Source organism: Streptomyces sp. NPDC002851, assembly GCF_053591935.1.
Window position 1 is genome coordinate 55982 of sequence record NZ_JBSFUT010000018.1, and the last position, 54278, is coordinate 110259.

Here is a 54278-nt window from a genome sequence, read left to right on the forward strand (position 1 = left end):
GCGGCGTAGGAAGTCCGGGCGGTCCTCGCCGGTCAGGATCGGCATGCCCTTGTGGTTCGGGGCGAAGACGGAGCCGAGGTAGACGCCGAAAAGGCACTGGTGGACGGCCAGGAAGGCGATCGCCATGCCGGGGGGCAGCACCAGGAACAGCGCGGTCAGGTAGACCGCGAAGTGCGCGAACAGCAGCGTGCCGTCCAGCGTGCGGTGCTTGAGCGAACGGTTGGCCAGCGCCTTCACGCCCGACACGTGCAGGTTGAAGCCCTCCAGCGTGAGCAGCGGGAAGAACAGGACGGCCTGCCAGCGGCCGATCAGGCGGGGCAGCCCCTTGGCGGCGCGAGCCTGGTCCTGGGACCAGACCAGCAGGTCGGGGATGAGGTCGGGGTCGAGCTCTTCGTGGTTGGGGTTGGCGTGGTGGCGAGTGTGCTTGTCCTGCCACCAGCCGTAGCCCATCCCGATGCCGGCGTTCCCGGCGATCCGCCCGGCTCGCTCGCTGGCCTTGCGCAGGCGGAACACCTGACGGTGGGCCACATCGTGGGCGACCAGGGCGACCTGGCCGAAGACCAGGGCGAGGCAGGCGGCGACCGCCAGCGTCCACCAGTTGTCGCCGATGAGTACGAAGGCGGTCCAGCCGCCGGCATAGAGCGCGGCCACCGCCGTGATCCGGGCCGCGTAGTAGCCGGGGCGGCGGCCCATCAGCCCGGCATCGGTGATCTTCTTCGACAGCCGGGCGAAGTCACTGCCGGACGCGTGCGGGGGCGGGGGGCGAACCGCGGTTGGCGTAGTCATGGTGATGAATCCTTTCCGTTGCAGGTGGGCGCATGACCCGGGCCGTGTTCCGGTGTCTGGGGGATGTGCCGTGGTCGGGCCGCGCCGGGCGTTACCGCCGCCGGCCGTGGCGTGGAGCGCGGGCCTCCGACTTCGCTACGGGCGCATTCCGCGCGCCATCGGGGATGGAGTTCGTAGGGCAGGGCATCGCTTTGAGGGCATCGCTTTGAGGGTGTCGACGGCGAGGAGCGCGTCGAGCGGCCTGCGCGGTGTCCAGGCGTCCTCGCCCGGGGCACGGCGTTCGTGCGCCTGGTCGAGTTGGGGGGCGGCGTCGTGGTCGATCTCCCCGGCGGCCACGGCCAGGGCGTGCGGGCCCATCAGGGTGGCGTGCGGTTAAGGCGGGATTGAGGGACATGGGTCCTCCTCGCGGCGGAGTGCGGGCGCGTGGCCCGGTCTCACAGCGCGATGTATTCGCGGATTCTGCCCCGCACCATCGGTCGGGGGGTGCCAATGGTCAGGGGAAGGGTGGGGAAGCGGTTGGCCAGGGCGGCGGGGGTGAGCGGCGGACTGAGTGGCAGGGCGACCTTGCCGTCGGTGTCCTCCTGCCACAGGCCGTTCTGGACCTCGCGGACGCGGGCGACCTGGCCGTCGACGACGTAGACGACGGCGCGCAGGAGTGGGCGCTTGTCCTTGGCGACGGTGAACCACATGCGGTCGGCGTCCCGCTGGGCCGGGCTGTCCTCGCCCTGGCCGGTCTCGCCGCTGAGCCGCCCGTCCGGGGCGACCTTTGCGGTGTGGATACCGCGGTAGATGACCATGATCACGTCGATGGCGCGTTCGCGGGCGCGCACGGTCTTGGGGTCCAGGTCCAGCAGGGCGGCGGCCTGGCTGACCCCGCCGGCTCTCGCCACGATCGCGCGGATCATCGCCGCGTGCTCCTTACGGAGCTCGTTCTGCCGGGCTTCTATGGTGCGCAGCCGATCAAGAAGATCGCGCATGCCAGTCCTTCATTGCATGGGCCGGAGGCCCTTGCCGTCCATTTGTCCTCTCTTTCCGCGCTGCTGTCAAAGACAGGGAACCGACCGGAGACCGTCCACGAACGGCCGTCCCGAGCCACGGCATGCGTAAGACGAGCCAACCGCCGGTCCTTTCCGGGCTGCTCGACCTGGACAGCCTCGTCCCGCACTCCGGAACCGGTCGGGACAGAGGGCGGGGAAGGACGGTGCTGCTGTTCTTGGCCGGTCTGGCCATCGCCCTGCTCGTCGACTTCCTGCTGTTGATCTACCTGCTCACCCGGCTGCCGCGGGTCCATCCCGGCCGACGTGCGGTCGTGGTCCCCGGCCTGATCGGTGCCGGCGGCTTCGAACTGCTCAAGCTGCCGCTGACCGGCTACTTGCAGGGCGTCGCGGTGAAGACCATGGATACCGTCACCGCCCGAGGGCGCAACGCAGAGATTCCCCAATACCCTGGAAGGGCAAAGGGCTACCGTCCCGGCGGGCTGCGACTATCCGTGAACGGCTCACACCGGCCCGGGTGAACGGCTCAGGAGGATAAGCCATGATCCATGCAGCCAATGTCCGTGAGTGGCGCAACCACAACGTCGTCGACCCAAAGGGCCACAAGATCGGCGTGCTCGAAGCGATCTACGTGGATACCACCACCGACGAACCGGCCATGGCCACGGTCCGGACCGGACTCCCCACCCGTCACCGCCTGGCCTTCGTCCCCCTCGACGACGCGATCCTCGGGCCGGACTACATCAAGGTCTCCTACGCCAAGGCGCTGGTGAAGAAGGCGCCTTCGGTCGGTATGGATGACATCCTGCCCGCCGAAGCAGAGGAAGCGATCTTCCAGCACTACGACATGACCTACCAGGCGGGCGCAGGCGGCGAGCGGCAACTCGCGCGCCGCTGACCACCCATGCTCAGTCCAAAGGAGGTGTCGGCTCCATGGCCCTCTTCCTGTTTCTCGTTCTTGTGGCCGTCGTGTTGGGAATCGTCGGCGTGGTAGCGGAAGGGCTGTTCTATCTGCTGATCATCGGCATCGTGCTCTTCGTAGCCGCTCTGGCCTTCATCGGTGTGCGTTGGTCTCGGCGGACGGGGCGGCGCCCCAGCCGATGACAGCGACAAGGAGCCCGTCTGCGGGTCAGCCGCTGGACTCGCCAGGCGCGGGATGGGTGCCGGTCTCGATGAGGATCTGCTCGGCCTGGGTGGCGTCGTCGGCGTTTACGGACCTGGCCATCGCGGCGCGTGCAGCGTCAGGCGCCGTGTCCGGTGGGACTACCAGCAGGGAGAAACGGTCCCGATCGCCTCGGGTGATGAGGACGGTGTCGTCACCGACCGGGGAGGAGACGATATGCACGACCCGGTCCTCGACCATCAGCCGTGTCGGCAGTTCCTCCCAGGCAGTGGCGTCCAGACCGACGCGGGTGACCGGCCCAAGATGCTTGGTCAAAGCGCCGATCAGCGAGGGAAGCTCGGCACCGATGTCGTGGGATCGCGGCCACCATGCGCCGTCCAGGATTCCCCCGCGGGCATGTGTCGTCTCCAGCCTCAGCAGAGCCGTCCCGGGCCTCACGGACTGGTGGATCGCATCCGGCAGAAGCCTGGGAGTGTCAGGGGTGTCGGGGTCGGCCATGGTGTCCACCCGTCTGCGAGGGCAGTGCGTCCGCGATACGAAGTGACCTTGCCAACTCACCGTACTGCAGGTACGGGAGGCGCGGGCGACCCGCGCCAGCAGCTCCGGATCTGAGAATGTCTGGTCACGCGTACGTCCCGCGCACCGCCGACGGCGTAGGGTGAACGCACCGGGAGTATCTCGCACACCGGCTTCCACGTCGGCGTCGTTCTCGGCGAGCAACAACACCGGGACGTCGAAGACGAGCCCCGGGGACGGGTCCGCGCCATGACCGCGACCATCGACCGTACGATCACCAATGAGCCCGTGGCCCCACCACCGGCCCGCCTGTCTCTGACCCCGGCGGGGCCGGTTCCAGGTCTGCTGGACGGTGCCTGGTGGCCTCGCTCCCGCGATCTCTCCCGTGAACTCCCCGCTCTGATGGACGTGTTGGACGCGCGCTGGGGCCGAATCACGCGTGTCGCGGTGAACCCGGCTCACTGGCCCGTGATCCCGCGCAAGGTGCCCGTGGCGGGGCACACGGTGCGCGTGGGCTGGTTCGCCGGCGAGCAGGACCCGCACAAGCTGCTCCTGCTTTCCTACACCGCAGGCCGCTGGGACCTGCTGATCATCCCCCCGGAGACGGGCGCGGCCGCCGCCGCCCGGCTGATGTCCGCCGCAGCCACCCCTGGGGGCCTCCTCACCGCCAGCCGTCTGATGGCGAGCGAATTGACCACCCGTGGCGCGAGGGAGACGCTGAGAGGGGCAGAGGAGCGGGAGACCGACGGCGGGCCCGCCTCAGCGGCATCCGGGAACCCGGACCCGACCGGACTCCTCAGTTCCGCCCCGAGGATGTGAGGACGTGGAGACCGTCATCACCGTGTTCGCGATCATCGCCATGATCATCCTAGGAGTGCTGCTGATCCGTCGGCTCAACGGCATGCACGACGAACGGATCTCAGCGTTCCACTACAGCAACGTCCTGCCAGGGATCGGCCGGCGGGGCCGGAAGGGCCGACCGTCGGCACGGCCGGCCGGATCGACAACGTCACGGCTGACCGTGCGCGCCCCGACGCGGGCCGAGGACGCCCCAGACACGCGGACCGGCGAAGCCTGAAGCGATGCCCCGGGGCGGGTGCGGCCGGGCACCGCCGCCCCGGCCCCGTGGACTCCTGATCGGTGCCCGGCACGAGGCAGCAACCATGGCAACACTCCACGAGCGGAAGCACTACCGCGAAGCGATCATGAAGACCCTGTACGAGGCCACGGAAGGCAATCGCCTCCTCGGCGTCACCGGGGCGAAGCTGCGCGACGACCTCCACATGCCTGAGCAGGACCTGGCCGCCGCATGCACATATCTGGTGGGCGAGGGGCTCATCACCGTCGACTGGGCCCAGGGAAATACACCCGCGATGATCATGCTGACGCATCGGGGAATCCGGCTCATGGAGGCGGAGGAGGAGGAACGCGGCTGACGCGGCGCGGGCTGGATCCGGGCACCGGAAGGCCGCCAGGTCAGGGGCCTGATCCGCATCGCGGGTCGGGTCCCTGACTCGTTTCTGGCCCCCTTTTGGGAGCCGTTGGGGGGCCAACTTCTAGATCCGGCACCCAGGGAGCCACGGAGAGAACGCCTCCGGACGTCCCTCAAGCGGAGGTGATCCCGGTAGCAGCCGATGCGAGCGAAGGGGCCAAGGCGTTCGGTCAGCGCGCGGATCAAGCCGGGCAGCTGGGTTTCGAGGTCCCGGGATCGCGGCCACCACGCGCCGTCGAAGGTCCCGTCACGGCGGGGTGTCGTCTCCATCCTCAGTACGGCCACCCCGGGGACCGCCTGATGGGCCTGGGTGTCCGCCAGCAGCATCACGGGAGGCGTGGGGTCGACGGTCATGACACACCGCTCGCTCCGGGGCGCGGCAGCAGTCGCTGCGGGTCCCGCTCGGCCATCGGCCAACCCTCGTTCAACGTATGAGCGTTGGTGGGTTGCTTCTTCAGCAAAGTGTGTTCGCGGTCATGGTGTGACCTCGCCCCGGGCAGGGCCGGTCCGGTGACTCGCCGAGAACGACACGGGTGTCCGGGCCCGTGCACGCAGAGCCCTCGACACTGCCGGCCTACTCGTGGCCGCTGTTCCTCCGGACAAGCGCGGCCTGCTCAGAAGGGAACGGTCAGGCAGTCGTGGTCGGGGCTACCGCAGGAGTACGGTCGGTAGTTGTTGGGGGTATTTCCCGGTCGGCTTCCATGTCGGCATCTCTCTCGGTTCGACAGCACCGGGCCGGGCACGACAGGTCCGGGGACAGGTCGACACTATGACGTGGCCACGCTCCCGGGACCTCACTCGTGAACTTCCCGCTCTGACCGACCTGTTGGACCCGCTGTGGGGCCGCATCACGCGCGTCACGGTCAACCCGACGTACTGGCCAGCCGTACCGCGCAAGGTCCCCGTCAACGGCCATGTGGTCAAAGTGAGTTGGTTCCGCGCCGAGCAGGACCCGCACCAACTCCTCTTGCTCTCCTACCACGTAGGGCGCTGGGACCTGCTGACCATCCCCCCGGAGACCGGTGCGGCAGCCGCTGCACGGCTCATGGCCGCCGCCTGCGATCCTCGGGCATGCGCGAGCCACCGCGCTTTTGCACCGTCCACATCCTGGGATCGGGCAGCTTCGAGCCTCCCATCGAACGACGCGGGGACTACGCTGCTGTGTAGACGTCCCAGACCCCGGCGGCATGCTGTTGCTGAACGCAGATGGCTGCGGGGTGCGGACTCTTCGTCTGTCACCCGGCGCATCCCTGGAGGGAACTGGGTGGGTCTTCTGTCCTGCTGCGCAGGCTGTCCGACCGGCCGTTGCTCTGCCTCCGCCGAAAATACGCCCCTGCCGGGAGCGCGCCCACAGGGCCGGAACTCCGGCCCACCGTGCCCGCTGCCGGATGGTCTTCCGAACCGAGGCATCATGCCCTTGCCACAGCTCACCGTCCACCGCCATGACCGAAGGACACGGGCGCTGATCACCCTGGCCGGTGAAATCGACCTCGCATCCGCGCCGTTGGTGCGCGTGTCCCTGGAACGGTGCCTGCGGGACGGTATCCGCACCATCGACGTCGACCTCACCCCCGTCACCTTCTGCGACTGCAGCGGACTCACCGCATTCCGCCACGCTGCGCAACAGACCACCGTGGTCGGCGGGACCCTGCGACTGCACCATCCGTCGCCGACGCTGGCTCGGATTCTCGACCTCACCGGCTGCGGATTCCTCCTCCTCGGCCCGCCGTTCGGCCTCCTGCCACCTCCTCTCGGTGACACCCCGGCCGCGCCCGCCCCAGCCCCGCCGCACGGGTCTGTCCAGTTGGTGCCTGTCCTCTCGGGTGATGTGCGATGACGGCCGAACCCGGGCGGGGACAGCCACGGAAGCCGGGGGACGGCGAGCCCTCCGCCATGGCTCCGGCGCGGCTGCGTCGGCTGAACCGTTGGCTGGTGGAGGACCTGCGTGAGGATCTGGCGGATCTGTACGTGGAGTCCCGCGCAACGGCGCCGGCTGATCCATACCGCCGTCCCAGCCGCCAGAACTTCCTGACCCGTCTCACCACGGACATGCGCCGACCGGGATTCGGCATGGTGATCGCCGAGATGGACGGACTGATGGGATGCGCCTTCGGATTCCCGGTACGCGGCGACGGCTCCTGGTGGTCCGGCCTCGACGGAGCATTGCCGCGCAGCATCGAGCAACTCACGGTGTCCAGCAAGGTCTTCGCGTTGGGTGACATCCTGATCCGGCCGCACCCGCAGGACCGGGGCCTCGCCCGTCGTGTGCAGGAGCGGCTGCTGACCGACCATCAAGCATCGCTCGGCGCCACCTTGGTGGACCTGGCCGATCGCCCAGCCCTCGCTGCCCTCCGCTCCTGGGGGTGGCTGGACATCGGAGAGCTACGCAGGCCGACGGGCGCCACCACGTTCCGCGCGCTGGTACTTCCCCTCGGGGAACGCACCACGGCGAGGCTGGAGGACCTTGTCACGACGCCTGGAGGCGGTGGCCCGGGTGGGCCCTGACAGCCGGTCGACCCGCATTCGGATGCTGGTGGCCGAGCAGGCGGCCCGACGAGGTGCCCGGGTCGGTGTGGTGGACGTGTGCACCGCGGCCGTGGCCGCGCTGCCGGTCGGCGGGGCCGGGCTGTCGGCAATGTCCCGGACCGGGGCGAGCCACCCGCTGTGCAGCACCGACGACATCAGCAAGCAACTGGAAGAGCTCCAGCTCACGCTGGGCGAGGGGCCCTGCGTGGACGCCTTCCTGCACGGCTCGGCCGTACTGACACCCGATCTGCTCACCCGTGACCTGCAGGACCGTTGGATGGTGTTCGCCGAGGCGGCCCTGGAAGCCGGGGCACGCGCGGTGTTCGCGCTCCCTCTGCAGATGGGGGCGATCAGCCCGGGAGTTCTGGACCTGTACGCCCACGTTCCGGTCCGGTTGAACGGAGAGGAACTGGCGGACGCGTTGGCGTTCGCCGATCTCGCGACTCTGGTGCTGCTCGCCGCACGAATCGACGAGTCGGGCGGGCCGCGCGGTGGCCCCGTCGAGGACCTGGGCGCGTACCGGGCGGAGATCGACCAGGCCAGCGGCATCCTGACCGTCCAGCTCGGCGTCGGCATCGAAGAAGCCTTCGTCCGGCTCCGCGCCTACGCCTATGCGCAGGGGCGCCGGCTCGCCGACGTGGCCGCGGACGTGGTGGCCCGTCGGCTCCGTTTCTCCCCGGACGCGGAGCCGGACCAGGCCGAGGAGGAAACCTGACGCAATCGGTGCCGACCGAGAAACGTGCCGTACTTCCCGCCCCTTCAAGCAGGGACTAGTCTCAATCAAGGGTGCCCACGATGGACCAACAGCTTCTGGCCAAGACCTTCGTCGAGCTGGCCGACAATCTGGTCGCCGACTTCGACCTCATCGACTTCCTGCGCCTGCTGACCGACCGCTGCGTCGGCATGCTCGACGCGAGCGCCGCCGGGGTCCTGCTCGCCGACCGGGACGGCAAACTCCGCGTCATGGCCGCCTCCGACGAACAGGTACGCCTGCTGGAACTCTTCCAGCTCCAGAACGACGACGGCCCCTGCCTCGAGTGCTTCCGCACCGGCGCACCGGTGATCGTCCCCGACCTCGGTACGATGACCGCCCGCTGGCCGCGCTTCGCGGCGGCGGCCCACCGCAGCGGATTCGGGGCCGTCCAGGCCCTGCCCATGCGCCTGCGGGACGAGACCGTGGGCGCTCTGAACCTTTTCCGCGCCGCGCCCGGCCCCTTCAACCCGCCCGCCACACTCATCGCCCAGGCGCTGGCCGACGTCGCCACCATCAGCCTGCTGCAACAACGCACCGCCCACCGCAGCACGGTGCTCAACGAACAGCTGCAGACGGCGCTGAACAGCCGGGTGCTGATCGAACAGGCCAAGGGGAAACTCGCCGAACGCCAGGGCATCGACATGGAACAGGCGTTCAGCGCGCTGCGCGGCCACGCCCGCTCCCACAACCGGCGCCTGGCCGACGTGGCCCGCGCCTTCATCGACGACTCCGAACCCCTCACCGGGCTGGGGTCCTGACCCACGCCCCGGCGGGGGACCGTGACTGCTCTGCGCCGTCCTCGATCAGACGACGGTGGAGCCGCCCCAGTTCCGGTCATGACGTGGATCGCTCGCGTCAGCTCGGTGTTGGTCTTGGTCCAACTCCTGCTCGATGCGATCGTGGGCCTCGGCCATCACCTGGTCGCGCAGGCGCGCACAGGTGCGGATGATTCAGACGGGAGACGTGCATCTGCGAGAGACCGAGCTGCCGGGCGATGCGATCCTGCGTCATCTCGCAGAAGAACCTCATGTAGAGGATCTGCCGTTGGCGTTCGGGCAGCGCCCGCAGCAGCGAGCGGAGCGGCTCACGGTTGACGATCACGTCGAAGCCGGGCTCCGTGCCACCGAGAGTGTCGGTCAGTGGGTAGCTGTGCTCGGAACGGCCGGGTACGGCGTCCAGGGACACCGCGGTGAAGCTCTCCAGCGCCCCCTCGCCCAGCCGTACCTCCTGCTCCCACGGGCCGCCTACGGGCAAGGAACCGCACGACCGGTGTTTGAGATCCACGAGGCGGGCTACACAACAGACGCGTCCGACGGCCGTCCTGGACGAAGGCACCGGAGAGTTGAGCTGACAGCTCCCGGTGCCGTCCGCTGGGCACGTGCGCCGTCATCTCCGGTCCGCCGCATGGAGGCGCCTCAGTGCTCGATGCAGCTCCCGCTGTATCGGTTCCGGGAGCGTCCGGTCCTTCGTCGTGGCGACCAGAGCCGCGGCCACGTCACGGAGCTTGATGTTGCAGTGCTGCGACACGTCCACCAGGAGGTCCCAGGCCCGGTCGTTGGAATACGGCGTCAGGGCCATCACCATGCCGCGTGCCTGGTCGACCAGCACACGGCTCGCCAGCGCCCACCCCAACTGCTCGCTTCTGGCGCGCAGTTCGACGACCTCGGCCAGCAGAGCCGCGAGCCCCGCCGAAGGCACAGCCGTCCATAGGTGGTCAGCGGCGCGCCAGTTGCCGTTCTCCGGCCGCACCGGGCTTGTAGGCCAGTCCGTAGTGCTTGAAGATCGCTTCCTCCTGCTCTGCGGGCAGGACGTCGTCGGTGCCGATCGAAGGGGCCTGCTTCACCAACGTTCTGACATAGCCGACCCTGAGATACTCCGGCCCGGCGACCGCATCATCGAGAGGTACGAAGACCAGACGGTGCCGGGTGGGCAGTCCGGTCCGTACCGTGGCCATGGCCGGCTCATCGGTGGTGGTGTCCACATAGACCGCCTCCAGGACACCGATCTTGTGCGACTCGGTGTCGACGACATCGCGGTTGCGCCATTCTCGGACGTCGGCTGCGTGAATCATGACCTCTCCCTGCCTGGACGACTGGCCTGAGGGCCGTGAGGCGCACCCCTGGTTTTCCGCGTGAAATCGCCGCAGCGTACGACCCAGCGCCCGTTGCATCCGCTCCGGGAGCGGCTTGCCCTCCCAGGCGGCGACCAGGGCCGCGGCCACCTCCGGAAGTCCGGCGTCGCACTGCCGTGAGACATCCACCAGCAGGGTCCTGGCCGACCCGCGGCGGCAGGGGGTCAGGACCATCACCATGCCGCTGGCCTGGTCGATGACCGCACGGCCCGCCTGCGCCCGCCGCAGCTGATCGTTCTCGGCGCGCAGCGCGACGACGTCCTCTCCCGCAGGTGCGTTCCCCCACGTGGCCTCGGTCCGCAGATCCCACCAGTCCTGTTGGATCACGGTTGTGCGTTGCATGGCATGCACCCCTTGACGATCTCGACGTCCTTGCCTGGCTGGAGCCGTCCCGGAGCCGGTGGCTGCCGGCCCACTCCACGGGTCACCTGCGGTGTTCGTGGTCCCGACGGTCCTCGCGCCGCCAACGCGCCCGGTTCTGACGGCTGTAGCGGCGGTCCCAGCGTTCCCGACGATCCCGGCGCTCCCGGTAGTCCCGGTAGTCCCCGAGATCGGAACTGCCGCTACGGCTCCAGCCTCCGCCACGATCAAGGCCGTGGTGGGTGAGGCCGTAGACCAGTGCCGCCGCGGCCACCACCCACCAGATGGGATTGAGGAAGCCGAGGCCGAACAGGGCCGCGATGAGGACGAGAAGCAGGACGAACACGAAGGGCCTCCCCGGGAGCGTGACACAGCGTCGATACCGGGGACTGGGGCCTCACCCCACAGCGTAGTACTCCCCGAAGGTTGCGTATACCGGGCGACGTCAGCACGCCCTGCCCGGCATGGATGGCTACTTGACACCTGTCGGGGAACTGCTGCCAGGGCTAGCGTGGGACGTGCCGCCCCTGCCCCCGGCAGCGTCGCACCGCCAACGCGCTCCCTCAGAGGGCGCACCCTGCGCATCGGTGCCGGAACCCGCCGCGTCACGAGCGAGGCCGTTCCCGCACGCGCCCGTCGTCACGCGATCCCGGCGCACCCGATGCGCCCCCGAGCGGGCACCGATCTGCTGTCCGCCGCGTCGCGCGCATCCCACACCAGGCGGTACACATGTACGCGCTGATCGTTCCCGCTTCGACCCCCTTCGTCCTGCTCGCCACCGTGCTGGGCCTGTCCTGGTGGGAGGACCGCATCCTGCCGACGCCGCCGGCCGAGCCGGTCGAAGCCCTCGCCGAGGCTCCGTTCACCCCAGCGGCCCCTGCCCAGCCCCCAGAACTCCTCGGTGTCGACACTGCGTTGACAAGGGACGTTGCCGGGCGTTGACTGGCAGCACGGCGTAGGGCTATGCCACTCCGGATCATTCGGCCGCAGCATTCCACCTTCCCGCTTCGCCCAGACCCCGCGGAATCAAGGAAACCCCCGCGATCTGGAGGCCCGGCAATGTTCTGGATTCTTCTCCTTCTGCTGATCCTGGTGGTCTTCGGGTTCGGCTTCACGACGCAGATCCTGTGGTGGGTCGCGGCCGTCCTGCTGGTCCTCTGGATCGTCGGCTTCGCCATGCGCGGGCGCAGCGGTGGCCGCCGCCGGTACAGCCGCGGCCGCAGGTAATCCACTCCGCGCCCCATCTCACCCCGCGGGAACGACGGCCTGTACGGCGATCACGTCCGGGAACCCCTCCAACCGACACACAGAGGACAGTCATGAGCATCGGACAGACGATCAAGCACAAGACACAGGAATTCAAGGGCCGGATCACCGAACGCATCGGCCGGACCACCCGCAATCGGGGACTGCAGCGCGAAGGCAGGACCGACCGGGTCTCCGGAAGCCTGAAGCGGGCCGGCGACAAGGCCAAGGGCGCTTTCAGGCGCTGACCACATGTGCCCCGGGTGGTGCCCACGTCGAGTGGGCACCACCCGGCCGACCTCAACACTCAATGGACAGACAGGAATTGAGGGAAATGAAGCAGATCACCGTGCGAACCGAGAGCCAAGGAAAGCAGCCATGTTCACCGTCGCGATCAGCGGTCAGCGATCAGCGAGGCCACGGCCCCCTGCCGCGCGAGGGCACGACGCAGAGATGCGCGCCCGGATTAACCTGGAAGAACAAAGGGCTACCGAGCTCAGTGGGCGGCGACTGTTCGCAGGGGGCGGCTCGCACCGGCCCTGATCAACGGCTCAGGAGGCAGGCCATGATCCATGCAGCCGATATCCGCGAGTGGCGCAAGCGCAGCGTCGTCGACCCGAAGGGCCACAAGATCGGCGTACTCGAAGCGGTCTACGCCGACACCACCACCGACGAACCGGCCATGGCCACGGTCCGCACCGGACTCCCCACCCGCCACCACCTGGCCTTCGTACCCCTCGACGAGGCAATCCTCGGGCCCGGCTACGTCAAGGTGTCCCACACCAAGTCGCTGGTGAAAAAGGCGCCCTCGGTCGGCATGGACGACATCCTGCCCGCCGAAGCAGAGGAAGCGATCTTCCAGCACTACGACATGCCCTATCAGACGGGCGCAGGCGGCGAGCGGCAGCTCGCGCGCCGCTAGACCGCCCGCGCTCAGCCACCCAAGGGAGGCGTACGCGTCATGGCCCTCTTGTTGTTTCTCGTTCTGGTCGCCGTCGTGCTGGGAATCATCGGAGTGGTGGCGGAGGGATTGGGCTACTTGTTGATCATCGGCATCGTGGTCCTTGTGGCTGCGCTGGGTGTCGTCGCCGTCCGCTGGTCCCAGCGCACCGGTCGCCGCCCCCTCCGATAACGAACGACCCCCGGTACTCCGTGGAAGCCCAGAGTGCCGCCAGGCAGCCGAACCTCATTCGGGACGAAGAGGTCGTGGGTTCAAGTCCCGCCACTGGCGGCGCGGTCCCGATCACGTCGGCACCGCATCTCGTCCGTGTGCGCGTTCGTGAACGCGGCGCCGCTGGGCGGAGCCCAGCGAGCTGAACCGCATGCGGGTGACCAAGGTCCTGCAGGCGTACCTGGACGGAGAGACCGACGAACTGACCGCCCGCCGGGTCGCCGACCACGTCGAGGACTGCCGCCGCTGCGGTTTGGAGGCGACCGTCTACCAGGCGCGCATCTTGTAGCCGGTGTTGAGGCAGTCGACGACGTGACGGCCGAGCCGGTCGACCGCCGCGGCCACCAGGCCGTCGTGCGGACCCCTCTCGCCGCGCAGCCAGGGGCCAAGTTGCGGGCGGGTCATGGGGTCCGTCGCCCCGGGGACCTCCCAGTCGTCGGACCAGCCGATGATGTGGGCGCCCATCGAGGCGGCGGCCGCAAGGACGTCGCTGCGCTGGCGTTCCGGGGACGACGTGGCCGCCTTTACACGCGACAGACGACGCACGCCGAGCAGGCACTTCCCGCATCCGTCGTAGGGCCGAGGGCCGTTCGATCATTTCCAGGTCCGTACCGCTCAAGGTCGCTCCGTATCGAGCTCGCAGGGTACGGAGAAATGGCGGCCACCCCCAGGAAGACGATCTCGGTCAGCCCAGGAAGCTCAACCGCACCTGACGGTCGGGGTTGTCGACGTTCGTGTCCACCAAGCACACCGACTGCCAGGTCCCCAGTTCCAGGCTTCCGCCGACGACCGGCAGGGTCGCGTGGGGTGGGATCAGGGCCGGGAGTACGTGGTCGCGGCCGTGGCCCAAGGTGCCGTGGGCGTGGTGCCAGTGGTTGTCGGCGGGGAGGAGGGTGTGGAGAGTGGCAAGCAGGTCGTCGTCGCTGCCTGCGCCGGTTTCCAGGATGGCGATGCCCGCCGTGGCGTGCGGCACGAAGAGGTTCAGGAGGCCGTCGCGGCCTGCGGAGACGTCGCGGACGAAGGACTCGCAGTCGTGGGTGAGGTCGTGGACCGTTTCCGAACGGCCGGTGATCACCTGGAGGACACGGGTGCTGAATGCATGGGGCATGGGGGCATCGTCGCAGAGGCTTAGGACGTAATTTCCGCTCCGTGGTCCTTGGTCGGGTCCATGGTCGGGTCCATGGTCCTCGGTGGGTGGCTCGTCCGGGAGGGGTTCGGGAGGGGTTATGGGAGTGCTTGAGGGTAAAGCGGCCGTCGTCACGGGCGGGTCGCGGGGGATCGGGCGGGCGATTGTCGAGCGGCTCGCGCGGGACGGGGCACGGGTGGTGTTCAGTTATGGCCGCAATGCCGATGCCGCCAGCGAAGTGGTCCGGGGCGTGCGGGCCGGTGGCGGGCAGGTCTGGGCCCTCCGGGCGGATCTGGTCGAAGAGGGGGCGGCGCAGCGGGTCATGGACGAGGGTGAGGAGCTTCTGGGTGGGCTTGATGTGCTGGTGAACAACGCCGCGCTCGGGTTCACGCCCGCGCCGCTCGCCGAGATCGATGACGGGACGTTCGAGCGGGTCATGCGGGTCAACGCCATGTCGGCCTTCGTGACCGTGCGGCACGCGGCGCGCCGGATGCGGGACGGCGGGCGGATCGTCAATATCTCTTCGCTCAACACCGTGCGGCCCGCGCCCGGCAATGCGCCGTATGCCGCGAGCAAAGGCGCCGTCGAGCAGCTGACCCTCGTGGCGGCGCAGGAGCTCGGGCCGCGCGGGATCACCGTGAACACCGTGTCGCCCGGGGCCACCGATACGGATCTGCTGCGTGGCACCAACCCTCCCGAAGCTCTGAAGACGGTCGCCGAACTGACGCCGCTGCGCCGCCTCGGCGAGCCGTCGGACATCGCGGACGTGGTGGCGTTCCTGGCCGGGCCCGACGGGCGCTGGGTGACCGGGGCGAACATCCGGGCCGGGGGTGGCGTGGCCTAGGGTCCGGGGCGGGGCCCCGGGGGCCCCGGGGCCCCCGGGTCGCCCGGCCGACCCTGCCGGCCCTGGCGGCCCTGGCGGCCCTGGCGGCCCTGCCGACGATCCCCACGGGAAGATCCTTGGACCCTCGCGAGTTAGTAGAAGTGTGAACTATTTTGGGGTGCGAGAAGCCGGGGTATCCAAGGGATCCGAGGGTGTCGATGGTGTGACCCACCTCGACGTCGTCGTTGTCGGGGCCGGGCAGGCCGGGCTTTCCGCCGCCTACCATCTGCGGCGGACCGGGTTCGTGCCGGACCGGGACTTCGTGGTCCTCGATCACGCGCCCCGTCCCGGGGGCGCCTGGCAGTTCCGGTGGCCCTCACTGACGTATGGCAAAGTGCACGGCATGCACAGCCTGCCGGGGATGGAGCTGACCGGTGCGGATCCGGAGCGGCCCTCGTCCGAGGTGATCGGGGAGTACTTCGCCGCTTACGAGCGGGAGTTCGGGCTGCGCGTGCACCGACCTGTCAACGTGCGGGCCGTGCGTGCCGTGCGCGAGGGTGAGGGCGGGCGGCTGCTCGTCGAGAGTTCCGAGGGTACGTACGCCGCGCGGGCCGTGATCAGCGCGACCGGCACCTGGGACCGGCCGTTCTGGCCCCGCTATCCGGGCCAGGAGACCTTCCGCGGGCGGCAGTTGCACACCGCGCAGTACCCGGGGCCCGAGGAGTTCGCCGGGCAGCGGGTCGTCGTGGTGGGCGGGGGCACGTCCGGGGTGCAGCAGCTGCTCGAGATCGCGCCGTTCGCCGCCACCACGACCTGGGTGACCCGGCGCGAACCGGAGTTCCGGGAGAGCCGGTTCGGCGAGGAGCAGGGGCGGGCGGCCGTGGCCCTCGTGGAGGAGCGGGTGCGGCGCGGACTTCCGCCGAGAAGCGTCGTCTCCGTGACCGGGCTACCCCTGACGGAGGCCGTGCGGCGGGGGCGCGCGGACGGCACGCTCGACCGGCTGCCGATGTTCGACCGGATCACGCCGGACGGGGTGGAGTGGGACGACGGTCGGCGGGTCGAGGCCGAGGTGATTCTCTGGGCCACCGGGTTCCGGCCGGTGACCGACCACCTCGCGCCGTTGCGGCTGCGCGAGCCCGGGGGTGGCATCCGGCTCGACGGGACGCGTGCGGTGCGCGACCCCCGGGTCCATCTCGTCGGGTACGGGCCTTCGGCCAGCACGATCGGGGCGAATCGGGCGGGGAGGGCCGCCGTCCGGGACATACGTCAGCTTCTCGGGGAGCGGCAGTTTCTCGGGGAGCGGCGGGAGTTGGTGTCTTAAGGGGCTGCACCTAGGTCCTGTCGTCAAACTCCCGCCTCGTCACAGTCGCCTCACACGTCCGTCGGGCTTGCCTTCTTCTGTTCGCGTAGCCTGTTGAACTCCTCCACGTTGCGCTGCTGTTCCGCGTAGTCGGCCGTGAAGCGGGTGTCGCCGGGCTTGACGGTGACGAAGTAGACCCAGTCGCCGGGCGGTGGATCGACCGCGGCCTTGAGGGCGTCCTCGCCGGGGTTGGAGATGGGGGTCGGCGGGAGGCCGGTGCGCTCGTAGGTGTTGTACGGGCTGTTGATCTTGGTGTCCGCGGTCCCGGTGTCCAGAGTGGAGCGCTTCAGGGCGTAGTTGAGGGTGGAGTCCATCTGTAGCGGCATGCCGCGGTCGAGCCGGTTGTAGACGACCCGGGCCACCTTTCCCATGTCCTCCTTGGCCTCCGCCTCGGCCTGCACGATGCTCGCGATCGTGAGGGTCTGGTACACCGAGACCGCGTTCTTCTTCGCGCCCGCGGTGATGTGGTCCGCGGCGAGCTTCTTGTTCGCGGTCTCGACCATGTACGAGAGCATCGAGGCCGGAGTCCGCCGACCTTCGATCGGATACGTCGCCGGGAAGAAGTAGCCCTCCGGGTTGCCGGACGCCTCGTCGGGCAGCTTCAGGCCCGCCTTCTGGGCGGCCTGCCTCGTGGTGCCCGGCGCCACTTTGAGGGCCTTGTCCACGGCCGCGTACACCTGACCGGAGCGCCAGCCCTCGGGGATGAGCAGCGCCTCGGGCCGCTTGGCGCCGTCGTCCCGCAGGAGCAGCAGCGGTACGGCGACCGCGGCCCCGATCACGACGGCTCCGGTCACGATCAGCGCCACCTTCCCACGGCGGGTGAGCCTGATCTTGCCTTGGCGGGGGCTGTTGTTCACCATGCGGGCACGGTAACCGGAAGGCCACCCCATTTCGGGTATATCGGGCTCACCTTCATTCCGGAGCAGGGCACGCGTGCACGGCTGCTGCACGGCTGCGATGCCCCGGAACGTCAGTTCGCGGGTTCGAGCCGGGCGTCTCTGCGGACCAGCGCCGCGTAGCGTCCGTCGCGGTCCATCAGTTCCTCGTGCGTGCCCCGTTCGGCGATGCGGCCCGCGTCGAGGACCACGATTTCGTCGGCGCCGCGGACGGTGGAGAGCCGGTGGGCGATGGTGATGGTGGTGCGGTCGGCGGAGAGGGCGTCGATGGCTTGCTGCACCGCGTGTTCGGTGCGGTTGTCGAGCGCGCTGGTCGCCTCGTCGAGGATGAGCACGGGCGGGTCGCGCAGGATGGTGCGGGCGATGGCCAGGCGCTGCTTCTCGCCGCCGGAGAAGCGGTGGCCGCGTTCGCCGACGACCGTGTCGTACCCGTCGGGCAGGGCCGCGATGTGGTCGTGGATCTGGGCGGCGCGGGCGGCGGCGTGCAGTTCCTCGTCGGTGGCGTCGGACTTGGCGAAGCGCAGGTTGTCGGCGACCGAGGCGTGGAAGAGATACGTCTCCTGCGAGACGACCCCGACCGCGCGGGCGAGGGTGTCGAAGTCCAGGTCGCGCACGTCGACGCCGTCGAGCGTGACCCGGCCGCCCGTCACGTCGTACAGGCGTGGCACCAGATAGCTGAGCGTCGACTTGCCGGAGCCGGTCGGTCCGACGATGGCGAGGCTGCCGCCCGCGGGGACCTCGAGGTCGATGCCGTCGAGGACCGGGGCCACCGCAACCACCGATGCGGGGTCGGTGTCGGTGTCGCTGCCGGAAGCCGCGTCCACTCCCCCGCCCACGCCGGCCCGCACACCCTCGCTCTCGCCCTTGCCCTTGCCCTTGCCCAGGGACACGGCCGCGGGCGCGGACTCAGACGCGGACGCAGCCAGGGAGGGGGGCGGCACCGCGTCGTACCGGAACTCCACGTTCTCGAACCGGACTTGACCCTTCACCCGGTCCGGACGGGTCGGCTTCTCGGGCTCGCTGATGTCGATGGGCAGGTCGAGGTACTCGAAGATGCGCTGGAAGAGCGCGAGGGACGTCTGGATCTGGACGCCCGTCGAGAGCAGGCTGACGGTCGGCCGGAACAGGCCCTGCTGCAGCGAGACGAAGGCCACCAAGGTGCCGAGGGAGATCTCGGGGCCGCCCAGGTTCAGGGCGAGGCCCGCGGCCCAGTAGAGGAAGGCGGGCATGGCGGCCATGACGATGCCGATGACGGCCATGCGCCAGCGGCCCGCCATGTTGGAGCGGACCTCCAGGTCGATGAGGCGCTCGGACTCGTCGGCGAAGGACTTGGTGAGCGAGTCGGCGCGGCCCATCGTGCGGCCGAGCAGGATGCCGCTGACCGAGAGGGACTCGGTGACGGTGGCGGCCATGGCGGCCATCTGCTTCTGGCGCTGTGTGGCGATCTTCCTGCGCTCGCGGCCGACCCGGCGGCTGATCCAGACGAATATCGGCAGCAGGAGCAGCGAGACGACGGTCAGGCGCCAGTCGAGCGCGAGCATGGCGACGATGGTGGCGACGACGCTCGTGAGGTTGGAGACCAGGGACGTGGCCGTCGAGGTGACCGTCGCCTGCATGCCGCCGATGTCGTTGGCGATGCGCGACTGGACCTCTCCCGTACGCGTCCTGGTGAAGAAGGCGAGCGACATCCGCTGGAGGCGGCCGTAGACCGCGGTGCGCAGGTCGTGCATCACGCGCTGCCCGACCGTGGTCGAGATCAGGGTCTGGAGGACGCCGAAGACGCTGGTGACCACGGCGGCGAGGATCATGCCGAGGGCGAGCAGCGTGAGCAGGCCCGTGCGCCGCTCCGGGATCGCGGTGTCCAGGATCTCCTTCAACAGGAAGGGCGTGGCCACCGAGACGAGCGATGCGGCGGCGACGAGCAGCCCGACAAAGGCGAGGCGGCCGCGATAGGGGCGGAAGAGCCGGAGGATGCGGCGGAGTTGGCGGGGTTGCTCCGGATCAGGGGGCGGGGGCGTCCAGGTGGAGTCTTCGGGGTGCATGGGCCTCCTGACCGCGGGGGCAGACGATGACCGACGGGCGTGAACGATGACTCCGAGGAGCATAGCTCATTGTTACCTATATTCACAATGAGCTTTGTCCTGCTAGGCTCCGAGGCATGACCCCGGCCACCACAGGCTCCCCCACCGCCGACGCCGACGGCCTGCTCGCCGAGCAGCTGCTCCGGCTCACCCGCAGGCTGCACCGGATCCAGAAGCGCCATCTGGAGCCGATCGGCATCACGCCCGCCCAAGGCCGGTTGCTGCGCACCCTGGCCCACTTCCCCGAGCCGCCGCGCATGGCCGACCTGGCGCACCGCCTGGAGGTGGTGCCGCGCGCGGTGACGACGCTGGTGGACGCCCTGGAGGCGGCCGACTGCGTACGCCGGGCGCCGGACCCGGACAACCGCCGGGTGATCCGGATCGAGCTCACCGACGGGGGCCGCAACACCTTGCGGGCGCTGCGCAGCGCGCGGCGGGCGGCCGCGGAGGACATCCTGGCTCCGTTGACCGCCGAGCAGCGTGAGGTACTGGGCGGTCTGCTCTCCGCCCTGATGGACGACCCCGGGCGGTCCTGACACAGGCCCTGGCTGTACGGGCGGTGCTGACACAGGCCCTGGCCGTACCCGCGGTGCTGAGGTAGCCGTACACCACAGCGCCGTACACGACACCGAGGAGAGTGCGATGCCGCTGCTCGAGCCGGACCCCATGGCACTCCGTCCCGGCGCGCGGGAACACGGGCCGTCACCCGACCGGGTTCGGGACCAGCGCGCCGGGGGCACGCCGGAGCCGCTGAAGAGCGACCTCATCGCGCTGCTCGGTGCGGACAAGGTGCTGTGGAAGGTCTCGGACCTGGTGAAGTACGCCTCGGACGCCAGCCCTTACCGGTTCGTGCCGCAGGTCGTGGTGGTCGCCGAGGACATCGACGACGTCTCGGCGGTCCTGTCGTACGCGCATGGCAAGGGCCGCGAGGTGGTGTTCCGCGCGGCCGGTACGAGTCTCAACGGGCAGGCGCAGGGCGAGGACATCCTCGTCGACGTGCGCAGGCACTGGGCCGGTATCGAGGTCCTCGGCGGCGGCGCGCGGGCGCGGATCGCGCCGGGCACCACCGTGGTGCGCGCCAACACCACGCTCGCCCGGTACGGCCGGGTGCTCGGCCCGGATCCGGCCAGCGCGATCGCCTGCACGCTCGGCGGCGTGGTGGCGAACAACGCCTCGGGCATGACGGCGGGCACCACCCGCAACTCGTACCGCACCCTGGCCTCGCTGACCTTCGTCCTGCCGACGGGAACGGTGGTCGACACCGCGGAGCCGGACGCCGACGAGCAGTTGGCGCACGCCGAACCGGCGCTCTGTGAGGGCCTGTTGGCGCTGAAGCGGGAGATCGAGGCGGATCCGCAGCTGGTGGCGCGGATCCGGGCCAAGTACGAGATCAAGAACACCAACGGCTACCGCCTGGACGCCTTCCTCGACGGGTCGACACCGGTGGAGATCCTGCGTGGCCTGATGGTGGGGTCCGAGGGCACGTTCGGGTTCATCGCGGAGACCGTCTTCGACACGCTGCCGCTCGACCGGAAGGTGTCGTCGGCGCTGCTGTTCTTCCCGTCGCTGCCTGCGGCCGCGGCGGCGGTGCCGCTGTTCAACGAGGCGGGCGCGCTCGCCGTCGAGCTGATGGACGGCAATACGCTGCGGGCCTCGGTCCGCGTGCAGGGCGTACCGCGGGATTGGGCGCGGCTGCCCAAGGACACGACGGCGCTGCTCGTGGAGTTCCGGGCGCCGGACGAGGCGGGGCAGGAGGCGTACGAAGCGGCGGCCGCGCGCGCCCTCGAAGGGCTCGAACTCGTGCGGCCCGTCGACTCGGTGACCAATGAGTTCACCCGTGACCCGGGCACGATCGCGGGCTACTGGAAGGCGCGGAAGGCGTTCGTGACGGCGGTCGGCGGCTCGCGGCCGTCGGGCACCACACTGATCACCGAGGACTTCGCGGTGCCGCCCGCCAAGCTCGCCGAGGCCTGCTCGGCGCTCCTGGAGCTGCAGACCGAGCACGGCTTCGACGCCGCCGTGGCGGGGCACGCGGCGCACGGCAATCTGCACTTCCTGCTCGCCTTCGACGCGGGCAAGCCGGAGGACGTGGCGCGCTATGCCGCGTTCATGGACGAGTTCTGCCGCCTGACGGTGGAGCGGTTCGACGGCTCGCTCAAGGCCGAGCACGCCACCGGGCGGAACATCGCGCCGTTCCTCGAGCTGGAGTGGGGCCCGAGGGCCACCGCTCTGATGTGGCGGATCAAGCAGGTCATCGACCCGGACGGGGTGCTCGCGCCGCGGATCGTCCTGGACCGCGACCCGCGGGCGCACCTGCGCGGCCTGAAGACCATCCCGAAGGTCGAGGCGGTCGCCGACCCGTGCATCGAGTGCGGCTTCTGCGAACCCACCTGCCCCAGCCATGACTTGACCACCTCGCCGCGCCAACGCATCGTGCTGCGCCGCGAGATGATGCGGCAGACCGACGGCTCCCCGGTCGAGCTGGGGCTCCTTGAGGCGTACGGCTATGACGCCGTGGACACCTGCGCCGGGGACTCGACGTGCAAGCTGGCCTGCCCGGTCGGGATCGACACCGGCCTGATGATGAAGGACTTCCGGCACGCCCGGCACTCGCGGCGCGAGGAGCGAGTGGCAGCGCTCGCCGCGCGGAACTTCCGCTTCCTCGAGGCCGGGGCGCGCCTAGCGGTGGCGGTCGCCGACAAGCTGGACGACCGGGTCCTGACGGCGGTGACCCGCGCCGCCCGCAAGGCCGTACGCCCCGATCTGGTGCCGGAGTGGCTGCCCGGGATCCCCGGTGCGGCGCGCCGGAAGCTGCCGCGCACCTCCCGTACGGGCGCGAGCGCCGTGTACTACCCGGCGTGTGTGAACCGCGTCTTCGGCGGGCCCGAAGGGAGCGGGGATCCGTCCCTCGCCCAGGCGGTGGTGGCGGTTTCGGCGCGGGCCGGGAAGCCCGTGTGGATCCCGTCGGATGTGGGCGGCACCTGCTGCGCGACGATCTGGCACTCCAAGGGGTACGAGTCCGGGAACGCGGTGATGGCGAACCGTATCGTCGAGGCCGCCTGGGGCTGGACGGCCGGCGGGCGGCTGCCCCTGGTGGTGGACGCCTCGTCGTGCACGCTCGGCATCGCGCACGAGGTGGTGCCGTATCTCACCGACGAGAACCGGGAGTTGCACGCCGAGCTGACCGTCGTGGACTCGCTCGTCTGGGCGGCGGAGGAGTTGCTTCCGCATCTGCCGGTGGAGCACCGGATCGGCTCCGCCGTGCTGCACACCACCTGCTCGATGCGCCACCTCGGCGACGCGGACCAGCTGCGTGCCGTCGCCGAGGCCTGCGCGGACGAGGTGGTCACGCCCGACTCCGAGGCGTGCTGCGGCTTCGCCGGGGACCGCGGCATGCTGCACAAGGAACTGACCGAGTCGGCCACGGCACATGAGGCCGCTGAGGTCATGTCGCGGGCGTACGACGCGCATCTGTCGGCGAACCGGATGTGCGAGGTGGGGATGGAGCGGGCGACGGGGCGGGCGTACTACTCGGTGCTCATGGAGCTGGAGCGGGCTACGCGGGGGTGCGGCGCGTAGGTCTTTTCCCCGGTCCCGCCCCTTCCCGAAGCTGAAGTCCGCGCCCCGGTCCCCGCCGTCGAGAAGTCCAAGTCCCTGGCCACTTCCGTCTCTTGCATCCCGGTGATCGCGCCGTAAGGGTGGCTCCCGCCGTTGCACCACCCACGCACCGCAGACGCGTACGGAGGTCCCATGCACGACGAGAACGTGACGCCCGACCCCGAGCACACGGCCCCCGACGACCACCCTCGCCAGGACTCCGGCCAGGACTCCGACCAGGACTCCACCGGTTTCTCGCGCAGATCCGTGCTCCGTACCGCCTCCATAGCCGGGGCGGGCCTCGGGATCGGGACGTTCGCCGCCGGCACCGCTCAAGCGCGGGAAGCGGCGGGCGAGGCGACCGCGGCGAAGGCGAAGGCGGAGGCGGAGGCACCGCCCCGGCAGGGCGAGACCATGATCGGGGTGCCGTTCGAGGAGCGGTCCACGGTGCGCGTCGGGATCATCGGGCTCGGCAACCGCGGCGGCGGTGAGGTCGTGGGCATGCTCGACCTGTTTCTCGCGCTGCCGCAGGTCAAGGTGGTCGCGCTGTGCGACCCGGTGAAGGACAAGGTGGCCGCGGCCGCGAAGAAGGTGACGGACGCGGGCCAGCCCGCCCCGGCGACGTACACCAAGGGCGATCACGACTTCGAGAACCTCTGCAAGCGCACGGATCTGGACTTCGTGTACGTCGCCACGCCCTGGGACTGGCACGTCGAGATGGCCAAGTCGGCGATGCTGAACGGCAAGCACGTCGGCGTGGAGTGTCCCATCGCGATGGAGCTCGAGGAGCTGTGGGAGCTCGTCGATCTGTCCGAGCGGACCCGGCGGCACTGTATGCAGCTGGAGAACTGCTGCTACGGCAAGAACGAAATGCGGGTCCTGCGGATGGCGCACGGCGGCCTCTTCGGCGAACTGCTGCACGCCGCGGGCGCGTACAACCACGATCTGCGCGGGCTGATGTTCGACCCGGACTATTACGAGGGGCCGTGGCGGCGGCTCTGGCACACGCGGCTGCGCGGCGATCTCTACCCGAACCACGGCTTCGGTCCGACCGCCAACTACATGGACGTCAACCGCGGCGACCGGGTCACGCATATCTCCAGCTTCGGCACCCCGGCGCTCGGCCTGGCCGAGTACCGGAAGGCGAACATGCCGCCGGGCGACCCGAGTTGGAAAGAGACGTACATCGAGTCGGACCGGACGATCAGCCTCGTACAGACCGCGAAGGGCCGGGTCATCCGGCTCGAGCACGATGTCTCCACACCGCATCCGTACTCGCGCATCAACAGCCTCGGCGGCACCAAGGGCGTCTTCGAGGACTACGAGCCGCGGATCTATCTGGAGCCGGGGCACACGGACGACAAGTGGCACGACTTCGCGGAGTTCGCGGACTGGGACCACTGGCTGTGGAAGGAGCACTCCAACCCGCCCGGCGGGCACGGCGGCATGGACTACATCATGCTGTTCCGCCTGATGCAGTGCATGCGGCTCGGCCTGGTCCCGGACTTCGACGTGTACGACGCGGTGACGTGGACGGCGCCGGTGCCGCTGAGCCACGCCTCCATCAAGGCGAACGGCGCGCCGCAGGAGGTACCCGACTTCACGCGCGGCCTGTGGAAGAAGTCGCGCCCCGGAGTGGACTCGGAGAAGCCGGAGGGGTGAGACGGTGCGGGGTCCGGTCCGCCACTGTCGGGGGACGGACCGGGCCCCGCTCCGGTCAACTCACCCGGGGTACGCGCTCCTTGACCGGCTCTTCGATGGCCGGGGAGTTCTCCGTGACCAGCGTGGTCCTCGGCTCCTCGGCTCCTCGGCCTGTTCCGGTACGAAGGCGAGCTCGCCGGAGATGGCCTTGTGCGCCTTGTCGGTGTCGAGCGCGCCCTCCCAGCGGGAGACCACGAACACGGTGATGCAGTTGCCGAGCAGGTTGGTGGCCACGCGCATGGCGTCCATGATCCGGTCCACGCCGAGCAGCAGCGCGACCGCTCCGGCGGGGATGAGGAGGTAGATCGAGGCGCCGCTGGACGGCCGTGCCCACGTCGGGCCACAGCTTTCCGACCAGGACTCCGGACACCAGGGCCACGGCGACCTGGGCGAACATTGAGGTACGCAGCAAGCGTGCGGCGCGTCGCGGCAGAGGCGTGCTCCGAGAGGCGGGTGGCCGCGCCGCGCGGCGCCCGTCAGGTCGCGGCCAGGTGGTCCTTGTCGCCCATCACGATCACCGGGTGCTGCTGCGGGTCGAGCCGCTTGAGCAGGTACTCCATCGCCGGCTTGGGAATGCTCACACAGCCCGACGTACCGCTGCCGTGGTCCAGGTGCAGCCAGATGTAGCCGCCCTTGGACTGGCCCAGGGGCCGGGTCGGGTCGTTGGGCGGGGTGCCCTTGGCACGGTTGTAGTCGATAGCGATGATCAGGTCGAAGTCGTCCCAGTACGCCTTGGGCCAGGTGCGCGACGCTTGGAACGCGGGCGACTCGGTGTACGGGAGCCGGGTGCCGGGGTCGGGAAGCACCCCGCCCGCGTCGCTGAGCGTGAACACGCCGACAGGAGTGCGCTTGTCGCCCTCGCGGTGGTCGGTGGTCCAGCCCTTCTTGCCGTTGTGCGCGGGCCAGGCGCGGTCCCGGTGCCACCGTCCGTCGCGCTGTGTGTAGAGGGCGAGTTCGGACTCGCCGGAGTCCGGTCCCTCGCCGGTGACGAGGACGGCCTGTCGCGTCTTGTCCGGTATACGGCTGTGGAGGCGGTCCCCGACGCCCGGAAGTCGCCTGGGATCCGTGGTGGGCCGCTCGGTGCGGGTCGGCGCGGCGGGCCGGTTGTCCGCGCGCGCCCGGTCGGAACCACCCGAACTTCCGCCCCCCGCAAGGCCACAGGACGTCAGGGCGGCAAGACAGACCGCCGCCGCCAAGGCGGACCGCACCGTACCGGATATGTGCATACGAGCCATGGTGACACCCGGCGTACCTGACCCGAACCCCCGGGTCGGGAACAAACGGGCGGAATGACTGGTTCTTTGCATCGCGGCGGAAAATCATTTGCCGGGGAACCTCGCCGGGCGTCAGCCTTGCACGGTTTCCCCGTCCGCTCAGCCGCGCCCGATGACGCGCGCAGACCTCTGGGACGTCATGCAGATCAGTGACCTTCCGTATACCGATCCGGGTGTGCCCGACGCCCGGTCAGGACCGCGCTTTCTGTGGTGGCTCTGGCGGAACCAACTGGCGGGCCAGTTCAAGTCGTTGGCCTGGGGTCTGCTGCACTTCACCTCCGTGATGGCGCTGCCGTACGGCGTGGGCTTCGCCGTGCAGGCCGTGGTGGACCGCTCCGGCGGACGGCTCGCGCTCGCGGGCGCGCTGCTCGCCCTGGCGGGTGCGTCCACCGCCCTCGGCGACACGATGCTGCACCGCTCCGCGGTCACCAACTGGATCACGGCCGCGGCCCGGGTGCAGCAGTTGCTCGCCCGCAGGACCGCCCACTTGGGCGCCGCGCTGACCCGACGGGTCGCCGCGGGCGAGGTGGTGGCGGTGTCCACCGGCGACGTGGAGAAGATCGGCTGGTTCGTGGAGACGGTCTCCCGGTTCACGGCGGCGGCCCTCACGGTCGTCGTGATGTGCGTCGCGCTGTTCGTGTACCAGCCGGACCTGGGCCTGGTGGTGGCGGTCGGCGTTCCGCTCGTCGCACTCGGCGTGCTGCCGCTGCTTCCGCGGGCCACCCGGCTCGCCGACGTCCAACGCACGAAGGCGGGCCGCGCCACCGAGCTGGCCTCCGACACGGTCGCCGGGCTCCGGGTGCTGCGCGGCATCGGCGGCGAGGAGCTGTTCCTCACCCGCTACCGGCGAGCCTCGCAGGAGGTGCGCCGGGCGGCGGTGCGCAGCGCCCGCATGTGGTCCCTGATCACCGCGGTGCAGGTGCTGCTTCCGGGACTGCTCCTTATCGGGATCGTGTGGTACGGGCTCGCGCTGGTGCGGGACGGCCGGATCGAGGTCGGTCAACTCGTCACCGCGTACAGCGCGGTGATGCTCCTGACCTATCCGCTGCGGCACTTCGAGGAGATCGCGATGGCGTACTCCTTCTCGCGGCCGTCGGCCAAGCGGGCGGCGCGGGTGCTCTCCCTGGAACGCACGGTGGTCAGCTCCGACGCGGACGGCACCGGCCCCGGCGGCGTACCGCCGACCGACGACACACGCGTACCGCCGACCGACAACACACGCGTACCGCCGACCGACAACACACACGTACTGCCGACCGGCGACCTGTACGACCCGGCCACCGGGCTGCTCGCGCCCGAGGGGCGGTTCACGGCCGTGGTGTGCGGCGACCCGGACGAGGCGGGGCGGCTCGCGGAGCGGCTCGGCGGGCATCCGGGGCTCGATGACAGGGCGGCACACCCCGCGTCGGTACGCCTGGGCAGCACCGACCTGGACGCGCTGCCGCTGGCCGCGGCGCGCACCGCGGTCCTGGTGCAGGACAAGGACCCGGTGCTCCTGTCGGGCACGCTGCGGGAGCTGCTCGACGTACCGGCGTCCGGAAAGGTCACGGCCGTAGAGGCGCTCACCGCGGCCCAGTGCGGCGATGTCCTGGACGCGCTCACGCAGGCCGCGCTCGACGACGACCCGATGGTGGCGCCGATCACCGAGCGCGGCCGGTCGCTCTCCGGCGGGCAGCGCCAGCGCCTCGCCCTGGCCCGGTCCCTGGTGACCGACCCGGAGGTACTCGTCCTCGACGAGCCGACCTCCGCGGTCGACTCGCACACCGAGGCGCGGATCGCGGACGGCCTTCGGGGGCTGCGCCGGGGGCGTACGACCGTGGTGTTCACGTCGTCGCCGCTGGTCCTCGACCGGGCCGAGCGGGTCGTCCTGGTGCACGGCGGCGAAGTCGCGGCGGTGGGCGTACATCGCGAACTGGTGCGCACCGACCCGCGCTACCGGTCCGTCGTGACCCGCGAGACAGACGTCGAGCAGGCCGAACAAGCAGCACTAGCAGCACAAGCAGCGCAGGCAGCACAAGCAGCACCAGCCGAACAGGCAACACAGGCTGCACCAGCCGAACAGGCAGAGGCAGTAGAGGCAGTACGGGACTTGGGGTCCCCCGTCGAGATCGAGGAGACGGCATGATCGGCGTGGCGCCGCCGGAGTACGACCCGGCGGCCCCCCGTACCACCGAGAAGCTGCCCGTGGGCGGCGCGGCGACGGTGCGGGCGTATGTGCGCGAACTGCTCCGGCGGCACCGCAAGGCCTTCGTGGTGCTCATCGTCGTGAACACGGTCGCCGTGGCCGCCTCGATGGTCGGGCCCTCGCTCCTCGGCGATCTCGTGGAGCGGGCGTCCGCCGGGGGCGCGGCGGCGCGCGATCTGCAACTGGGGCGCGCCATCGCGCTGTTCGCCGGGGCGCTCGTGGTGCAGGCGGTCTTCGTGCGCCTGGTGCGGCTGCGCGGCGCGATGCTCGGTGAGCGGATGCTCGCGGATCTGCGTGAGGACTTTCTCGTACGGTCCGTGGGGCTGCCGCCGGGCGTCCTGGAACGGGCCGGGACCGGCGATCTGCTCGCCCGGATCACCACGGACATCGACCGGCTCGCGAACGTGATGCGGGAGGCGGTGCCGCAGGTCACCATCGGCGTGGTCTGGATCGTGCTGCTGCTCGGCGGCCTCACGGTGACCGCGCCGCCGCTCGCCCCCGCGGTGCTGCTCGCGCTGCCGCTCCTGGTGGCGGGCTGCCGCTGGTACTTCCGGCGGGCCCCGTCGGCGTACCGCTCGGAGGCCGCCGGGTACGCGGCCGTGGCGGCGGCTCTCACGGAGACGGTCGACGCGGGCCGCACCGTGGAGGCGCACCGCCTCGGCGCGCGCCGCGTGGCGCTCTCGGACCAGCGGGTCAAGGAATGGACGGCCTGGGAGCGGTACACGCTGTGGCTGCGCTCGATGCTCTTCCCGGTCATCAACGCCACGCATGTGACGGTCCTCGCCTCCGTGCTGCTCATCGGCGGCGTCTTCGTCCTTCAGGGCTGGATCGGGGTCGGCCAGCTGACGGCGGGCGCGCTGATCGCGCAGATGATGGTCGACCCGATGAACTTGATCCTCCGCTGGTACGACGAACTCCAAGTGGCCCATGTGTCGATGGCCCGGCTCGTAGGCGTACGGGAGATCGAGCCGGGCGCGGGCGACGCCACGCTGGCCCCGGAGGGCCGGGACGTGTCGGCGCGGCGGGTGCACTTCGGCTACCGGCCGGGCGTGGACGTGCTACGGAAGGTGACGCTCGACGTCGCGCCGGGCAGCCGCGTCGCCCTGGTGGGGCCGTCCGGCGCGGGCAAGTCGACGCTCGGGCGGCTGCTCGCCGGGATCTACCGGCCCCGCACCGGCTCGGTCACGCTCGGCCGGGCGGAGCTGGCGCGGATGCCTGCGGAGCGGGTGCGCGAGCATGTGGCCCTGGTGAACCAGGAGCACCACGTGTTCGTCGGCTCGCTCCGGGACAACCTGCTGCTCGCCCGTTCCGGGGCGCAGGACGCGGAGCTGTGGGCGGCGCTCGGCGCGGTCGACGCGGACGGCTGGGCGCGGGCCCTGGACGACGGCCTGGACACCGAGGTCGGCTCCGGCGGCTTCGTGCTCACTCCGGCGCAGGCGCAGCAGATCGCCCTGGCCCGGCTCGTGCTCGCGGATCCGCACACGCTGGTCCTCGACGAGGCGACCTCGCTGCTCGACCCGCGCGCGGCCCGGCATCTGGAACGGTCCCTGGCCCGGGTCCTGGCCGGCCGCACGGTCGTGGCGATCGCCCACCGGCTGCACACCGCGCATGACGCGGATGTGATCGCGGTGGTCGAGGAGGGCCGGATCAGCGAGCTGGGCAGCCATGACGAGCTGGTCGCGGCGGACGGGGCGTATGCGGCGCTGTGGCGGTCGTGGCACGGGTAGCGTGCGCGGCGCCGTGGGGTCGTGGGGTCGTGGCATGGGTAGCGTGCGCGGCGCTCAGCACCATTCATGGCGGGGCGGTCGTCCCTGACATGGCGGTGCTGCGTACCCGTAGCTCAGGCCGAACCCGTCGGCTGATTCACAGCTCCTCGACGGTCTCCAGAATGCGGGTGCGCGGTGTCCCGGCGAGTGCGGGCGCGTTGGCGGGCGAGGACCACACCCGCGTCCGGAGGACGTCGAGGAACCGCTCGGCCTGATCAGCCGCGTCGAAGTCGAGGTCCACGACCACATACGCCTGGTCGTCGACGGGGCGCTGGATGCGGTGCCGCCGTACGCCCGCTTCCTTCCGCATGGGCGCGAACCGGTCGAACGCGGACTTCCACACGGCGAAGTCCGTGATCGGGTGCTCGATGTGCAGGGTGGACATGGTTCCTCCTCTGGAGTGCACTCCCACGTGCCCTCCCACTCTGGTGTCCACCTCCACTCTGGACAGCCGTCGGCAGAGCGGCCCATCCCAGAAATGTGGGGAATCGCGACATACCGGGAATCGTGAAACACGGGAATCGCGACGTACGCTCGCCTCATGTCCGTCCCTGCCGCGTACGCGCGGTCGCACGAGCGCGTCGTCCGGCTCTGCGAGACCGGCGGCGACTCCCGGACCCTGCGTCTTAGGCTCCTCGACGAACTGCGCACCACCATCGGGTTCGACGCGTACGCGTTTCTGCTCACCGACCCGGAGACCTCGGTGGGCTGTGCGCCGCTCGCGGACGTCCCGTGCCTGCCGGAGCTGCCCCGGCTGATCCGGCTCAAGTACCTGACCGAGGCCGATCGCTGGACGGCACTGCGTGATGTCGCCCTGCTCAGCGGCCACCCCGGTCCTTCGCGCAGCCTCGTGTGGCGCGAGCTGCTGCGGGATTACGGCGTACGGGACATCGCCTCGACGGTGTTCACGGACCGCTTCGGCTGCTGGGGCTTTCTCGATCTGTGGCGGTACGACCGGGACTTCAGCCGTGCCGACGCGGCCCATCTGGCCCGGATCCGCGAGCCGGTGACCACCGCGCTGCGCCGCAGCCAGGCGGAAGCCTTCGTGGTACGGCCGTCCGACGCACCGCACCCGGGTCCGCTCGTCCTGCTGCTCTCACCCGAGCTGCGGGTCCTCGCCCAGACCCCGGAGACGCATACCTACCTGAGCCTGCTCGTGCCGCCCGAGGACGGTCGCTCGCCCATCCCGGCGAGCGCTTACAACGTCGCCGCGCAGCTGTTGGCCGTCGAGGCGGGTGTCGATACGAACCCGCCGCGCGCCCGGGTGCATCTGGCGGAGGGCCTGTGGCTGACGCTGCGGGCCGCCCGGATCGGCGACACGGATCCGCCGGACCGGCGCGATATCGCGGTCACCATTGAGGAGAGCTCACCGGCCGAGCGGCTCGCCGTGTTCACCCGGGCCTTCGCCCTGAGCGCGCGGGAGTGCGAACTGCTCGGCCATCTGGCGAAGGGCGGCGACAGCCACACCGTGGCGCGCCGGATGTCCGTCTCCGAGCACACCGTGCAGGACCACCTGAAATCGGTGTTCGCCAAGACCGGGACGAACAACCGCCGCATGCTCCTGGCCCGCACGCTCGGGGCGTGAGCCGCGGCCCGGCCGCGACTCGCCTTTCGGTTCTACTGGAAGACGATCAGGTGGCAGACGATCAGCTGGAAGACGCTCGCTAGAAGACGTTCAGCGCACCCACCGCGCCCACCGCCCCGAGCACCATGAACACCGGCATCAGCACCTTCACCTCGACCCAGCTGCCCGCCCGGAACCGCAGAATCCGCGGGGTGCCGACCGGGTACCAGCGCTTACGGCCGATGGGCAGCGGCCACAGGATCGGGCAGCCGGAGATCGTGAGACCGTCGCCGATGTTGTGCACCATCGCGCCGAGCAGCACGGGCAGGCCGAGCCACATGTACTCCTGACCCGCGCCGGTGAAGAACCAGTCGGAGCCGTTGCCCGGCTGGTCCAGGACTCCGGCGAGGATCCAGCTGCTGGTCGCGGCGAGCATCCAGACCAGGACGGACGCGGAGGTACCGCGGGTGGCCCGCCAGAGCAGCCCTTCTATGGCGAGCGTCAGATGCACGAACAGGATGCCGAGCACCGCCCAGCGGCCACCGAACATCGCCGCCGCCGCGAACCCCGTACCAAGAAGGAGCGCCCACACGGCGGTGTGCGTGAGCGTGCGGTGCCCGCCGCGGCGGCTGGGGTCACCGGGCTTGCGGGTCGCCTTGTAGACCGCGAAGGAGAGTTTGTCGACCACCACGCACAGGCCCTTCGAGAGCGGCCCGAAGGAGTTGGAGATGGTCGCCGACTTCTGGTCGAGGTCCGGGGCGAGCGCGGCGCCCGCGCAGATCAGCGCGCCGACGACGAGCACCGGCCAAGGCATGGCGTGGCCCGAGGCAGCGGCCGCCGCCCCCACCCCCAGCCAGGCCGCCGCTCCCGACAGTGAGTGTGCTGGACCCATCATGGCCGTGCTCCGCCCCATTCCCCTTGTGTCGACGCCCCGTTGATGCCCGGGCGGTACGCCGACCGTCCGCGGATCGACGGCACAGCGTAGCGGTCGTGATCTTCGTGCGTTCGGCCGGTTCCCCGATCCGGGGGACGGACAGGCAAGATGGAGGGGTGACCCTTATCGATCAGCTCCCGCCGGACACCGACCCCGATGCCCTCTTCGACGCCTTCTCCTCCTGGGCCGAGGACCAGGGGATCACCCTCTATCCGGCGCAGGAGGAGGCCCTGATCGAAGTGGTCTCCGGGGCCAATGTGATCCTTTCGACGCCGACCGGCTCCGGAAAGAGCCTGGTCGCGGCGGGTGCGCACTTCGCGGCGCTGGCCGCGGACAAGGTCACGTTCTACACGGCGCCGATCAAGGCCCTGGTGTCGGAGAAGTTCTTCGACCTGTGCAAGCTCTTCGGCACCGAGAACGTCGGCATGCTCACCGGCGACGCCTCCGTGAACGCCGACGCCCCGGTGATCTGCTGCACCGCCGAGGTCCTCGCGTCCATCGCACTGCGCGACGGCAAGCACGCGGACATCGGCCAGGTCGTGATGGACGAGTTCCACTTCTATGCCGAGCCGGACCGCGGCTGGGCCTGGCAGATCCCGCTGCTCGAACTCCCGCAGGCACAGTTCATCCTGATGTCGGCCACGCTCGGCGACGTCTCGATGTTCGAGAAGGACCTGACCCGCCGCACCGGCCGTCCCACATCGGTGGTCCGCTCGGCGACCCGCCCGGTCCCGCTCTCGTACGAATACCGCCTCACGCCCATCACCGAGACCCTGACCGAGCTCCTGGAGACCAAGCAGGCGCCCGTCTACATCGTGCACTTCACGCAGGCGCAGGCCGTCGAGCGCGCGCAGTCGCTGATGAGCATCAACATGTGCACGAAGGCCGAGAAGGAACAGATCGCCGACCTGATCGGCAATTTCCGCTTCACCACCAAGTTCGGCCGCAACCTGTCGCGTTACGTACGGCACGGAATCGGTGTCCACCACGCCGGGATGCTGCCGAAGTACCGGCGCCTGGTGGAGAAACTCGCCCAGGCGGGCCTGCTCAAGGTGATCTGCGGTACGGACACGCTCGGCGTCGGCGTCAACGTCCCTATTCGTACCGTCCTGTTCACGGCTCTCGCCAAGTACGACGGCAGCCGCGTGCGGGTCCTCCGTGCGCGCGAGTTCCACCAGATCGCGGGCCGCGCGGGCCGGGCGGGATTCGACACGGCGGGCTTTGTGGTGGCCCAGGCCCCCGAGCACGTCATCGAGAACGAGAAGGCCCTCGCCAAGGCGGGCGACGACCCGAAGAAGCGCCGCAAGGTGGTCCGCAAGAAGGCCCCGGAGGGCTTCGTCGGCTGGACCGAGAACACCTTCGAGAAGCTGATCGCCTCCGAACCGGAGCCGCTCACCTCCCGCTTCCGCGTCACGCACACCATGCTCCTGTCGGTGATCGCCCGGCCGGGCAACGCCTTCGAGGCGATGCGCCGCCTCCTGGAGGACAACCACGAGCCGCGCAAGAACCAGCTGAGGCACATCCGCCGCGCCCTCGCCATCTACCGCTCGCTCCTCGACGGCGGCATCGTCGAAAGACTCGACAAGCCGGACGCCGAGGGCCGCATCGTGCGCCTCACGGTGGACCTGCAGCAGGACTTCGCGCTCAACCAGCCGCTGTCCACGTTCGCGCTCGCCGCGTTCGACCTGCTCGACCCCGAATCCCCCTCGTACGCCCTGGACATGGTGTCGGTCGTGGAGTCCACGCTCGACGACCCGCGGCAGATCCTGGCCGCCCAGCAGAACAAGGCACGCGGCGAGGCGGTCGGCCAGATGAAGGCCGACGGCGTCGAGTACGAGGAGCGGATGGAGCGGCTCCAGGACATCTCGTACCCGAAGCCGCTGGAAGAACTGCTCTGGCACGCGTACGGCGTGTACCGCAAGTCCCACCCGTGGGTCGGAGACCACCCGGTGTCGCCGAAGTCGGTGATCCGCGACATGTACGAACGCGCCCTGTCCTTCACCGAGTTCACCTCCTTCTACGAGCTCGCACGGACCGAGGGCATCGTGCTGCGTTACCTGGCCGGTGCGTACAAGGCCCTCGAGCACACCGTCCCGGACGACCTCAAGTCCGAGGACCTGGAGGACCTCACCGCCTGGCTCGGCGAGATGGTCCGGCAGGTCGACTCCTCGCTCCTCGACGAGTGGGAGCAGCTCGCCAACCCGGAGGTGGAGACCGCCGAGGAGGCCCAGGAGAAGGCCGACCAGGTCAAGCCGGTCACCGCCAACTCCCGCGCCTTCCGCGTCCTGGTACGCAACGCCATGTTCCGCCGCGTCGAACTCGCCGCCCTCGACCACGTCGAGGAACTCGGCGAGCTGGACGCCGAGTCCGGCTGGGACGCGGACGCGTGGGGCGACGCCATGGACGCGTACTGGGACGAGTACGACGACCTGGGCACCGGACCCGACGCCCGCGGCCCGAAGCTCCTCTCCATCGAGGAAGACCCGGACCACGGCCTCTGGCGCGTCCGCCAGACCTTCGCCGACCCGAACGGCGACCATGACTGGGGCATCAGCGCGGAGGTCGACCTGGCGGCCTCCGATGAAGAGGGGCGTGCGGTTGTTCGGGTTACTGATGTGGGGCAGCTCTGAGGGGGCTTTACGGGGGGGCGCGGGCGTTCCACTAGGGGGCCCGCCCCCCCGGGGGCTCTCCCCCTCCCCCTCCCCACCCCTCGCCCCCACACCCGCAAGGCCCCGCCCCCACCCCGCCTCCCGTGCCACTCGACTCGTCCTCACCCACGTGAACACCCTTCAGGAGTACGCGGTATGACGACCAACCCAGCCGAGAGACTCGTCGACCTACTCGACCTGGAGCAGATCGAGGTCAATATCTTCCGCGGCCGCAGCCCACAGGAGTCCCTACAACGGGTCTTCGGCGGGCAGGTCGCGGGCCAGGCCCTGGTGGCCGCGGGCCGCACCACCGAGGGCGACCGCCCGGTGCACTCGCTGCACGCCTACTTCCTGCGCCCGGGTCGGCCCGGGGTGCCGATCGTCTACCAGGTCGAACGAGTCCGTGACGGCCGCTCCTTCACCACCCGCCGGGTCACCGCGGTGCAGCAGGGCCGCACCATCTTCAACCTCACCGCCTCCTTCCATCAGCCGGAACAGGGCACCTTCGAGCACCAGCTGCCGCCGCGCCTCGACGCCCCCGACCCCGAGTCGCTGCCGAAGGTCGCCGACGAGATCCGCGAGCATCTCGGCGCGCTGCCCGAGCAGTTGGAGCGGATGGCTCGGCGTCAGCCTTTCGACATTCGCTACGTCGACCGGCTCCGTTGGACGCCCGAGGAGGTCAAGGACGCGGAGCCACGCAGCGCCGTGTGGATGCGCGCGGTCGGCCCGCTCGGCGACGACCCGCTCGTCCACACCTGCGCCCTCACGTATGCGAGCGACATGACCCTGCTCGACGCCGTACGCATCCCCGTTGAGCCTCTCTGGGGCCCGCGCGGCTTCGACATGGCCTCGCTCGACCACGCGATGTGGTTCCACCGGCCGTTCCGCGCCGACGAGTGGTTCCTCTACGACCAGGAGTCCCCGATCGCGACCGGCGGCCGCGGCCTGGCCCGGGGCCGGATCTACAACCGGGAGGGCCAACTGCTCGTCTCGGTCGTACAGGAGGGTCTCTTCCGCAGCATCGGGTCATGAGAGGGCTCCGGTGCGACGGTGTTGGACGGGGACGGTGTTGGAGCGTGAAGGTGGTCGGGCGGTGCGGGTAGTGAGGCGATGACGGTGGTTGGGGGGGAACGGTGGTGGCGACGGGCACGGACATGAACTCTCCGGAGGAACGGGCGCGGTTGCTTGCTGATGCGGTACGGCTGCGCGGGGCCGGGCAGCGTGAAGAGGCGCGGGAACGGCTCGTGGCCCTGGCCGAGCGGTTCCCGGACGACGCCGAGATCGCCTACCAGACGGCCTGGGCGCACGACGTACTCGGCCTCGAGTCCGAGGCGGTGCCGTACTACCGGCGCGCCCTGGACCGCCCCGGCCTCACGCCCGCGGACCGGGCAGGGGCCCTGCTCGGGCTCGGCTCCACCTACCGCATCCTCGGACGGTACGACGAGGCCGTGGCGACCCTCCGCGATGCGGCCGCGGAATTCCCGGACGACGGAGCGCTCAAGACGTTCCTGGCCATGGCCCTGTACAACACCGGCCGCCCCCACGAGGCGATGGAACTCCTCCTCACCCTGCTCGCGACGACCAGCACGGACCCGGCAATCGCCGCGTACCGCACGGCCATTGAGCACTACGCGCGGGACCTCGACGAGACGGTTTCCTGAGCACGGACACTCGGTGGCGGCGGGGGTGGCGGTTGCCGTTGCGGTTGCCGTTGCGGTTGCCGTTGCCCTTGCCCTTGCCCTTGCGTGACGCTCGGAGGCGGTCGTGCTCGACGTGCTGCCTGGCATCGCGAAGCCGAGCTCTTGCATCGATGGATCCTGGATATCTAGTATCCGGATATGAGAATGAACGAGGGCGTGGAATGGGCGCTGCACAGTTGCCTCAATCTCGCCTGGATCGGCGATGAGTACTGCGTCCCCGCCGCGCGGCTCGCCGCCTATCACGAGCTGCCCGCGGCCTACCTCAACAAGCAGCTCCAGGCGCTCGCCCGCGCCGGGATCGTCACCTCGACGCCCGGCCCCAAGGGAGGCTTCCGGCTCGCCAAGCCATTGAGCCGGATCACGTTGATGGACGTCGTGGCCGCCATCGAGGGCCCGGACGAGGCGTTCCGCTGCGCCGAGATCCGCCAGCAGGGACCGGGGGCGGGCGCGCCGGAGAGCTACCAACTGCCGTGCGCCTTCGCCGAGGTGATGTCCCACGCGGAGCTGGCCTGGCGCAAGGAGCTGGCCTCGTGCACGGTCGACGACGTCCGGCAGCGCGCCGAGAAGCGGGCGCCCGGGGCACCGGGAGCGATTCGGCGCTGGTTCGCGAACGGCTGAGCTGAGGCAGAGTCGCTGGAACTCGGGGGCACTGGGGCACGGGAACGACACTGGTACGCGGGAACGCGGGAACAACGAAGGACGCATCATCGAACGGGCTCCTTGCACTGGGGGCTCTGCCAGGGGGAATTAGGGGGAGTTCTGGATGCGTCTCGGTCGGGCTGCGGTCCTGGTTCCTGGCCACAGCGCCTCGGGACGTGGAGGCGGCGACCTCTCTCAACGTCGCCGTGTTCTGCCTGTCCATCGCTCTGGGAGCCACGGTCAGCGGCCGCCTGATCGACGCCCTCTCCCCCACCGCGGTCATCGCCGCGGGCGCACTTCTTCCGTTGGTCGCCGCCCTGGTGACCGCCGCACACCGAAAGGAACCCCGCACTTCATGACCATCGCCATCACCAACCCCGCAGGCCTGCACGACCCCTCCGGCTTCGGCTACAGCCACGTCGTTTCCGCACCGGGCGAGCAGGTCTTCATCGCCGGGCAATACGCCTCCGACGACACCGGGTCGGTCGTATCGGCCGACTTCGACGCCCAGGTGGAGCGCTCGATCGCCAACCTGCGTACGGCGCTTGAGTCCGTGGGACTCGGACTCGGAGACGTTGTGCGCCTGGGTACGTACATCGTCGAGCACGACGAGGAGAAGCTGGGGATCCTCCTCAGGCACCTCAAGGCCGCCTGGGGCGAGCGGCTGCCCGCACAGACGCTCGTCGGTGTGGCGTCGCTTGCGCTGCCGGGCATGCTCTTCGAGATCGACGCCGTTGCCGTGCGCCCCGCCTGAGGCGCCTCGACCTGAGCCACGTCGCTGTGCAGGCCGCCACGATTCGGGGCCGACCAGTTCCCCTACCCGCCCCGAGGACGTCCCCTGGGGCCGCGGATCAGTCGGCCGAGCAGACCTCGGGGCGGTGGAGGGTAGGCCTCGGCGGGCCGCGCCACGAGGGGGCGCGTCGGCTGGCTGAGGGCTGTGCCTCCCGTTCGGTGCCCGGGAGTTGGGACTTTCCCGTGGGACGCGGGAGCCGTGGCTCGTGGGCTGGGGACGGGAGGTGTGGCTCGCGGTCCGGGTGTGGGAGGTGTCGCTCGTGGGCGGGGTGCGGGGGTGGTGTGTCGGGCCTCGGCCAGTTCCGCGGTCAGGCTTGAGCGCAGCCAGCTGATCTCGTCCGGGTCGTCGGCGAAGAGCACCCGGGCCGCGATCGACTCCGCGGCAGGGAAAGGGCCTGCCGGGTTGAAGGTAGGTTCGGGGCGCAGACGGTGCAGATACGAGCGCTCGTACGGGTCGGGCACCAGCTCGGCGATCTGCACCGGGTCGAGCATCGCGGCCAGAACTCCGGCTCGCTGCCAGGGGCCTTCGGCCAGGCGGAGCAGCTGGCCCGCGCGGCGGCCGCGCCAGTTGCGGGCACGCTTGTCCTCTCCGGCGTTCAGCTCGCGGCGCATGTCCTCCGGGGTCCGGCCGGTGAGGAGTGCGGGGTGGGCGTCCGCGAACTGGCGTACGTCGTCCGCGAGATAGAGCCAGACCACTGCCCGGTACCGGTTCAGATAGAACTTCGCCGGGGTCAACAGGCCGACCCGGGCGAGCTTGGTGAACCGGTCCTTGGTGATGCCCATCAGGGCCGCACCCGCCGTGGTGCCGACCAGCGTGACGCGCTCACGCAGAGTGTCGGGAAAGCCGTCCGCGGCGCGCAGCCGGTCGACTTCGGAGCGGGGGACGCTGCGGGCGGCAGGGGCCACGCCGTCCGTTCTCCGGTCGTCGGGTCGGTCGTCGGTGCGCTCCGCTCCGGTGGTGCGGACGTATCCGAGCTGGATCGCCAAGGTCAGTTCGCCGCGCTTGAGTTCCAGGGCGCGGGCGGCACGGCCCGGGCTCAAGAACTGTTCAACGTCCTTGTCGGTGGCCGTCGTCGGCCCCGTCGTGAGGTCGTGCGTGGATGCTTCCGTGGCTTCCGTAGCTTTCGCCGTGGATGCCGTGATGGATGCTGTCATCGGTGTCTCCCCCGTGAGTTTCGCTGACTGCCGATTACTCTCGGTGAAGACCGTAGCCCGTTCCGCAATCCCCCGCTCGGCCTGTGGATAACTCTGCGACCGACGGCGGCCGAGTAGGGGTTCGTGCAGGTCAGGCGCGTACCACGGCGGTCAGAAGTCGACGACGGGCGTGCGGCCCGGCTGCCGTGCGTCGACCCCGAGGTGCTCGCCGACGCGGTTGACGAGCAGCGTCATCTCGTACGCGACCTGGCCGATGTCGGCGCCGGCGGTGCTGAGCACGCACAGGCAACTGCCGTCGCCCGCGGCGGTCACGAAGAGCACCGCATCATCGAACTCGATCATGGTCTGGCGTACATGCCCGGCACCGAAGTGCCGACCCGAGCCCTTGGCCAGGCTGTGCAAGCCGGACGAGACCGCGGCCAAGTGCTCGGCGTCCTCCCGCTGGAGTTCGCTGCTCGACGCGGTCACCAGACCGTCGTTGGAGAGCACAAGGGCGTGCCGTACGTGTTCGACGCGTTTCGTCAAGTCGTCGAGCAGCCAGCCAAGTCCCGTGTTCTGCGCCATGATTCGGACCTCCCCGTTCCACCATTGACCGCCAGCCTTCCCCACCTGTGCCGTACGAGCAAGACAGGATGGGCATATGGCACGGAAGATGACTGAGGACGAATGGCGCGCCTTCGTTTCGCACGGGACGCGGACCGCGAAGCTCTCGACCGTGCGGGCCGACGGTTCCCCGCACGTCGCACCGATCTGGTTTCTGCTCGACGGCGATGACCTGGTGTTCAACACCGGGGAGTCGACCGTCAAGGGGCGCAATATCGCGCGGGACCGGCGCGTGGCGCTCTGCGTGGACGACGACCGGCCACCATACGCGTACGTGGTGCTCCGCGGGCAGGCCGAGTTGAGCGATGACCTCGGCGAGGTGCGGGACTGGGCGACCCGGATCGCGGCCCGGTACATGGGTGAGGAGCGCGCCGAGGAGTACGGCGCCCGTAATGGCGTTCCGGGGGAACTCGTCGTGCGCGTACGGATCAAGAAGGTGCTCGCGCAAGCGGGGGTTGCGGACTAGCGGACCAGGGGGTTTCGGCACCCCCGTACCGCCCCCCCGTACCGCCCTTGGATCTCCATGAGCGGGCTGCGAGATCATGCAGGCATGAGCGATGACCACAGCCGAGCCCACGACCCCACCCGGGCCCACGACCCCGACCGAGTCCGTGAATTCTTCGCCGCCCGCGCCGCGGACTGGGACAGGCGCTTCCCCGAGGACGGCCCGGCGTTCGAGGGCGGGGTCGCCGCGCTGGGCCTGCGCCCAGGTGACGTCGTGCTCGACGCGGGCTGCGGGACGGGGCGGGCGCTGCCGGTGCTGCGGGCCGCGGTGGGGCCCGACGGGACCGTGCTCGGCCTCGACCTCACGCCCGCCATGCTGGCCGAGGCGGCGCGTGCGGGCCGGGACCGCAGCGCGCGGCTGCTGCTCGCCGATGTGTCCCGACTGCCGTTGCGCGACGCCTGTCTGGACGCCGTGTTCGGCGCCGGACTGATCTCGCATCTGCCGCAACCCGCCGATGACCTGGGCGAGTTGGCGCGTGTCGTGCGGCCCGGCGGGCGCCTCGCGCTCTTCCATCCCATCGGCCGGGCCGCCCTCGCCGCCCGCCAGGGCCGCCAGATCACCCCGGACGACCTGCGGGCCGAGGCCAATCTCCGCCCGCTGCTCGCCGCTTCCGGCTGGCGGATGACGTCGTACGTAGATGAGGATGCCCGGTTCCTGGCCCTTGCCGTCCGGGAGGGCTGACGTCGTCAACCCTCGACTGGCCGGTTACTCGCTCGTTAAGGTGCGCCGACGGATGCGACCGATGGGGAGGCTGACATGGCCGGGACGGGTGAGGAAGTCGCCGATGACGACGCGCTGTTGGTACTGACCGCGGTGCTTCTGACGCCCGCGCAGTTCCCGAGCGTGCTCGGCGACGACTACCCGGAGGCGTGTGCGGCGCTCGGCCTCGCTCCGCTTGCCGAGGGCTACGGTCTGGTGCTCGGCCAGGACGGCTTGGGCGCACGGTGGACCGTGGTCGTCGACGATGTGTCCCTCGTGGCCGTCGCCATCGCCGCGTGGGACTGCGGCATGGAGTACGACCTGTCCCCCAGTGAGCGAACCGTGGTGGCCGCGCTGCCCGGCTGGCCGCTGTCCCTCGCCGTCGCCGCGCCCGGCGTGCCCGCGCCCCACGACCCGGAGCCGGAACCCGACGACGAGGGCGGCCGACGGTTGCTCACCCCACCGGACACCAGCGTGTGGGGACCGGCCCAGCGGCGCCTCGGCGCCGACGAGGTCGCCCTCCAGTGGGCGGCCTGGCGGGCAGAGGTCGATGACGCGGACTTCGTGTCCGTTGGTGAGATGGAGACGGGAGGTACGGCGGGGGCCGGGACTGAGGCGGGGACGAGGGGTCCCACGCCGCCGATGGCCGGGACTGGGACGGAGACGGGCGTACCGAGAACAGCGGGGGCCTCGGGCACCGAGGACGGCTCGAGCACCGAGCACCTCTCGGGCACCGGAGATCCCGCAGGGTCCGCGGACGCCACCGACACACCGGAGGACGCCGACGCCTCCGGGGACGCCGACGCTCCCCATGGCCCGCAGGCGTACGACGGTGTTCGGCGGGTGCTCGACGAGGCCCGCGGCTACACGGAGAACCCGCCGCCACTCGGCCGGGTGCGCTCGGCCTTCGCCAGCGAGGACGCGCGGACGTTGCGTGCCGACGGCCCCGGCTGGTCGCTGGTGGCCAGGACCGACGACATCGCGTTCGTCCTGCTCGACGAGGTGCCGGGCGAGGTCCTTCCGGTGGGCAGAGGGCCGGAGTTGCCCGGCCTCCTCGATGCCCTGGACAAGATGGCCGTACGCCCGTCCTGAACCGCGCGCGCCAAACCTGCCCCAGCACCTCCGGCCGGCTGGGGCCACTGCCCCGGCCCGCCCGCACCAACGGCCGCGCCGACCGCACCGGCCCGCCCGGATCCGCCGGGACTGCCGGATCCGCCGGGTCCGGGCGGCTCAGGCCGCCGGTTTCAGTGGCCTATCTCCTTGCGCGAGACGCGGCGCAGTCTGCGGCGCTGCGCGGGGTCGAGGGTCAGGTAGGCCACGGCCGGAACGCCGACGACGATCAGCAGGACGGCCCACAGAGGCAGCCAGATCCACAGGATCAGGCCGACCGCCACGCCTCCGACGGCGATCTTCGCGTTTCTTGTCATCACTGTCGCCTCCTTCGCGGCTGCTACCGCTCTGCTCTGAGAACGGGGCCGCGCTCGCCCTGGTTCCAGTCTGGACCCTGAGACAACCCTGATGTCGGTCCCCTAGAAACCCTGAGCCACACAGGCCGTGACTGGGCTCACACAGCGATCACTTCCAGGAGGGTCTGCGAGTGAGGTACCCTCGGCCGCTCCGTTCGGTAGTCAAATTTGAGGAACCTCCATTTCTGTGCGCAGGCATTCCGTGGCAACACCGTCCGAGATCGTCGAACTCTCCCGCTGCTCCGCCGTCTTCATGCCCGGCGACCCTGCCCGTAGCGGACGCGTCGCCTTCTGGCATGCCGACGGCGAGCCGCCGCCCGACGCGGCTGGCGGCACAGTCGAGGAGCTGACCGTGGCCCTGCCCGGGGCCAAGGGGTCAGCAGGGGTCGAGCGGGTCCGGGTGCCCGCCCTGGTCCTGCCGGTGGGTACGGCACTGGCTGTGCTCACGCGTGCGCGTGCCGTCGACGGGGCGCACCCGGCCGCCGCCTTCTGGGGCAGCGCCGCCGTGCTCGCCCTGCACTTGCTGGCCCGGGGGCTGCTCCTTCCCGGCCTCTCGGAGGACGGCTACGACGCCTGGCGCGCGGGGCCCCTCGGCGGGGACGACCTGGACCGGTTGCGCGACCTGGCCGCGGCGATGCCGCCACACGCGCACGCTGTACCGCTGGACCGACTCGATCCACGGGACGAAGCACGACCGGACGAAGCGCGGCCGGAAGAACCGGCTCCGTTGCGGCTGCACGAGCCCGAACGGCTGCTCCGGGCCTTCCTGGACGCGGTGGCCGACGCCCTACCGCGCAGCCCGGCCGGGCCGCTGGCCGCCGGGCACGACGCGTTCGCGGCCGGGCCGCCGCAGCACATCCCCGAGCAGCGGGCGTGGGCCGCCGATGTGGCGGCCGGGCACGACGCGGGTGTACGCCTGTCGCTGCGGGTCGAGGTGCTGGGCCTGTCGGCCGCCGACGCCGCGACAACGGACGGCGCAGAAGCGGACGGGGCACCTGCGGCGGCCGTGCCGTCGTTCCGCGCCGTACTTCAGTTGCACAGCGTCAGCGACCCGGCCGTCGTCGCCGACGCCGCCGAGGTGTGGGCCGGGGCGGGCGCCGATGCCTTCGGGCCGCGCAGCCGGCTCGACGCGTTGCTCGCGCTGCGCCGCGCGGCGCGCGCCTGGGCCCCGCTCACGCCGCTGCTTTCGGCCGCCGTGCCGGACGCGGTCGAGCTCGCCGACGAGGACGTCACCGAGCTGCTCGGCGAAGCCTCGCGGACGCTCGCCGGTGCGGGCGTCGAGGTGCACTGGCCTCGGGAGTTGGCCCGCAAGCTGACCGCGCGCGCCGTCATCGGCCCGCCGGATTCCGCCGCAGCCGACCCCTACGGAAGCGCCCCCTACGGAAGCAGCCCTTACGGAAGCGACCCCTTCGGCGCGGACAGCGGCGGGGACGGCGACGGTGAGGGCCGGTTCGCGCTCTACACCTCGGGAGACGGGTCCGGAGCGCCGTCCCTGCTGTCGGCCGACGCGCTGCTCGCCTTCAACTGGCGGTTCGCGCTCGGCGGTCAGGAGCTCACCCGCGCCGAGCTCGACCGGCTCGCCGAGGCCAACCGGCCCCTGGTGCGGCTGCGTGACCAATGGGTGCTCATCGACCCCGAAGAGGCGCTACGCGCGCGTGCGCAGCAGGATCACAAGGTCTCCCCCATCGACGCACTCAGCGCCGCGCTCACCGGCAGCACCGAGGTCGGCGGGCGCCGGTTCGACGTAGAACCGACGGGGTGGCTGGCCGTTCTTCGGGAGCGGCTCGCGCGACCGGAGGCCGGGGAGCCGCTCGCGCAGCCGGACGCGCTCGCCGCGACGCTCCGCGACTACCAGCTGCGTGGCCTCACCTGGCTGGACCGGATGACGTCGCTCGGTCTGGGCGGGTGCCTCGCGGACGACATGGGGCTCGGCAAGACGATCACCCTGATCGCTCTCCATCTGCACCGTCAGGAGGACGAGGCGTCCGCCGGGCCCACGCTGGTGGTCTGCCCCACCTCTCTGATGAGCAACTGGCAGCGCGAGATCGAGAAGTTCGCGCCCGGGACCCCGGTGCGCCGCTTCCACGGTGCCTCGCGCCGCCTCGACGACCTGGCCGCGGGCGAGTTCGTCCTTACTACGTACGGCACGATGCGCCGGGACACCGCTCAACTGGCCGATGTCAGGTGGGGCATGGTCGTCGCCGACGAGGCACAGCACGTCAAGAACCCGTACTCCGCCACGGCGCAGCAGTTGCGCACGATCAGTGCCCACGCGCGCGTGGCGCTGACCGGCACCCCGGTGGAGAACAACCTCACCGAGCTGTGGGCGATCCTCGACTGGACGACGCCCGGGCTGCTCGGCCGACTCGGCCGGTTCCGTACCCGGTACGCGCGGGCCGTGGAGGGCGGCCAGGACCCGGCGGCGGCCGAGCGGCTCGCCGCGCTGGTGCGGGCGTTTCTGCTGCGCCGTCGCAAGTCCGACCCGGGGATCGCACCCGAACTCCCGCCCAAGACCGAGACGGATCGCACCGTCTCGCTCACTACGGAGCAGGCCGGTCTCTACGAAGCGGTGGTGCGCGAGACGATGACGGCCATCGCGGCCGCCGACGGGATGGAGCGCCGCGGTCTGATCGTGAAGCTGCTGACCGGTCTGAAGCAGATCTGCAACCACCCGGCGCAGTACCTCAAGGAGGAACGCCCCACCGTGGCGGGTCGTTCCGGGAAGCTGGAGCTGCTCGACGAACTGCTCGACACGATCCTCTCCGAGGGGGCAGGGGTTCTGGTCTTCACGCAGTACGTCGCCATGGCGCGGCTCATCGAGCGGCATCTGGCGGCGCGCGGGGTGCCGAGCCAATTTCTGCACGGCGGTACGCCGGTGCGGGAACGCGAGGCGATGGTGAACCGTTTCCAGGAGGGCGAAGTCCCCGTGTTCCTGCTGTCGTTGAAGGCCGCGGGCACGGGTCTGAACCTCACCCGCGCCGAGCATGTCGTGCACTACGACCGGTGGTGGAACCCGGCCGTGGAGGCGCAGGCCACGGACCGTGCGTACCGCATCGGGCAGACCCGGCCCGTGCAGGTGCACCGGCTGATCGCCGAGGGCACGGTCGAGGACCGGATCGCCGACATGCTGACGCGCAAGCAGGATCTCGCGGACGCCGTACTGGGATCGGACGAGTCCGCCGTGACCGAACTGACGGAACTGTCCGATGAGGCCCTGGCCGATCTGGTGGAGCTGCGAGGAGGCGCCCGATGAGCGACGCGTACGACGAGAGGCACGACGAGCGCACGTTCGCCGCGCTGCCGCCCGCGCGGGGCCGCGGCTTCGCCACCAGCTGGTGGGGACAGGCGTGGTTGAAGGCCCTGGAGGACACGGCGCTGGACTCGGCGCAGCTCAAGGCGGGCCGCAGGCTGGCCCGTTCGGGCGCGGTCGGCGCGGTGTCGGTGCGGCCAGGGCGGATCACCGCGGTCGTCGAGGGCCGGGACCGCATGCCGCACCGGTCCGACGTACTGCTCCAGCGACTGTCCGAGGACGAGTGGGACCGTTTCCTGGACATGGCCGTGGACCGGGCCGGGCATATCGCGGCGCTCCTGGACCGCGAGATGCCGCCGCACCTGGTGGAGGACGCGGCGGCCGCCGGGATCGAACTCCTGCCGGGCATCGGCGATCTGGAGCCGGAGTGCGACTGCGGCGCCTGGGATCACTGCGGGCACACGGCGGCGCTCTGCTACCAGCTGGCGCGGCTGCTCGACCAGGACCCGTTCGTCCTGCTCCTGCTGCGCGGGCGCGGGGAACGGGCGCTCCTTGACGAGCTCCAGGTGCGCAGCGTGGCCCGCGCGGCGCGGGACGAGACGGCGGACCCGGGGCTGGACGGTGACGGGGCGGCCGGGGGCGGTTCGGCCTCTGGCGACGCCTCCCGAACCGGCGCCCCTACGGGTACGGGAGCCGGGCAGGCGACGGGATGGGACGCGGGCGTCCCGGCCGACGAGGCGTACGCGACCGGTGCCGTCCTGCCCCCACTGCCCGCGCTTCCGCCGCTGCCCGACGCCCCGGGCACGCAGCCGTCCCTGGACACGGAGACGCCGCCCGGGCCCGGGATCGACATCGAGGCGCTGGAGTTCCTCACCGCGCGTGCGGCGGCGACGGCGCACCGCACGCTGGCCGCGGCACTCGCACCGGGCCACGCCGAGAAGCCCGTGGCGCCCGCGCCGACGCTGGAGCAGGACGCGGTACGACTCGCCGCGGAGTCCGGGCAGGAGGCCGGACAAGAAACGGGGGCGGCGGCGCGTGCCGTGCCCGCGCGGATCGCCGTACGGCTCGCGGACGCCGCCGGGCGGGACCGCGACGGCCTCGCCCGTGCCGTGCGCGCCTGGGAGTTCGGCGGTGCCGCCGCTCTCGACGTACTCGATGAGGAATGGACGCCTCCGACGGAAGCACTCGCACGCGCGCGTGCCGCCCTCGAAGCGGGCTGGGACGAGGACGAGCGGCCCCGGCTGCGCGCCGCCCGCAACCGGTGGACCGTCATCGGCGCCGACGCGCAGCTCCGCCTCGGCCGGGACGGCCGCTGGTGGCCCTACCGGAAGGAGCGGGGCCGGTGGACCCCTGCGGGCCCGGCGACCCTCGACCCCGCGGGGGCGCTTGCGGCGGCCGTCGGGGGTGAGTGACGGGCCGGTCCGGCGCCAGACTGAAGCGGCCCCACCACTGGGAGTGTGAAGGGTGGCCGGGCGACACCCTTCACACTTCCGGCCTCACCCCCGAACCCCCACCAGGTGATCCATAGCCAGCTGGTCAAGGTGTTCGAAGGCCATGCCGCGGGCCGCCGCCGCGTCCGGGTCGAAGGCCTCGTACGCGCCGCGGTCCGCGAGCAGCGCGGCGAGGCCGTCCTCGGCGGTGGGGCGGGACAGTTCGGGCAGGCGGGCGGCGCGCAGCGCCTCCTGGACGTCCGGATCGGCACGGAACGCGGCCGAACGCTCCCGCAGGATCAGGTAGTTGCGCATACAGCCCGCGGCCGAGGCCCACACGCCCGCGTAGTCCTCGGTCCTCGGCGGCTTGAAGTCGAAGTGCCGCGGGCCCTCGTACGCCGCGGATTCGAGCAGGTCGACCAGCCAGAACGCGGCCCGCAGATCGCCCGCGCCGAACCGCAGGTCCTGGTCGTACTTGATGCCCGACTGGCCGTTGAGGTCGATGTGGAAGAGCTTGTCCGCCCACAGGGCCTGGGCGATGGAGTGCGGGAAGTTCAGGCCCGCCATCTGCTCGTGGCCGACCTCGGGATTGACGCCGTAGAGGTGGGGCCGCTCCAGGCGCTCGATGAAGGCGAGGGCGTGGCCGACGGTCGGCAGCAGGATGTCGCCGCGCGGCTCGTTCGGCTTCGGCTCGATCGCGAACCGTAGGTCGTAGCCCTGCTCGACGACGTACTCGCCGAGCAGGTCGAAGGCCTCCTTCATCCGGTCGAGGGCGGCTCGTACGTCCTTGGCGGCGCCGGACTCCGCGCCCTCGCGCCCGCCCCAGGCGACGTACGTGCGCGCCCCGAGCTCGGCGGCGAGGTCGATATTGCGGATCGTCTTGCGCAGCGCGTACCGGCGTACGTCGCGGTCGTTGGCGGTGAACGCGCCGTCCTTGAAGACGGGGTGCGTGAACAGGTTCGTCGTGGCCATCGGGACGGTCAGACCGGTGGCGTCGAGGGCCTGCCGGAACCGCTTCACCACGGCCTCACGCTCGGCGGCCGGGGCGCCGAACGGAATCAGGTCGTCATCGTGGAAGGTGACGCCGTACGCGCCGATTTCGGCGAGCCGGTGCACGGCCTCGACCGGGTCGAGCGGGGCGCGTGTCGCCTCCCCGAAGGGGTCCCTTCCGGTCCAGCCGACCGTCCACAGGCCGAAGCTGAACTTGTCCTCGGGGCTGGGCTGATAGGACATGCGGCTCCTTCTTCCGGTTGCGGGGGCGCCCGCTGTGGGCCGTGCGGTGGGCTTTCGGGCGTGCTTGCGGCACACCTATTTCGTCATGGCGATTTACAAATTAGTATCCGGGGCCATCGTCAGGGAAGGCCGCGTACCGAACGGAGACGCTGATGGCAGCAGCCGATGGACCCCTCGTCGTCGGTGTGGACAGCTCCACGCAGTCCACGAAGGCCCTGGTCGTGGACGCGGCCACCGGCCGGGTCGTGGCCAGTGGCCAGGCGCCGCACACCGTGCGCTCGATCGCCGCGGGCGGCGCGGGCGGCGCGGGCGGCTCCGGCGGTGGCCATGAGAGCGACCCCGCGCAGTGGTGGGACGCCCTGGTCGAGGCGGTACGCCAGTGCGGTCCGGCCGCGCACGAGGCGGCCGCGGTCGCGGTCGGCGGGCAGCAGCACGGCCTCGTCACGCTGGACACCGACCACCGCCCGGTGCGCCCGGCGCTGCTCTGGAACGACGTACGGTCGGCGCCGCAGAGCGAGCGCCTCATCGCCGACCTCGGCGGCGGCAAGGCGTGGGCGGAGCGGATCGGCAGCGTGCCCGCACCGGCGTTCACGGTGACCAAGTGGGCCTGGCTGCGTGAGCACGAGCCCGAGGCCGCAGCCGCCACGGCCGCCGTGCGGCTGCCGCACGACTACCTCACCGAGCGGCTCACCGGCGAGGGCACCACGGACCGCGGCGACGCCTCCGGCACGGGCTGGTGGGCGGCGCCCTCGGAGTCGTACGACACCGGAATCCTGGACATGGTCGGGCTCGACCCGGCGCTGCTGCCCCGCGTGGTGCGGCCCGGGGAGGTCGCGGGCACGGTGCGCCGACTGCCCGAACTACCCTTCGCCAAGGGCGTCCTGGTGGCGGCGGGCACCGGCGACAACGCGGCGGCCGCGCTCGGCCTCGGCCTCCGCCCCGGCACGCCGGTCCTGTCGCTCGGTACGTCGGGCACGGTGTACGCGGTCTCGCCGGAGCGCCCCGCGGACCCGACCGGCACCGTGGCGGGGTTCGCGGACGCGCGCGGCGACTGGCTGCCGCTCGCCTGCACCCTCAACTGCACGCTCGCCGTCGACAAGGTGGCCGCGCTGCTCGGCCTGGACCGCGAGGCGGTGGAGCCGGGCGGCTCCGTCGGCCTGCTGCCGTTCCTGGACGGGGAGCGCACGCCCAACCTGCCGGGTGCCTCGGGCCTGTTGCACGGCCTGCGGCACGACACGACGGGCGGGCAGGTGCTACAGGCGGCGTACGACGGGGCGGTGTTCATGCTGCTCCGGGCCCTGGGTCTGGTCCTTGGCCCTGGCGCCGGGGCGTCCGCCACAGACAGATCGACGGACCGCGCCGCCGACAGCGCCGACGTAGCACCGCTCGTGCTCATTGGTGGCGGGGCGCGGGGCCGGGCCTGGCAGGAGACGGTACGGCGGCTCTCCGGGCGCCCGGTGCGCATCCCCGAGGCCCGCGAACTGGTGGCACTCGGCGCCGCCGCGCAGGCCGCCGGGCTCCTGACCGGCGAGGACCCGGCGGCGGTGGCCCGGCGCTGGGGCACGACCAAGGGGCCGCTCCTGGAGCCGGTGCCCCGCGACGAGGAGACCCTGGCCCGGATCGAGGCGCTGCTCTCCGACGCGCAGCCGCTGCTCGGACACGCGGGCGGCGCGGCATGACCTCGTCCGAATCGACCTCGTCCGAATCGACCTCGTCCGAGCTGACCAGAACCGGACCGACCGCATCCGGACCGACCGCATCCGCGCCGACCACCCCCGAACCGACCGCCCCCGGGCCCACCGCATCCGGACCGACCGCCCCCGAACAGGCGATAGCAATGCCCCGACTGCCCGGCGGGCTTCCGGGTGGCGGCCACGACCCGGCCAACACCCAGCAGGGCATCCGGCGGCGCAACCTCTCCCTCGTGATGCATGCCGTGGCCGCCCAGGGTCCGCTCTCGCGGGCCGCCGTGGCCGCCCGGATCGGGCTCACGCGCGCGGCCGTGTCCACCCTGGTCGACTCGTTGATCCGCGCGGGTCTCCTCGTCGAGCTGGGCCCGGACCGGCCCGGTACGGTCGGCCGTCCCGGCAGCGCGCTCGGCATCGGTGACCACGGCCCGGTCGGGATCGGCGCGGAGATCGGCGTCGACCGGCTCGCCGTCCTGGCCGTGGATCTGCGCGGCCGGGTGCGTGCCCGGACCGCCGTACGGGGCGATCACCGCGGCAGCGATCCACAGCAGGTGCTCAAGGAACTGGCCCATCTGGTACGGGAGACGGCCGCGACCGCCCGCGACGCGGGGCTGCGGCCCGCCGGGCTCGCGGTCGCCGTGCCCGGCCTCGTGGCCCGGGACACACACACGGTCGTACGGGCCCCGAACCTCGGCTGGACCGACGTCGACCCGGTGGCCGCACTGCGCGACAGCCTCAGCCTCAACCTCACCGGCACATCCGGCGCCGCCTCCGACGAGCCTCCCGAACTGGCTGCATTGTCGGCGAGTGTCGACAACGAGGCCAACCTCGGTGCCCTCGCCGAACTGTGGCTCGGCGGCGACCCAGCGCCGCGCGACTTCGTGCACGTCTCGGCGGAGATCGGCATCGGCGCGGCGGTCGTGGTCGACGGTCGGCTGCTGCGCGGAAGCCACGGTTTCGCGGGCGAGTTGGGGCACGTGCCGGTACGTCCCCAGGGTCCCGTCTGTCGCTGCGGCGGCCGGGGCTGTCTCGAGCAGTACGCGGGCGAGGAAGCGGTGCTCCGGGCCGCGGGACTGCCGCCCGGCGAGCGCGCCGTGGAGCGGCTCGCCGAGCGCGCGGCGGACGGCGACCCGCGGGTGCGGCAGGCCCTGCGCGGCGCGGGGAGCGCTCTCGGTATCGCCCTGTCCGGGGCGGTGAACCTCCTCGACCCGCGGACCGTGGTGCTCGGCGGCGCCCTGTCCCGGCTCGCGCCGTGGCTGCTGCCCTCTGTGGAGCGGGAATTGGGGCGTCGTACCGCGCATCCGCGGGCGGCGGGCGACGACCGGCACGGCCGCGACGAGACCGGTGTCACGGTCACCGTGTCCCACCTGGGCTCCGAAGGCCCGTTGTTGGGCGCGGCCCACTCGGTCGTACGCGCGGTGCTCGACGACCCGGCGGCGTTCGCGTAACCCGGCCCTGTCGTCGGACTCCTCCGCCCGCCGCGCGGCACATCGCTCTCATGTCGGCCCACATCAGCCTGGGAGTGCAGGTGTGACGAGGGACGTTGCTCGGGTACCACGTAGTAAGGCCCCCATCTCGGACGACGTCCGGGGCCCCGGTCACCCGTTCGCCTCGAAGAGAGCGGAGCACCACCCCGATGAGCCGGCGCAGCGAGCCCAGAATTCTGACGGTACGGCCCGAACCCGACGCCTACGCCTGGACGTTCGGCGGTGTGCCGCCGGTGGCCCGGATCGCGCCGGGCACTGTGCTCGACCTGTGGACCGAGGACTGCTTCGCGGGCCGGGTGCGGTCCGAGAAGGACTTGGTTTCCGAGGTCTGTGAATTCCCGTACGTCAATCCGCAAACCGGTCCCTTCTACGTGGAGGGCGCCGAGCCGGGCGACACGGTGGCCGTGCACTTCGTTTCCGTGGAACCGGCGCGCGACTGGGCGGCGTCCACGACCATCCCGCTGTTCGGCGCGCTCACCAGCACCCACAGCACGGCCTCGCTGCAACAGCCGCTGCCCGAGCGGGTGTGGATCTGGGAGCTCGACCGGGTCCGCCGCACCGCCCGGTTCACGGCGCACGAGAACGCCCTCTCTTTGGACCTGCCGTTGGATCCGATGCACGGCACCGTCGGTGTCGCACCCGCGAATCTGGAGGTCCGCTCGTCTTGGTGCCGGACGCGCACGGCGGCAACATGGACACGCCCGAGATGCGCGCGGGCGTCACCTGCTATCTCGGGGTCAATGTCGAGGGCGCGCTGCTCAGCCTCGGCGACGGGCACGCGCGGCAGGGTGAGGGCGAGACCTGCGGGGTGGCCGTGGAGTGCGCCATGAACACGGTCGTGATCGTCGACCTCCTCAAGGACGTGGCCACGCCCTGGCCACGGCTCGAATCGGACACCCACCTCATCTCCACCGGCTCGGCCCGGCCGCTCGAGGACGCCTTCCGGATCTCCCAACTCGACCTCGTGCACTGGCTGGTGCGCGACTACGGCTTCGCGGAGCTCGACGCGTACCAGTTCGTCACGCAGATCGTGGAGTCGCCGCTCGCCAACGTCTGCGACACCAACTACACGTGCGTGGCGAAGCTGCGCAAGAAGTGGCTGCCCGCCCGGGAGACTTATCGCGGCCTGCACGCCCGACTGCGCGAGACGGCAGCCACGCTGGGGCCCGTCTCCCCATGAGCACCCCCACCGACCTCAGAAAGGCAGGCCAGCCCATGGATCATCCACGGCACCTCCCCAGCAGACGCCGTCTGCTCCAGGGTGCGGCGCTCGCCGCCGGGACGCTGATCGGCGGCACCCTGTTACCCGCGGACCGCGCCGCCGCCGAGCCGCGTCGCCATCGGGTCCGGCCGTTCGACTATCCGCGCGCCGAGTGGGTCCCGGCGAGCCGGTCCAACTACACGGAGTCCGGCCGCCCAGGCACCTACCCGGTCGACTTCGTCGTCGTGCACGTCACGCAGGAGACGTACGCCGACACCCTGGCGATCTTCCAGGACCCGGACCGCAAAGTGTCCTCCCACTACGTGGTGCGCTCGTCGGACGGGCACGTCGCGCAGTGCGTACGGGAGAAGGACGTCGGCTGGCACGCGGGCAATTGGGACTACAACACGCGCAGCGTCGGCATCGAGCACGAGGGCTGGGTGGACGATCCCTCGTGGTTCACGGACGAGATGTACGAGTCCTCGGCCAGGCTCACCGCGTACCTGTGCAGCACGTACGACATCCCCACCAACCGGGACCACATCATCGGCCACAACGAAGTCCCCGGCGCCGACCACACCGACCCCGGACGGCACTGGGACTGGGACCGGTACATGGACCTGGTCAACTCCTCCACCCTGTTCGACTGACGAAGGGCTGACCGAGCCCGCGGGCGGGGGCCGTGCGGATCTCGCCATCCGCCGTGCGCGGGCGGTTGTCGTGCCGTCCGGGCGGCGGGACGATGACGGGGTCCGCATCCCCACGACCCCGTCCGGGAGGCCGAGTTGACCGATCCGTGGGTGGCCCTGGAGCCCGGTGCCGATCCCGCCGAGCGGGTCCGGACGGTGCGCCGCGCGCACGCGGCGTTCACCGAGGCGGCCGGTCCGGGGCGGGCCGCGGGCAGATCCGCGGGCGCGATGCCGCGTCCGGTCGAGGTGCGTCCGGTGGTGGCCGAGTCGTGGCGGCGCTCGGCGCGGGCGCGGGTGTGCCCGGACGGCACGGCGCCGGTCGAGCTGGTGGACGGGGACCTCGGCAGCTATCGGGCGGAGCACCCGCTGGCCCGTGTGATGCCGGTGTTCCGGGAGTTGATGAGCACCTTCGCGCGGGACGGCGAGCATCTGCTCGCGGTGTGCGACGCGCAGGGCAGGCTGCTTTGGGTGGAGGGGCACGCCGGTACGCGGGCCCGGGCCGACGCGATGAATTTCGTGCCGGGCGCGCGCTGGGCGGAGTCCGCGGTCGGCACCAACGCGCCGGGCACCGCGGTCGCCGTGGACCGGCCCGTGCAGGTCTTCGCGGCCGAGCACTTCAGTCGCCGGGTGCAGCCGTGGACCTGCGCGGCGGCCCCGCTGCACGACCCGCGCACCGGCCGGGTGCTC

At 71.0% G+C, this 54278-nt stretch carries 58 protein-coding genes and 5 pseudogenes (2 of these 63 running past the window's edge); 41 read left to right on the forward strand and 22 right to left on the reverse strand.

The window, feature by feature from the left end; all coding sequences use genetic code 11:
- The 3 genes from ACWD10_RS20260 to ACWD10_RS20270 form a co-directional block, all read right to left on the reverse strand.
- Positions 1-786, reverse strand: the 5' portion of a protein-coding gene (locus ACWD10_RS20260; protein WP_451092814.1) for a fatty acid desaturase family protein. 261 nt of this gene lie to the left of the window's left edge; the window shows 786 of its 1047 coding nt (coding positions 1-786); the start codon lies at positions 784-786; the stop codon falls past the left edge of the window.
- Positions 787-921: 135 nt separating this feature from the next.
- Positions 922-1143, reverse strand: coding sequence for a hypothetical protein (locus tag ACWD10_RS20265; RefSeq protein WP_451092816.1), 222 nt, complete (start codon positions 1141-1143; stop codon positions 922-924).
- 77 nt (positions 1144-1220) lie between these two features.
- The gene (locus ACWD10_RS20270; RefSeq protein ID WP_451092818.1) at positions 1221-1763 is read right to left on the reverse strand and encodes a hypothetical protein; all 543 of its coding nucleotides are present in this window, start codon (positions 1761-1763) and stop codon (positions 1221-1223) included.
- A gap of 122 nt (positions 1764-1885) precedes the next feature.
- Here ACWD10_RS20270 and ACWD10_RS20275 point away from each other — a divergent pair, with 122 nt between their 5' ends.
- Genes ACWD10_RS20275 through ACWD10_RS20285 form a run of 3 tightly spaced genes read left to right on the forward strand, consistent with a single transcriptional unit; the run spans position 1886 to position 2885 of the window.
- Positions 1886-2302 (forward strand): hypothetical protein, encoded by a 417-nt coding sequence (locus tag ACWD10_RS20275; protein WP_451092820.1) that lies wholly within the window; start codon positions 1886-1888, stop codon positions 2300-2302.
- A 20-nt stretch (positions 2303-2322) separates the two neighbouring features.
- Positions 2323-2679, forward strand: a complete 357-nt coding sequence (locus ACWD10_RS20280) for a PRC-barrel domain-containing protein (protein ID WP_451092822.1) — start codon at positions 2323-2325, stop codon at positions 2677-2679.
- A gap of 35 nt (positions 2680-2714) precedes the next feature.
- Positions 2715-2885, forward strand: a complete 171-nt coding sequence (locus tag ACWD10_RS20285) for a hypothetical protein (protein ID WP_451092824.1) — start codon at positions 2715-2717, stop codon at positions 2883-2885.
- Positions 2886-2910: 25 nt separating this feature from the next.
- Here the strand turns inward: ACWD10_RS20285 and ACWD10_RS20290 are convergent, their stop codons facing one another.
- The gene (locus ACWD10_RS20290) at positions 2911-3402 is read right to left on the reverse strand and encodes a DUF5994 family protein (protein ID WP_451092826.1); all 492 of its coding nucleotides are present in this window, start codon (positions 3400-3402) and stop codon (positions 2911-2913) included.
- 267 nt (positions 3403-3669) lie between these two features.
- Between ACWD10_RS20290 and ACWD10_RS20295 the strand changes: the two genes are divergently transcribed.
- From ACWD10_RS20295 to ACWD10_RS20305, 3 genes are all read left to right on the forward strand, one after another.
- Positions 3670-4239 (forward strand): DUF5994 family protein, encoded by a 570-nt coding sequence (locus ACWD10_RS20295; RefSeq protein ID WP_451092828.1) that lies wholly within the window; start codon positions 3670-3672, stop codon positions 4237-4239.
- Between the two features lie 4 nt (positions 4240-4243).
- Complete coding sequence (locus tag ACWD10_RS20300) at positions 4244-4498, forward strand: hypothetical protein (RefSeq protein WP_451092830.1); 255 nt, start codon at positions 4244-4246, stop codon at positions 4496-4498.
- Positions 4499-4583: 85 nt separating this feature from the next.
- The gene (locus tag ACWD10_RS20305; RefSeq protein WP_451092832.1) at positions 4584-4856 is read left to right on the forward strand and encodes a hypothetical protein; all 273 of its coding nucleotides are present in this window, start codon (positions 4584-4586) and stop codon (positions 4854-4856) included.
- A 239-nt stretch (positions 4857-5095) separates the two neighbouring features.
- Here the strand turns inward: ACWD10_RS20305 and ACWD10_RS20310 are convergent.
- Positions 5096-5266 (reverse strand): annotated as a pseudogene (locus ACWD10_RS20310) (DUF5994 family protein); the annotation flags it as partial.
- 415 nt (positions 5267-5681) lie between these two features.
- On the opposite strand from ACWD10_RS20310, the pseudogene ACWD10_RS20315 reads away from it, so the two are divergent.
- From ACWD10_RS20315 to ACWD10_RS20335, 5 genes and pseudogenes are all read left to right on the forward strand, one after another.
- Positions 5682-5978: pseudogene (locus tag ACWD10_RS20315) on the forward strand (DUF5994 family protein); the annotation flags it as partial.
- A 345-nt stretch (positions 5979-6323) separates the two neighbouring features.
- Positions 6324-6749, forward strand: coding sequence for an STAS domain-containing protein (locus tag ACWD10_RS20320; RefSeq protein WP_451093017.1), 426 nt, complete (start codon positions 6324-6326; stop codon positions 6747-6749).
- Positions 6746-7417 carry a hypothetical protein gene (locus ACWD10_RS20325; protein ID WP_451092834.1) on the forward strand — a complete coding sequence of 224 codons (672 nt, stop codon included), beginning with the start codon at positions 6746-6748 and terminating at the stop codon, positions 7415-7417. Before ACWD10_RS20320 ends, ACWD10_RS20325 begins: the two co-directional genes overlap by 4 nt.
- Positions 7377-8153: an ANTAR domain-containing protein gene (locus ACWD10_RS20330; RefSeq protein ID WP_451092836.1), complete on the forward strand. Its 777-nt coding sequence runs from the start codon at positions 7377-7379 to the stop codon at positions 8151-8153. Before ACWD10_RS20325 ends, ACWD10_RS20330 begins: the two co-directional genes overlap by 41 nt.
- An 80-nt stretch (positions 8154-8233) precedes the next feature.
- Entirely contained in the window at positions 8234-8950 is a 717-nt protein-coding gene (locus ACWD10_RS20335; RefSeq protein WP_451092838.1) for a GAF and ANTAR domain-containing protein, read from the forward strand.
- A gap of 97 nt (positions 8951-9047) precedes the next feature.
- Here the strand turns inward: ACWD10_RS20335 and ACWD10_RS20340 are convergent, their stop codons facing one another.
- The 5 genes and pseudogenes from ACWD10_RS20340 to ACWD10_RS20360 form a co-directional block, all read right to left on the reverse strand.
- On the reverse strand, positions 9048-9527 hold the full coding sequence (locus ACWD10_RS20340) for a sigma factor-like helix-turn-helix DNA-binding protein (RefSeq protein ID WP_451092840.1): 480 nt from the start codon (positions 9525-9527) through the stop codon (positions 9048-9050).
- Between the two features lie 51 nt (positions 9528-9578).
- A complete protein-coding gene (locus tag ACWD10_RS20345) occupies positions 9579-9890 on the reverse strand; it encodes an ANTAR domain-containing protein (RefSeq protein ID WP_451092842.1) in 312 nt (103 codons plus the stop codon).
- A 16-nt stretch (positions 9891-9906) separates the two neighbouring features.
- On the reverse strand, positions 9907-10263 hold the full coding sequence (locus ACWD10_RS20350; RefSeq protein WP_451093019.1) for a PRC-barrel domain-containing protein: 357 nt from the start codon (positions 10261-10263) through the stop codon (positions 9907-9909).
- Between the two features lie 192 nt (positions 10264-10455).
- Positions 10456-10665 (reverse strand): annotated as a pseudogene (locus tag ACWD10_RS20355) (ANTAR domain-containing protein); the annotation flags it as partial.
- Positions 10666-10747: 82 nt separating this feature from the next.
- On the reverse strand, positions 10748-11029 hold the full coding sequence (locus tag ACWD10_RS20360) for a hypothetical protein (RefSeq protein ID WP_451092844.1): 282 nt from the start codon (positions 11027-11029) through the stop codon (positions 10748-10750).
- 383 nt (positions 11030-11412) lie between these two features.
- Here ACWD10_RS20360 and ACWD10_RS20365 point away from each other — a divergent pair, with 383 nt between their 5' ends.
- From ACWD10_RS20365 to ACWD10_RS20390, 6 genes are all read left to right on the forward strand, one after another.
- Positions 11413-11625, forward strand: a complete 213-nt coding sequence (locus tag ACWD10_RS20365) for a hypothetical protein (protein ID WP_451092846.1) — start codon at positions 11413-11415, stop codon at positions 11623-11625.
- A 117-nt stretch (positions 11626-11742) separates the two neighbouring features.
- A complete protein-coding gene (locus ACWD10_RS20370; RefSeq protein ID WP_451092848.1) occupies positions 11743-11910 on the forward strand; it encodes a hydrophobic protein in 168 nt (55 codons plus the stop codon).
- A gap of 92 nt (positions 11911-12002) precedes the next feature.
- Positions 12003-12176 (forward strand): CsbD family protein, encoded by a 174-nt coding sequence (locus ACWD10_RS20375; protein ID WP_451092850.1) that lies wholly within the window; start codon positions 12003-12005, stop codon positions 12174-12176.
- A 317-nt stretch (positions 12177-12493) separates the two neighbouring features.
- On the forward strand, positions 12494-12850 hold the full coding sequence (locus ACWD10_RS20380; protein ID WP_451092852.1) for a PRC-barrel domain-containing protein: 357 nt from the start codon (positions 12494-12496) through the stop codon (positions 12848-12850).
- A 39-nt stretch (positions 12851-12889) separates the two neighbouring features.
- Entirely contained in the window at positions 12890-13060 is a 171-nt protein-coding gene (locus ACWD10_RS20385; RefSeq protein ID WP_451092854.1) for a hypothetical protein, read from the forward strand.
- A 190-nt stretch (positions 13061-13250) separates the two neighbouring features.
- Positions 13251-13388, forward strand: a complete 138-nt coding sequence (locus tag ACWD10_RS20390; RefSeq protein ID WP_451092856.1) for a zf-HC2 domain-containing protein — start codon at positions 13251-13253, stop codon at positions 13386-13388.
- Here the strand turns inward: ACWD10_RS20390 and ACWD10_RS20395 are convergent.
- Together ACWD10_RS20395 and ACWD10_RS20400 are read right to left on the reverse strand one after the other, a co-directional pair.
- Complete coding sequence (locus ACWD10_RS20395; RefSeq protein ID WP_451092858.1) at positions 13367-13645, reverse strand: recombinase family protein; 279 nt, start codon at positions 13643-13645, stop codon at positions 13367-13369. The genes ACWD10_RS20390 and ACWD10_RS20395 overlap by 22 nt on opposite strands.
- Positions 13646-13784: 139 nt before the next feature.
- Positions 13785-14207, reverse strand: a complete 423-nt coding sequence (locus tag ACWD10_RS20400) for a secondary thiamine-phosphate synthase enzyme YjbQ (RefSeq protein ID WP_451092860.1) — start codon at positions 14205-14207, stop codon at positions 13785-13787.
- Between the two features lie 118 nt (positions 14208-14325).
- On the opposite strand from ACWD10_RS20400, the gene ACWD10_RS20405 reads away from it, so the two are divergent.
- Positions 14326-15069, forward strand: coding sequence for an SDR family NAD(P)-dependent oxidoreductase (locus tag ACWD10_RS20405; RefSeq protein ID WP_451092862.1), 744 nt, complete (start codon positions 14326-14328; stop codon positions 15067-15069).
- Between the two features lie 202 nt (positions 15070-15271).
- Positions 15272-16369, forward strand: coding sequence for an NAD(P)-binding domain-containing protein (locus tag ACWD10_RS20410; RefSeq protein WP_451092864.1), 1098 nt, complete (start codon positions 15272-15274; stop codon positions 16367-16369).
- A 50-nt stretch (positions 16370-16419) separates the two neighbouring features.
- Here ACWD10_RS20410 and mltG read toward each other — a convergent pair whose 3' ends face one another.
- Positions 16420-17268, reverse strand: coding sequence for an endolytic transglycosylase MltG (mltG, locus tag ACWD10_RS20415; protein WP_451092866.1), 849 nt, complete (start codon positions 17266-17268; stop codon positions 16420-16422).
- Between the two features lie 110 nt (positions 17269-17378).
- Positions 17379-19346 carry an ABC transporter ATP-binding protein gene (locus ACWD10_RS20420; protein WP_451092868.1) on the reverse strand — a complete coding sequence of 656 codons (1968 nt, stop codon included), beginning with the start codon at positions 19344-19346 and terminating at the stop codon, positions 17379-17381.
- A gap of 116 nt (positions 19347-19462) precedes the next feature.
- Between ACWD10_RS20420 and ACWD10_RS20425 the strand changes: the two genes are divergently transcribed.
- The 3 genes from ACWD10_RS20425 (at position 19463) to ACWD10_RS20435 (ending at position 24644) form a co-directional block, all read left to right on the forward strand.
- A complete protein-coding gene (locus ACWD10_RS20425) occupies positions 19463-19921 on the forward strand; it encodes a MarR family winged helix-turn-helix transcriptional regulator (RefSeq protein ID WP_451092870.1) in 459 nt (152 codons plus the stop codon).
- A 106-nt stretch (positions 19922-20027) separates the two neighbouring features.
- Positions 20028-22964: an FAD-binding and (Fe-S)-binding domain-containing protein gene (locus ACWD10_RS20430; protein ID WP_451092872.1), complete on the forward strand. Its 2937-nt coding sequence runs from the start codon at positions 20028-20030 to the stop codon at positions 22962-22964.
- 171 nt (positions 22965-23135) lie between these two features.
- The gene (locus ACWD10_RS20435; protein ID WP_451092874.1) at positions 23136-24644 is read left to right on the forward strand and encodes a Gfo/Idh/MocA family protein; all 1509 of its coding nucleotides are present in this window, start codon (positions 23136-23138) and stop codon (positions 24642-24644) included.
- Positions 24645-24704: 60 nt separating this feature from the next.
- Here the strand turns inward: ACWD10_RS20435 and ACWD10_RS20440 are convergent.
- Positions 24705-25025, reverse strand: a pseudogene (locus tag ACWD10_RS20440) (C4-dicarboxylate transporter DctA); the annotation flags it as partial.
- 134 nt (positions 25026-25159) lie between these two features.
- Entirely contained in the window at positions 25160-25909 is a 750-nt protein-coding gene (locus ACWD10_RS20445) for a L,D-transpeptidase family protein (RefSeq protein ID WP_451092876.1), read from the reverse strand.
- Positions 25910-26096: 187 nt separating this feature from the next.
- On the opposite strand from ACWD10_RS20445, the gene ACWD10_RS20450 reads away from it, so the two are divergent.
- The gene (locus ACWD10_RS20450; protein ID WP_451093021.1) at positions 26097-28082 is read left to right on the forward strand and encodes an ABC transporter transmembrane domain-containing protein; all 1986 of its coding nucleotides are present in this window, start codon (positions 26097-26099) and stop codon (positions 28080-28082) included.
- Positions 28079-29869, forward strand: coding sequence for an ABC transporter ATP-binding protein (locus tag ACWD10_RS20455; protein ID WP_451092878.1), 1791 nt, complete (start codon positions 28079-28081; stop codon positions 29867-29869). The genes ACWD10_RS20450 and ACWD10_RS20455 overlap by 4 nt, the downstream gene beginning before the upstream one ends.
- Before the next feature lie 136 nt (positions 29870-30005).
- Here ACWD10_RS20455 and ACWD10_RS20460 read toward each other — a convergent pair whose 3' ends face one another.
- Positions 30006-30293: a hypothetical protein gene (locus ACWD10_RS20460; protein ID WP_451092880.1), complete on the reverse strand. Its 288-nt coding sequence runs from the start codon at positions 30291-30293 to the stop codon at positions 30006-30008.
- A 156-nt stretch (positions 30294-30449) separates the two neighbouring features.
- Here ACWD10_RS20460 and ACWD10_RS20465 point away from each other — a divergent pair, with 156 nt between their 5' ends.
- Positions 30450-31493 carry a helix-turn-helix transcriptional regulator gene (locus tag ACWD10_RS20465; RefSeq protein WP_451092882.1) on the forward strand — a complete coding sequence of 348 codons (1044 nt, stop codon included), beginning with the start codon at positions 30450-30452 and terminating at the stop codon, positions 31491-31493.
- A 79-nt stretch (positions 31494-31572) separates the two neighbouring features.
- Here the strand turns inward: ACWD10_RS20465 and ACWD10_RS20470 are convergent, their stop codons facing one another.
- A complete protein-coding gene (locus ACWD10_RS20470; protein ID WP_451092884.1) occupies positions 31573-32367 on the reverse strand; it encodes a metal-dependent hydrolase in 795 nt (264 codons plus the stop codon).
- Positions 32368-32522: 155 nt separating this feature from the next.
- On the opposite strand from ACWD10_RS20470, the gene ACWD10_RS20475 reads away from it, so the two are divergent.
- The 6 genes from ACWD10_RS20475 (at position 32523) to ACWD10_RS20500 (ending at position 38147) form a co-directional block, all read left to right on the forward strand.
- On the forward strand, positions 32523-35036 hold the full coding sequence (locus tag ACWD10_RS20475) for a DUF3516 domain-containing protein (RefSeq protein ID WP_451092886.1): 2514 nt from the start codon (positions 32523-32525) through the stop codon (positions 35034-35036).
- Between the two features lie 174 nt (positions 35037-35210).
- A complete protein-coding gene (locus ACWD10_RS20480; RefSeq protein ID WP_451092888.1) occupies positions 35211-36086 on the forward strand; it encodes an acyl-CoA thioesterase in 876 nt (291 codons plus the stop codon).
- A gap of 122 nt (positions 36087-36208) precedes the next feature.
- Positions 36209-36715, forward strand: a complete 507-nt coding sequence (locus tag ACWD10_RS20485) for a tetratricopeptide repeat protein (protein WP_451092890.1) — start codon at positions 36209-36211, stop codon at positions 36713-36715.
- A 183-nt stretch (positions 36716-36898) separates the two neighbouring features.
- Entirely contained in the window at positions 36899-37372 is a 474-nt protein-coding gene (locus tag ACWD10_RS20490) for an RrF2 family transcriptional regulator (protein WP_451093023.1), read from the forward strand.
- A 197-nt stretch (positions 37373-37569) separates the two neighbouring features.
- A complete protein-coding gene (locus ACWD10_RS20495; protein ID WP_451092892.1) occupies positions 37570-37752 on the forward strand; it encodes a hypothetical protein in 183 nt (60 codons plus the stop codon).
- Positions 37749-38147: a RidA family protein gene (locus ACWD10_RS20500; RefSeq protein WP_451092894.1), complete on the forward strand. Its 399-nt coding sequence runs from the start codon at positions 37749-37751 to the stop codon at positions 38145-38147. The genes ACWD10_RS20495 and ACWD10_RS20500 overlap by 4 nt, the downstream gene beginning before the upstream one ends.
- A 62-nt stretch (positions 38148-38209) precedes the next feature.
- On the opposite strand, the gene ACWD10_RS20505 is transcribed toward ACWD10_RS20500, so the two are convergent.
- On the reverse strand, positions 38210-39340 hold the full coding sequence (locus tag ACWD10_RS20505; RefSeq protein WP_451092896.1) for a DUF6397 family protein: 1131 nt from the start codon (positions 39338-39340) through the stop codon (positions 38210-38212).
- Between the two features lie 150 nt (positions 39341-39490).
- Positions 39491-39904: a roadblock/LC7 domain-containing protein gene (locus ACWD10_RS20510; RefSeq protein WP_451092898.1), complete on the reverse strand. Its 414-nt coding sequence runs from the start codon at positions 39902-39904 to the stop codon at positions 39491-39493.
- A gap of 76 nt (positions 39905-39980) precedes the next feature.
- Between ACWD10_RS20510 and ACWD10_RS20515 the strand changes: the two genes are divergently transcribed.
- The 3 genes from ACWD10_RS20515 (at position 39981) to ACWD10_RS20525 (ending at position 42239) form a co-directional block, all read left to right on the forward strand.
- Complete coding sequence (locus ACWD10_RS20515; RefSeq protein WP_451092900.1) at positions 39981-40409, forward strand: PPOX class F420-dependent oxidoreductase; 429 nt, start codon at positions 39981-39983, stop codon at positions 40407-40409.
- 84 nt (positions 40410-40493) lie between these two features.
- Positions 40494-41129, forward strand: coding sequence for a class I SAM-dependent methyltransferase (locus tag ACWD10_RS20520; protein ID WP_451092902.1), 636 nt, complete (start codon positions 40494-40496; stop codon positions 41127-41129).
- Positions 41130-41204: 75 nt separating this feature from the next.
- Complete coding sequence (locus tag ACWD10_RS20525) at positions 41205-42239, forward strand: hypothetical protein (RefSeq protein ID WP_451092904.1); 1035 nt, start codon at positions 41205-41207, stop codon at positions 42237-42239.
- Positions 42240-42391: 152 nt separating this feature from the next.
- Here the strand turns inward: ACWD10_RS20525 and ACWD10_RS20530 are convergent, their stop codons facing one another.
- On the reverse strand, positions 42392-42574 hold the full coding sequence (locus tag ACWD10_RS20530; protein WP_451092906.1) for a hypothetical protein: 183 nt from the start codon (positions 42572-42574) through the stop codon (positions 42392-42394).
- A gap of 226 nt (positions 42575-42800) precedes the next feature.
- Here ACWD10_RS20530 and ACWD10_RS20535 point away from each other — a divergent pair, with 226 nt between their 5' ends.
- Positions 42801-45866 (forward strand): DEAD/DEAH box helicase, encoded by a 3066-nt coding sequence (locus tag ACWD10_RS20535; protein WP_451092908.1) that lies wholly within the window; start codon positions 42801-42803, stop codon positions 45864-45866.
- Positions 45863-47275, forward strand: a complete 1413-nt coding sequence (locus tag ACWD10_RS20540) for an SWIM zinc finger family protein (protein ID WP_451092910.1) — start codon at positions 45863-45865, stop codon at positions 47273-47275. Before ACWD10_RS20535 ends, ACWD10_RS20540 begins: the two co-directional genes overlap by 4 nt.
- An 84-nt stretch (positions 47276-47359) precedes the next feature.
- Here ACWD10_RS20540 and xylA read toward each other — a convergent pair whose 3' ends face one another.
- Positions 47360-48526, reverse strand: a complete 1167-nt coding sequence (gene xylA, locus ACWD10_RS20545; RefSeq protein WP_451092912.1) for a xylose isomerase — start codon at positions 48524-48526, stop codon at positions 47360-47362.
- A 152-nt stretch (positions 48527-48678) separates the two neighbouring features.
- Between xylA and xylB the strand changes: the two genes are divergently transcribed.
- From xylB to ACWD10_RS20570, 5 genes and pseudogenes are all read left to right on the forward strand, one after another.
- A complete protein-coding gene (gene xylB, locus ACWD10_RS20550; protein WP_451092914.1) occupies positions 48679-50205 on the forward strand; it encodes a xylulokinase in 1527 nt (508 codons plus the stop codon).
- A 158-nt stretch (positions 50206-50363) separates the two neighbouring features.
- Positions 50364-51662, forward strand: coding sequence for an ROK family protein (locus tag ACWD10_RS20555; protein ID WP_451092916.1), 1299 nt, complete (start codon positions 50364-50366; stop codon positions 51660-51662).
- Between the two features lie 188 nt (positions 51663-51850).
- Positions 51851-52881 (forward strand): annotated as a pseudogene (locus ACWD10_RS20560) (acetamidase/formamidase family protein).
- Between the two features lie 35 nt (positions 52882-52916).
- Entirely contained in the window at positions 52917-53552 is a 636-nt protein-coding gene (locus ACWD10_RS20565) for an N-acetylmuramoyl-L-alanine amidase (RefSeq protein ID WP_451093025.1), read from the forward strand.
- Between the two features lie 135 nt (positions 53553-53687).
- Positions 53688-54278, forward strand: the 5' portion of a protein-coding gene (locus ACWD10_RS20570) for a GAF domain-containing protein (protein ID WP_451092918.1). Its footprint extends 714 nt past the window's final position; only the first 591 of its 1305 coding nucleotides appear in the window; it begins with the start codon at positions 53688-53690; the stop codon falls past the right edge of the window.

Bases quoted from the DNA above. Each gene is read 5' to 3' on its own strand.
- ACWD10_RS20380 (WP_451092852.1), top strand. From the start codon at position 12,494: ATGATCCATGCAGCCGATATCCGCGAGTGGCGCAAGCGCAGCGTCGTC.
- ACWD10_RS20515 (WP_451092900.1), top strand. From the start codon at position 39,981: ATGGCACGGAAGATGACTGAGGACGAATGGCGCGCCTTCGTTTCGCAC.
- ACWD10_RS20530 (WP_451092906.1), bottom strand. From the start codon at position 42,574: ATGACAAGAAACGCGAAGATCGCCGTCGGAGGCGTGGCGGTCGGCCTG.
- ACWD10_RS20500 (WP_451092894.1), top strand. From the start codon at position 37,749: ATGACCATCGCCATCACCAACCCCGCAGGCCTGCACGACCCCTCCGGC.
- ACWD10_RS20325 (WP_451092834.1), top strand. From the start codon at position 6,746: ATGACGGCCGAACCCGGGCGGGGACAGCCACGGAAGCCGGGGGACGGC.
- ACWD10_RS20470 (WP_451092884.1), bottom strand. From the start codon at position 32,367: ATGATGGGTCCAGCACACTCACTGTCGGGAGCGGCGGCCTGGCTGGGG.
- ACWD10_RS20480 (WP_451092888.1), top strand. From the start codon at position 35,211: ATGACGACCAACCCAGCCGAGAGACTCGTCGACCTACTCGACCTGGAG.
- ACWD10_RS20295 (WP_451092828.1), top strand. From the start codon at position 3,670: ATGACCGCGACCATCGACCGTACGATCACCAATGAGCCCGTGGCCCCA.
- ACWD10_RS20265 (WP_451092816.1), bottom strand. From the start codon at position 1,143: ATGGGCCCGCACGCCCTGGCCGTGGCCGCCGGGGAGATCGACCACGAC.
- ACWD10_RS20460 (WP_451092880.1), bottom strand. From the start codon at position 30,293: ATGTCCACCCTGCACATCGAGCACCCGATCACGGACTTCGCCGTGTGG.
- ACWD10_RS20280 (WP_451092822.1), top strand. From the start codon at position 2,323: ATGATCCATGCAGCCAATGTCCGTGAGTGGCGCAACCACAACGTCGTC.
- xylA (WP_451092912.1), bottom strand. From the start codon at position 48,526: ATGTCCTATCAGCCCAGCCCCGAGGACAAGTTCAGCTTCGGCCTGTGG.
- ACWD10_RS20275 (WP_451092820.1), top strand. From the start codon at position 1,886: ATGCGTAAGACGAGCCAACCGCCGGTCCTTTCCGGGCTGCTCGACCTG.
- ACWD10_RS20505 (WP_451092896.1), bottom strand. From the start codon at position 39,340: ATGACAGCATCCATCACGGCATCCACGGCGAAAGCTACGGAAGCCACG.
- ACWD10_RS20365 (WP_451092846.1), top strand. From the start codon at position 11,413: ATGTACGCGCTGATCGTTCCCGCTTCGACCCCCTTCGTCCTGCTCGCC.
- ACWD10_RS20445 (WP_451092876.1), bottom strand. From the start codon at position 25,909: ATGCACATATCCGGTACGGTGCGGTCCGCCTTGGCGGCGGCGGTCTGT.
- ACWD10_RS20400 (WP_451092860.1), bottom strand. From the start codon at position 14,207: ATGCCCCATGCATTCAGCACCCGTGTCCTCCAGGTGATCACCGGCCGT.
- ACWD10_RS20290 (WP_451092826.1), bottom strand. From the start codon at position 3,402: ATGGCCGACCCCGACACCCCTGACACTCCCAGGCTTCTGCCGGATGCG.
- ACWD10_RS20435 (WP_451092874.1), top strand. From the start codon at position 23,136: ATGCACGACGAGAACGTGACGCCCGACCCCGAGCACACGGCCCCCGAC.
- ACWD10_RS20565 (WP_451093025.1), top strand. From the start codon at position 52,917: ATGGATCATCCACGGCACCTCCCCAGCAGACGCCGTCTGCTCCAGGGT.
- ACWD10_RS20465 (WP_451092882.1), top strand. From the start codon at position 30,450: ATGTCCGTCCCTGCCGCGTACGCGCGGTCGCACGAGCGCGTCGTCCGG.
- ACWD10_RS20335 (WP_451092838.1), top strand. From the start codon at position 8,234: ATGGACCAACAGCTTCTGGCCAAGACCTTCGTCGAGCTGGCCGACAAT.
- ACWD10_RS20285 (WP_451092824.1), top strand. From the start codon at position 2,715: ATGGCCCTCTTCCTGTTTCTCGTTCTTGTGGCCGTCGTGTTGGGAATC.
- ACWD10_RS20430 (WP_451092872.1), top strand. From the start codon at position 20,028: ATGCCGCTGCTCGAGCCGGACCCCATGGCACTCCGTCCCGGCGCGCGG.
- ACWD10_RS20425 (WP_451092870.1), top strand. From the start codon at position 19,463: ATGACCCCGGCCACCACAGGCTCCCCCACCGCCGACGCCGACGGCCTG.
- ACWD10_RS20375 (WP_451092850.1), top strand. From the start codon at position 12,003: ATGAGCATCGGACAGACGATCAAGCACAAGACACAGGAATTCAAGGGC.
- ACWD10_RS20390 (WP_451092856.1), top strand. From the start codon at position 13,251: ATGCGGGTGACCAAGGTCCTGCAGGCGTACCTGGACGGAGAGACCGAC.
- ACWD10_RS20455 (WP_451092878.1), top strand. From the start codon at position 28,079: ATGATCGGCGTGGCGCCGCCGGAGTACGACCCGGCGGCCCCCCGTACC.
- ACWD10_RS20450 (WP_451093021.1), top strand. From the start codon at position 26,097: ATGCAGATCAGTGACCTTCCGTATACCGATCCGGGTGTGCCCGACGCC.
- ACWD10_RS20270 (WP_451092818.1), bottom strand. From the start codon at position 1,763: ATGCGCGATCTTCTTGATCGGCTGCGCACCATAGAAGCCCGGCAGAAC.
- ACWD10_RS20510 (WP_451092898.1), bottom strand. From the start codon at position 39,904: ATGGCGCAGAACACGGGACTTGGCTGGCTGCTCGACGACTTGACGAAA.
- ACWD10_RS20540 (WP_451092910.1), top strand. From the start codon at position 45,863: ATGAGCGACGCGTACGACGAGAGGCACGACGAGCGCACGTTCGCCGCG.
- ACWD10_RS20405 (WP_451092862.1), top strand. From the start codon at position 14,326: ATGGGAGTGCTTGAGGGTAAAGCGGCCGTCGTCACGGGCGGGTCGCGG.
- ACWD10_RS20350 (WP_451093019.1), bottom strand. From the start codon at position 10,263: ATGATTCACGCAGCCGACGTCCGAGAATGGCGCAACCGCGATGTCGTC.
- ACWD10_RS20485 (WP_451092890.1), top strand. From the start codon at position 36,209: ATGAACTCTCCGGAGGAACGGGCGCGGTTGCTTGCTGATGCGGTACGG.
- ACWD10_RS20305 (WP_451092832.1), top strand. From the start codon at position 4,584: ATGGCAACACTCCACGAGCGGAAGCACTACCGCGAAGCGATCATGAAG.
- ACWD10_RS20525 (WP_451092904.1), top strand. From the start codon at position 41,205: ATGGCCGGGACGGGTGAGGAAGTCGCCGATGACGACGCGCTGTTGGTA.
- ACWD10_RS20490 (WP_451093023.1), top strand. From the start codon at position 36,899: ATGAACGAGGGCGTGGAATGGGCGCTGCACAGTTGCCTCAATCTCGCC.
- ACWD10_RS20385 (WP_451092854.1), top strand. From the start codon at position 12,890: ATGGCCCTCTTGTTGTTTCTCGTTCTGGTCGCCGTCGTGCTGGGAATC.
- ACWD10_RS20420 (WP_451092868.1), bottom strand. From the start codon at position 19,346: ATGCACCCCGAAGACTCCACCTGGACGCCCCCGCCCCCTGATCCGGAG.
- ACWD10_RS20320 (WP_451093017.1), top strand. From the start codon at position 6,324: ATGCCCTTGCCACAGCTCACCGTCCACCGCCATGACCGAAGGACACGG.
- mltG (WP_451092866.1), bottom strand. From the start codon at position 17,268: ATGGTGAACAACAGCCCCCGCCAAGGCAAGATCAGGCTCACCCGCCGT.
- ACWD10_RS20370 (WP_451092848.1), top strand. From the start codon at position 11,743: ATGTTCTGGATTCTTCTCCTTCTGCTGATCCTGGTGGTCTTCGGGTTC.
- ACWD10_RS20520 (WP_451092902.1), top strand. From the start codon at position 40,494: ATGAGCGATGACCACAGCCGAGCCCACGACCCCACCCGGGCCCACGAC.
- ACWD10_RS20555 (WP_451092916.1), top strand. From the start codon at position 50,364: ATGCCCCGACTGCCCGGCGGGCTTCCGGGTGGCGGCCACGACCCGGCC.
- xylB (WP_451092914.1), top strand. From the start codon at position 48,679: ATGGCAGCAGCCGATGGACCCCTCGTCGTCGGTGTGGACAGCTCCACG.